The 54,113-nt window shown below is 69.7% G+C and carries 61 protein-coding genes (2 of these 61 cut by a window edge); 24 read left to right on the top strand and 37 right to left on the bottom strand.

Annotated elements, in window-relative coordinates:
• On the bottom strand, window positions 1-183 hold the 5' portion of the coding sequence (locus tag J2W45_RS00590; RefSeq protein ID WP_310128103.1) for an ArsR/SmtB family transcription factor. 171 nt of this gene lie to the left of the window's left edge; 183 of the gene's 354 nt are visible here — the first part of the coding sequence; it begins with the start codon at window positions 181-183; its stop codon lies off the left edge, out of view.
• 115 nt (window positions 184-298) lie between these two features.
• On the opposite strand from J2W45_RS00590, the gene J2W45_RS00585 reads away from it, so the two are divergent.
• Complete coding sequence (locus J2W45_RS00585; RefSeq protein ID WP_310128102.1) at window positions 299-724, top strand: hypothetical protein; 426 nt, start codon at window positions 299-301, stop codon at window positions 722-724.
• Window positions 725-779: 55 nt separating this feature from the next.
• Complete coding sequence (treS, locus tag J2W45_RS00580) at window positions 780-3,080, top strand: maltose alpha-D-glucosyltransferase (RefSeq protein WP_396427045.1); 2,301 nt, start codon at window positions 780-782, stop codon at window positions 3,078-3,080.
• 108 nt (window positions 3,081-3,188) lie between these two features.
• On the opposite strand, the gene J2W45_RS00575 is transcribed toward treS, so the two are convergent.
• The 3 genes from J2W45_RS00575 to J2W45_RS00565 form a co-directional block, all read right to left on the bottom strand.
• The gene (locus J2W45_RS00575) at window positions 3,189-4,235 is read right to left on the bottom strand and encodes an LLM class flavin-dependent oxidoreductase (RefSeq protein ID WP_310128100.1); all 1,047 of its coding nucleotides are present in this window, start codon (window positions 4,233-4,235) and stop codon (window positions 3,189-3,191) included.
• Between the two features lie 65 nt (window positions 4,236-4,300).
• Window positions 4,301-4,987 carry an NADPH-dependent F420 reductase gene (locus J2W45_RS00570; RefSeq protein ID WP_310128099.1) on the bottom strand — a complete coding sequence of 229 codons (687 nt, stop codon included), beginning with the start codon at window positions 4,985-4,987 and terminating at the stop codon, window positions 4,301-4,303.
• Window positions 4,984-5,484 carry a MarR family winged helix-turn-helix transcriptional regulator gene (locus tag J2W45_RS00565; RefSeq protein WP_310128097.1) on the bottom strand — a complete coding sequence of 167 codons (501 nt, stop codon included), beginning with the start codon at window positions 5,482-5,484 and terminating at the stop codon, window positions 4,984-4,986. Before J2W45_RS00565 ends, J2W45_RS00570 begins: the two co-directional genes overlap by 4 nt.
• Window positions 5,485-5,589: 105 nt before the next feature.
• On the opposite strand from J2W45_RS00565, the gene J2W45_RS00560 reads away from it, so the two are divergent.
• Window positions 5,590-5,883: a hypothetical protein gene (locus J2W45_RS00560; protein WP_310128096.1), complete on the top strand. Its 294-nt coding sequence runs from the start codon at window positions 5,590-5,592 to the stop codon at window positions 5,881-5,883.
• Between the two features lie 188 nt (window positions 5,884-6,071).
• Here the strand turns inward: J2W45_RS00560 and J2W45_RS00555 are convergent, their stop codons facing one another.
• The 8 genes from J2W45_RS00555 to J2W45_RS00520 all read right to left on the bottom strand — a co-directional run bounded on the left by J2W45_RS00555 (window position 6,072) and on the right by J2W45_RS00520 (window position 17,647).
• A complete protein-coding gene (locus tag J2W45_RS00555) occupies window positions 6,072-7,340 on the bottom strand; it encodes an alpha-hydroxy acid oxidase (protein WP_310128095.1) in 1,269 nt (422 codons plus the stop codon).
• Window positions 7,333-8,799 (bottom strand): rhamnulokinase, encoded by a 1,467-nt coding sequence (locus tag J2W45_RS00550; RefSeq protein ID WP_310128094.1) that lies wholly within the window; start codon window positions 8,797-8,799, stop codon window positions 7,333-7,335. Before J2W45_RS00550 ends, J2W45_RS00555 begins: the two co-directional genes overlap by 8 nt.
• Window positions 8,796-10,832 carry a bifunctional aldolase/short-chain dehydrogenase gene (locus J2W45_RS00545; RefSeq protein ID WP_310134841.1) on the bottom strand — a complete coding sequence of 679 codons (2,037 nt, stop codon included), beginning with the start codon at window positions 10,830-10,832 and terminating at the stop codon, window positions 8,796-8,798. The genes J2W45_RS00550 and J2W45_RS00545 overlap by 4 nt, the downstream gene beginning before the upstream one ends.
• Window positions 10,833-10,834: 2 nt before the next feature.
• Entirely contained in the window at window positions 10,835-11,998 is a 1,164-nt protein-coding gene (gene rhaI / locus J2W45_RS00540) for an L-rhamnose isomerase (protein WP_310128093.1), read from the bottom strand.
• A 67-nt stretch (window positions 11,999-12,065) separates the two neighbouring features.
• Window positions 12,066-14,339, bottom strand: a complete 2,274-nt coding sequence (locus J2W45_RS00535; RefSeq protein WP_310128092.1) for an alpha-L-rhamnosidase — start codon at window positions 14,337-14,339, stop codon at window positions 12,066-12,068.
• A 116-nt stretch (window positions 14,340-14,455) separates the two neighbouring features.
• On the bottom strand, window positions 14,456-15,289 hold the full coding sequence (locus J2W45_RS00530) for a carbohydrate ABC transporter permease (RefSeq protein ID WP_310128091.1): 834 nt from the start codon (window positions 15,287-15,289) through the stop codon (window positions 14,456-14,458).
• Entirely contained in the window at window positions 15,286-16,233 is a 948-nt protein-coding gene (locus tag J2W45_RS00525) for a carbohydrate ABC transporter permease (protein ID WP_310128090.1), read from the bottom strand. Before J2W45_RS00525 ends, J2W45_RS00530 begins: the two co-directional genes overlap by 4 nt.
• A 97-nt stretch (window positions 16,234-16,330) precedes the next feature.
• Window positions 16,331-17,647, bottom strand: coding sequence for an ABC transporter substrate-binding protein (locus J2W45_RS00520; RefSeq protein WP_310128088.1), 1,317 nt, complete (start codon window positions 17,645-17,647; stop codon window positions 16,331-16,333).
• A gap of 196 nt (window positions 17,648-17,843) precedes the next feature.
• On the opposite strand from J2W45_RS00520, the gene J2W45_RS00515 reads away from it, so the two are divergent.
• A complete protein-coding gene (locus J2W45_RS00515; protein ID WP_310128087.1) occupies window positions 17,844-18,863 on the top strand; it encodes a LacI family DNA-binding transcriptional regulator in 1,020 nt (339 codons plus the stop codon).
• Window positions 18,864-18,926: 63 nt separating this feature from the next.
• Window positions 18,927-19,268, top strand: coding sequence for a hypothetical protein (locus J2W45_RS00510; protein ID WP_310128084.1), 342 nt, complete (start codon window positions 18,927-18,929; stop codon window positions 19,266-19,268).
• Between the two features lie 33 nt (window positions 19,269-19,301).
• On the opposite strand, the gene trxA is transcribed toward J2W45_RS00510, so the two are convergent.
• From trxA to J2W45_RS00495, 3 genes are read right to left on the bottom strand one after another with little or no spacing between them, the layout of a single operon-like run.
• Window positions 19,302-19,688, bottom strand: coding sequence for a thioredoxin (gene trxA / locus J2W45_RS00505; protein WP_310128082.1), 387 nt, complete (start codon window positions 19,686-19,688; stop codon window positions 19,302-19,304).
• 38 nt (window positions 19,689-19,726) lie between these two features.
• Window positions 19,727-21,442 (bottom strand): ABC1 kinase family protein, encoded by a 1,716-nt coding sequence (locus tag J2W45_RS00500; RefSeq protein ID WP_310128081.1) that lies wholly within the window; start codon window positions 21,440-21,442, stop codon window positions 19,727-19,729.
• Between the two features lie 4 nt (window positions 21,443-21,446).
• A complete protein-coding gene (locus J2W45_RS00495; protein ID WP_310128079.1) occupies window positions 21,447-22,004 on the bottom strand; it encodes a PadR family transcriptional regulator in 558 nt (185 codons plus the stop codon).
• Window positions 22,005-22,176: 172 nt separating this feature from the next.
• Here J2W45_RS00495 and J2W45_RS00490 point away from each other — a divergent pair, with 172 nt between their 5' ends.
• The 4 genes from J2W45_RS00490 to J2W45_RS00475 all read left to right on the top strand — a co-directional run bounded on the left by J2W45_RS00490 (window position 22,177) and on the right by J2W45_RS00475 (window position 24,970).
• Window positions 22,177-22,974 (top strand): HNH endonuclease family protein, encoded by a 798-nt coding sequence (locus J2W45_RS00490; RefSeq protein WP_310128078.1) that lies wholly within the window; start codon window positions 22,177-22,179, stop codon window positions 22,972-22,974.
• A 69-nt stretch (window positions 22,975-23,043) separates the two neighbouring features.
• Complete coding sequence (locus J2W45_RS00485) at window positions 23,044-23,262, top strand: hypothetical protein (RefSeq protein WP_310128077.1); 219 nt, start codon at window positions 23,044-23,046, stop codon at window positions 23,260-23,262.
• A 212-nt stretch (window positions 23,263-23,474) separates the two neighbouring features.
• Complete coding sequence (locus tag J2W45_RS00480) at window positions 23,475-23,810, top strand: nuclear transport factor 2 family protein (protein WP_310128075.1); 336 nt, start codon at window positions 23,475-23,477, stop codon at window positions 23,808-23,810.
• Between the two features lie 392 nt (window positions 23,811-24,202).
• Window positions 24,203-24,970, top strand: coding sequence for a hypothetical protein (locus tag J2W45_RS00475; protein WP_310128074.1), 768 nt, complete (start codon window positions 24,203-24,205; stop codon window positions 24,968-24,970).
• Between the two features lie 103 nt (window positions 24,971-25,073).
• Here J2W45_RS00475 and J2W45_RS00470 read toward each other — a convergent pair whose 3' ends face one another.
• Window positions 25,074-25,748, bottom strand: a complete 675-nt coding sequence (locus J2W45_RS00470; RefSeq protein ID WP_310128073.1) for a helix-turn-helix domain-containing protein — start codon at window positions 25,746-25,748, stop codon at window positions 25,074-25,076.
• Complete coding sequence (locus J2W45_RS00465; protein WP_310128072.1) at window positions 25,745-27,244, bottom strand: APC family permease; 1,500 nt, start codon at window positions 27,242-27,244, stop codon at window positions 25,745-25,747. Before J2W45_RS00465 ends, J2W45_RS00470 begins: the two co-directional genes overlap by 4 nt.
• A 195-nt stretch (window positions 27,245-27,439) precedes the next feature.
• On the opposite strand from J2W45_RS00465, the gene J2W45_RS00460 reads away from it, so the two are divergent.
• Genes J2W45_RS00460 through J2W45_RS00450 form a run of 3 tightly spaced genes read left to right on the top strand, consistent with a single transcriptional unit; the run spans window position 27,440 to window position 31,492 of the window.
• Window positions 27,440-28,942 carry an APC family permease gene (locus J2W45_RS00460; protein WP_310128071.1) on the top strand — a complete coding sequence of 501 codons (1,503 nt, stop codon included), beginning with the start codon at window positions 27,440-27,442 and terminating at the stop codon, window positions 28,940-28,942.
• Between the two features lie 13 nt (window positions 28,943-28,955).
• Window positions 28,956-30,968, top strand: a complete 2,013-nt coding sequence (locus tag J2W45_RS00455) for a primary-amine oxidase (protein WP_310128070.1) — start codon at window positions 28,956-28,958, stop codon at window positions 30,966-30,968.
• Window positions 30,965-31,492 (top strand): hypothetical protein, encoded by a 528-nt coding sequence (locus J2W45_RS00450; RefSeq protein WP_310128069.1) that lies wholly within the window; start codon window positions 30,965-30,967, stop codon window positions 31,490-31,492. Before J2W45_RS00455 ends, J2W45_RS00450 begins: the two co-directional genes overlap by 4 nt.
• Window positions 31,493-31,643: 151 nt before the next feature.
• On the opposite strand, the gene J2W45_RS00445 is transcribed toward J2W45_RS00450, so the two are convergent.
• The 4 genes from J2W45_RS00445 to J2W45_RS00430 all read right to left on the bottom strand — a co-directional run bounded on the left by J2W45_RS00445 (window position 31,644) and on the right by J2W45_RS00430 (window position 35,142).
• Window positions 31,644-32,675, bottom strand: coding sequence for an LCP family protein (locus J2W45_RS00445; RefSeq protein WP_310128068.1), 1,032 nt, complete (start codon window positions 32,673-32,675; stop codon window positions 31,644-31,646).
• 226 nt (window positions 32,676-32,901) lie between these two features.
• Window positions 32,902-33,804, bottom strand: a complete 903-nt coding sequence (locus J2W45_RS00440) for an NADP-dependent oxidoreductase (RefSeq protein WP_310128067.1) — start codon at window positions 33,802-33,804, stop codon at window positions 32,902-32,904.
• On the bottom strand, window positions 33,804-34,271 hold the full coding sequence (locus J2W45_RS00435; protein WP_310128066.1) for a heme-degrading domain-containing protein: 468 nt from the start codon (window positions 34,269-34,271) through the stop codon (window positions 33,804-33,806). The genes J2W45_RS00440 and J2W45_RS00435 overlap by 1 nt, the downstream gene beginning before the upstream one ends.
• Window positions 34,272-34,374: 103 nt before the next feature.
• Window positions 34,375-35,142 carry a DUF4386 domain-containing protein gene (locus J2W45_RS00430; protein WP_310128065.1) on the bottom strand — a complete coding sequence of 256 codons (768 nt, stop codon included), beginning with the start codon at window positions 35,140-35,142 and terminating at the stop codon, window positions 34,375-34,377.
• A gap of 176 nt (window positions 35,143-35,318) precedes the next feature.
• Between J2W45_RS00430 and J2W45_RS00425 the strand changes: the two genes are divergently transcribed.
• From J2W45_RS00425 to J2W45_RS00415, 3 genes are all read left to right on the top strand, one after another.
• On the top strand, window positions 35,319-35,657 hold the full coding sequence (locus J2W45_RS00425; RefSeq protein WP_310128064.1) for a histone-like nucleoid-structuring protein Lsr2: 339 nt from the start codon (window positions 35,319-35,321) through the stop codon (window positions 35,655-35,657).
• Between the two features lie 177 nt (window positions 35,658-35,834).
• Window positions 35,835-36,086 carry a hypothetical protein gene (locus J2W45_RS00420; protein ID WP_310128063.1) on the top strand — a complete coding sequence of 84 codons (252 nt, stop codon included), beginning with the start codon at window positions 35,835-35,837 and terminating at the stop codon, window positions 36,084-36,086.
• 113 nt (window positions 36,087-36,199) lie between these two features.
• The gene (locus J2W45_RS00415; protein WP_310128062.1) at window positions 36,200-36,493 is read left to right on the top strand and encodes a hypothetical protein; all 294 of its coding nucleotides are present in this window, start codon (window positions 36,200-36,202) and stop codon (window positions 36,491-36,493) included.
• Between the two features lie 80 nt (window positions 36,494-36,573).
• Here the strand turns inward: J2W45_RS00415 and J2W45_RS00410 are convergent, their stop codons facing one another.
• From J2W45_RS00410 to J2W45_RS00375, 8 genes are all read right to left on the bottom strand, one after another.
• A complete protein-coding gene (locus J2W45_RS00410) occupies window positions 36,574-37,344 on the bottom strand; it encodes an alpha/beta fold hydrolase (RefSeq protein ID WP_310128061.1) in 771 nt (256 codons plus the stop codon).
• Window positions 37,345-37,445: 101 nt separating this feature from the next.
• A complete protein-coding gene (locus tag J2W45_RS00405) occupies window positions 37,446-37,865 on the bottom strand; it encodes a sigma-70 family RNA polymerase sigma factor family protein (RefSeq protein WP_310128060.1) in 420 nt (139 codons plus the stop codon).
• On the bottom strand, window positions 37,795-39,456 hold the full coding sequence (gene qcrB, locus J2W45_RS00400; protein ID WP_310128059.1) for a cytochrome bc1 complex cytochrome b subunit: 1,662 nt from the start codon (window positions 39,454-39,456) through the stop codon (window positions 37,795-37,797). The genes J2W45_RS00405 and qcrB overlap by 71 nt, the downstream gene beginning before the upstream one ends.
• Window positions 39,456-40,820, bottom strand: coding sequence for an NAD(P)/FAD-dependent oxidoreductase (locus J2W45_RS00395; protein ID WP_310128058.1), 1,365 nt, complete (start codon window positions 40,818-40,820; stop codon window positions 39,456-39,458). Before J2W45_RS00395 ends, qcrB begins: the two co-directional genes overlap by 1 nt.
• Before the next feature lie 81 nt (window positions 40,821-40,901).
• Entirely contained in the window at window positions 40,902-41,795 is an 894-nt protein-coding gene (locus tag J2W45_RS00390) for an RNA polymerase sigma-70 factor (protein ID WP_310128057.1), read from the bottom strand.
• A gap of 10 nt (window positions 41,796-41,805) precedes the next feature.
• Window positions 41,806-42,567: an SDR family oxidoreductase gene (locus J2W45_RS00385; RefSeq protein ID WP_310128056.1), complete on the bottom strand. Its 762-nt coding sequence runs from the start codon at window positions 42,565-42,567 to the stop codon at window positions 41,806-41,808.
• A 43-nt stretch (window positions 42,568-42,610) separates the two neighbouring features.
• On the bottom strand, window positions 42,611-44,041 hold the full coding sequence (locus J2W45_RS00380) for an MFS transporter (RefSeq protein WP_310128055.1): 1,431 nt from the start codon (window positions 44,039-44,041) through the stop codon (window positions 42,611-42,613).
• 104 nt (window positions 44,042-44,145) lie between these two features.
• On the bottom strand, window positions 44,146-44,562 hold the full coding sequence (locus J2W45_RS00375) for a sigma-70 family RNA polymerase sigma factor family protein (protein WP_310128054.1): 417 nt from the start codon (window positions 44,560-44,562) through the stop codon (window positions 44,146-44,148).
• Window positions 44,563-44,710: 148 nt separating this feature from the next.
• On the opposite strand from J2W45_RS00375, the gene J2W45_RS00370 reads away from it, so the two are divergent.
• Window positions 44,711-45,478 (top strand): SDR family oxidoreductase, encoded by a 768-nt coding sequence (locus J2W45_RS00370; protein ID WP_310128052.1) that lies wholly within the window; start codon window positions 44,711-44,713, stop codon window positions 45,476-45,478.
• Window positions 45,479-45,487: 9 nt separating this feature from the next.
• On the opposite strand, the gene J2W45_RS00365 is transcribed toward J2W45_RS00370, so the two are convergent.
• Both J2W45_RS00365 and J2W45_RS00360 read right to left on the bottom strand, forming a co-directional pair.
• On the bottom strand, window positions 45,488-45,913 hold the full coding sequence (locus J2W45_RS00365; protein WP_310128050.1) for a hypothetical protein: 426 nt from the start codon (window positions 45,911-45,913) through the stop codon (window positions 45,488-45,490).
• A gap of 123 nt (window positions 45,914-46,036) precedes the next feature.
• A complete protein-coding gene (locus J2W45_RS00360; protein ID WP_310128049.1) occupies window positions 46,037-47,011 on the bottom strand; it encodes an NADP-dependent oxidoreductase in 975 nt (324 codons plus the stop codon).
• Window positions 47,012-47,217: 206 nt separating this feature from the next.
• On the opposite strand from J2W45_RS00360, the gene J2W45_RS00355 reads away from it, so the two are divergent.
• Together J2W45_RS00355 and J2W45_RS00350 are read left to right on the top strand one after the other, a co-directional pair.
• Window positions 47,218-47,823: a hypothetical protein gene (locus J2W45_RS00355; RefSeq protein WP_310128048.1), complete on the top strand. Its 606-nt coding sequence runs from the start codon at window positions 47,218-47,220 to the stop codon at window positions 47,821-47,823.
• Window positions 47,824-47,853: 30 nt separating this feature from the next.
• Entirely contained in the window at window positions 47,854-48,042 is a 189-nt protein-coding gene (locus J2W45_RS00350) for a hypothetical protein (protein ID WP_310128047.1), read from the top strand.
• 22 nt (window positions 48,043-48,064) lie between these two features.
• On the opposite strand, the gene J2W45_RS00345 is transcribed toward J2W45_RS00350, so the two are convergent.
• A complete protein-coding gene (locus J2W45_RS00345; RefSeq protein ID WP_310128046.1) occupies window positions 48,065-48,331 on the bottom strand; it encodes a hypothetical protein in 267 nt (88 codons plus the stop codon).
• 53 nt (window positions 48,332-48,384) lie between these two features.
• On the opposite strand from J2W45_RS00345, the gene J2W45_RS00340 reads away from it, so the two are divergent.
• From J2W45_RS00340 to J2W45_RS00325, 4 genes are read left to right on the top strand one after another with little or no spacing between them, the layout of a single operon-like run.
• Window positions 48,385-48,648, top strand: a complete 264-nt coding sequence (locus J2W45_RS00340; RefSeq protein WP_310128045.1) for a hypothetical protein — start codon at window positions 48,385-48,387, stop codon at window positions 48,646-48,648.
• Complete coding sequence (locus J2W45_RS00335) at window positions 48,641-48,859, top strand: hypothetical protein (RefSeq protein ID WP_310128044.1); 219 nt, start codon at window positions 48,641-48,643, stop codon at window positions 48,857-48,859. Before J2W45_RS00340 ends, J2W45_RS00335 begins: the two co-directional genes overlap by 8 nt.
• The gene (locus J2W45_RS00330) at window positions 48,856-49,113 is read left to right on the top strand and encodes a hypothetical protein (RefSeq protein WP_310128043.1); all 258 of its coding nucleotides are present in this window, start codon (window positions 48,856-48,858) and stop codon (window positions 49,111-49,113) included. The genes J2W45_RS00335 and J2W45_RS00330 overlap by 4 nt, the downstream gene beginning before the upstream one ends.
• A 34-nt stretch (window positions 49,114-49,147) precedes the next feature.
• Window positions 49,148-49,528, top strand: coding sequence for a hypothetical protein (locus J2W45_RS00325; protein ID WP_310128041.1), 381 nt, complete (start codon window positions 49,148-49,150; stop codon window positions 49,526-49,528).
• 263 nt (window positions 49,529-49,791) lie between these two features.
• Here J2W45_RS00325 and J2W45_RS00320 read toward each other — a convergent pair whose 3' ends face one another.
• The 5 genes from J2W45_RS00320 to J2W45_RS18405 form a co-directional block, all read right to left on the bottom strand.
• On the bottom strand, window positions 49,792-50,019 hold the full coding sequence (locus J2W45_RS00320) for a hypothetical protein (RefSeq protein WP_310128039.1): 228 nt from the start codon (window positions 50,017-50,019) through the stop codon (window positions 49,792-49,794).
• The gene (locus J2W45_RS00315) at window positions 50,009-50,269 is read right to left on the bottom strand and encodes a hypothetical protein (RefSeq protein WP_310128038.1); all 261 of its coding nucleotides are present in this window, start codon (window positions 50,267-50,269) and stop codon (window positions 50,009-50,011) included. The genes J2W45_RS00320 and J2W45_RS00315 overlap by 11 nt, the downstream gene beginning before the upstream one ends.
• A gap of 37 nt (window positions 50,270-50,306) precedes the next feature.
• Entirely contained in the window at window positions 50,307-50,573 is a 267-nt protein-coding gene (locus J2W45_RS00310; protein WP_310128037.1) for a hypothetical protein, read from the bottom strand.
• Window positions 50,574-51,105: 532 nt separating this feature from the next.
• On the bottom strand, window positions 51,106-51,267 hold the full coding sequence (locus tag J2W45_RS00305) for a hypothetical protein (protein WP_310128036.1): 162 nt from the start codon (window positions 51,265-51,267) through the stop codon (window positions 51,106-51,108).
• A 37-nt stretch (window positions 51,268-51,304) separates the two neighbouring features.
• Window positions 51,305-51,520, bottom strand: a complete 216-nt coding sequence (locus J2W45_RS18405; protein WP_396427044.1) for a helix-turn-helix domain-containing protein — start codon at window positions 51,518-51,520, stop codon at window positions 51,305-51,307.
• 245 nt (window positions 51,521-51,765) lie between these two features.
• Here J2W45_RS18405 and J2W45_RS00300 point away from each other — a divergent pair, with 245 nt between their 5' ends.
• Both J2W45_RS00300 and J2W45_RS00295 read left to right on the top strand, forming a co-directional pair.
• The gene (locus J2W45_RS00300; protein ID WP_310128035.1) at window positions 51,766-52,308 is read left to right on the top strand and encodes a hypothetical protein; all 543 of its coding nucleotides are present in this window, start codon (window positions 51,766-51,768) and stop codon (window positions 52,306-52,308) included.
• 970 nt (window positions 52,309-53,278) lie between these two features.
• Window positions 53,279-54,113, top strand: partial view of a tropomyosin gene (locus tag J2W45_RS00295; RefSeq protein ID WP_310128034.1) — the 5' portion only. 77 nt of this gene lie beyond the right edge of the window; only the first 835 of its 912 coding nucleotides appear in the window; its start codon is at window positions 53,279-53,281; its stop codon lies off the right edge, out of view.

Raw genomic sequence — 54,113 nt, 5'->3', positions numbered from 1 at the left:
CCGTTCGGCCGTGACGACGTCGGCGTCGCGCAGCACGCGCAGCTGATTCGACACCGCGGGCTGCCCGATGCCGAACTCCCGCATGATCACCGCGCCGACGCGCCCGGCCGGAGCCTCCTCTTCGGCCAGCAGTTCCACCATCCGCCGCCGGACCGGGTCGGCGAGCACCGAGAACGAGTTCATGTGTGGATGATATCAGCGTTTGCTGATACTCGAAAGAGTCACGCGCCTTGCCCTGCCGCCAACCCCGTGGCACCGTTCATGGCGGGGCCGACGACAGCCGGGGAACGGAGAGAGCATGGCGAAGCAGAAGAAGCTCGAGAAGGCCGCGCAGAAGGCGTTCGAACGTGCCGAGGAGGCCGTCGCCGAGGCGCGCGAGGCGGCCGTGAAATTGGACGCCAAGAAGGCGAAGAAGGCCAAGAAGCACGCCAAAGAACTCGAGAAGGAGCTCGCGGAAGTCGTGGGCCGCAGCGAACGCTCGGCGAGCGCCGCGGAGGACGGCGGCGCCCCTCCGATCGACCTCACGCCGCCGCTCCCCACCGTCCGCGACGAGAGCGTCGAAAAGACCGTCGAGTACGCCGGATCGGTGACCACGAGCGCGCCCCACGACCCGGAGCTGGACCAGCTGACCGTTCAGGCGCTGCGCGATGTCGCGCGCACCCGAGGGCTGCTGAACGTCTCCAAGCTGACCAAGGGCCAGCTCATCGAACGTCTCAGCGAGTGACCCGCGCGGGTCGTCGCAGCACAGGGCTAGGTTGGCAGTCACGGAAGGAGAGCGCGTGAACGACGAGGCACCCGAGGTGACCGAGCAGGACCCGACGATCGTGGACACGGAGGCCGCGCCCGCCGCCGGAACCGAGGAGGTGGAGGCGCCGCCGGAGGAGATCACCTACGACGAGCAGCTGTACCCGGCCCGTCCCCGGCGCCTGCGCCCGCGCGCCAACCTGCGCGGCGGGAGCATCCGCCGCACGTTCTCCGACCCGCGGGCCGCCAACGGGCAGAACCCGGCCTACGTCGAGTGGCTGGTGCGCCAATCCATGCTCAAGGATGCGGACGTGCTCAGCCGGCAGCTCTCCGGCTCGCCCAGCATGTGGCGCAACCCCTACGCCCGGCCGGATGCGCGGCGCGCGGTGTCGACGTCGGACGTCTGGTTCACGGCGTACCCGATCTCGCTGATCACGCGGCCCGGCGAGTCCTTCCTCACCGCGCTCGCCGACCCGGAGCTCTGGACGGCGTTCGAGCGGATCGGCATCAACGGCGTCCACACCGGCCCGGTCAAGCGGGCCGGCGGCATCCGCGGCTGGCAGGAGACCCCCAGCGTCGACGGCCACTTCGACCGGATCGGCACCCAGATCGACCCGGCGTTCGGCGACGAGGAGACGTTCCGCCGGCTGACCGACGTCGCGGAGGAGCACGGCGGCAGCGTCATCGACGACATCGTGCCGGGTCACACCGGCAAGGGCGCGGACTTCCGCCTCGCCGAGATGGCGTACAAGGACTACCCCGGCATCTACCACATGGTCGAGATCCCGCCGGACGAGTGGCACCTGCTGCCCGACGTCCCCGACGGCCGCGACTCGGTGAACCTCGACGAGTCGACCGAGGCGGCGCTGGCCGAGCGCGGCTACATCATCGGCGAGCTGCAGCGGGTCATCTTCTTCGCGCCCGGCGTGAAGGAGACCAACTGGAGCGCGACCGCCCCCGTCATCGGCGTCGACGGCATCACGCGGCGCTGGGTGTACCTCCACTACTTCAAGGAGGGGCAGCCGTCGGTCAACTGGCTCGACCCGACGTTCTCGGGCATGCGGCTCGTCATCGGCGACGCCCTGCACTCGCTGGGCGACCTGGGGACGAGCGCCCTGCGACTGGACGCGAACGGCTTCCTGGGCGTCGAGAAGAGCGCCGAGGGGATGCCCGCCTGGTCGGAGGGCCACCCCCTCTCGCACGCGGCGAACCACATCATCGCCGGCATGGTGCGCAAGGTCGGCGGCTTCACCTTCCAGGAGCTCAACCTGACCGTCGAGGACATCCGCGACACCGGCGCCGTCGGCGCGGACCTGTCCTACGACTTCATCAACCGCCCCGCCTACCACCATGCGCTCGCGACCGGGGACACCGAGTTCCTGCGGCTGACGCTGCGCACCTCCCTCGAGCTGGGCGTCGAGCCGGTGAGCCTGGTGCACGGGATGCAGAACCACGACGAGCTCACCTACGAGCTGGTCCACTGGGCGACCCTGCACCAGAACGACGTCTACACGTTCCGCGGCGAGGAGATCACCGGCGGCGAGCTGGCCCAGCGCATCCGCGCCGACCTCACCGAGGCGATCACGGCGCCGACCGCGGACTACAACCTCGTGTTCACGACGAACGGAATCGCCTGCACGTCCGCATCCCTCATCGCCGCGACGCAGGGGCACGCGACGCTGGACTCGATCACGGAGGCCGACATCCCGGCCATCCGCGACGCGCACCTGCTGCTGGCCGCGTTCAACGCCTGGCAGCCCGGGGTGTTCGCGCTGTCCGGATGGGACCTGCTGGGGGCGCTGACCCTCCCCCGCGAGCAGGTCGCGGACCTGATCGCCGAGGGAGACACCCGCTGGGTGGAACGCGGGGCGCACGACCTCCTCGGCGTCGCGCCAGAGGCGGAGCGCTCGGCGTCCGGGATGCCGCGCGCCCGCGCCCTCTACGGCCCGCTGCCGGAGCAGCTGAAGCGGCGCACCTCGTTCGCGAGCGGCCTCCGGCAGCTGCTGCGCATCCGGAACCGCTGGGGCATCGCGTCGGCCCGCCAGGTGGACGTGCCCGACGTCGCCCACCCCGGGATGCTCGTCATGGTGCACGAGCTCGAGACGCTCGACGAGCAGGGCCTGCCGATCGTGCAGCTGACCGTGCTCAACATGACGGACACTGCGGTCGACGGCACGGTGCGCTCGGAGGCGCTGCCGCACCGCGCGACCGTGACGGACGCGGCGGACGGCAGCGAGGTGGGCACGGTGGACGACCTGGCCAGCTTCCCCGTGAGCGTGCCCGCCTACGGCGCCCGCTTCCTGGTGCTGCAGCGCCCGCCCGCCGCCGAGTCCTGACCCGCGCTCCCGCCCCACCGTCGAGTACACGAATAGTGCACGCTCCGGCGGCGTGTCGCGTGCACTATTCGTGTACTCGACGGCGGGGGCTGAGCGGGGCGGGGCGGGTTAGGCGAGGAGGTCGCGGACGCGGGGGACGACCTGCTCGCCGTAGAGGCGGATGGTCGTGAGGAGCGACTCGTCGGTCATCCCGGGGATGCCGTACTTGAGGTCGAAACGGTTGGCGCCGACGACCCGCAGGTTGGCGGCGATCTTCGCGGCGACGGTCTCCGGCGAGCCCACGTAGAGGCTGCCGTCGGGGCCGAGCTCGCGGCGGAACGACGCCTCGGTCGGGATGGCGAAGCCGCGGGTCGCGCTCACCTTGGCGATCATGTCGCGGTAGTGCGGCCAGAACTCCTCGCGCGCCTGCTCGTCGGTGGCGGCCACGTGCCCGGGCGAGTGCAGGCCGATCTGCTGCGGCTCCCGCCCGAACTGCTCCAGCGCCTTCTGGAACAGCTCGCTGTACGGCGCGAACCGCGCTGCGGGACCGCCGATGACGGCGAGCATGAGCGAGAAGCCGTAGTGCGCGGTGCGGATGACGGACTCCGGGCTCCCTCCGACGCCGATCCAGGTCGGGAGCGGCGACTCGAGGTGCGGCACCACATCCTGGTCGCGCAGACCGCTGCGGGTGGTGCCCTCCCAGGTGACCGGTCCGCCCTCGCGGAGGTGGGCGAACAGGTTCGTCTTCTCCTCGAACAGCTGCTCGTAGTCGGAGAGGTCGAAGCCGAACAGCGGGAACGAGTCGATGCTCGAGCCGCGGCCGAGGATGACCTCGGCCCGGCCGTCCGACACGGCGTTCAGGGTGGAGTAGCGCTGGAAGACGCGCACGGGGTCGTCGGAGCTCAGCACGGTGACGGCGGATCCCACGTGGATGCGCTCGGTGCGCGCGGCGACGGCGCTGAGCACGATGTCGGCCGCGGAGAGCGGCATGTCGTCGACGTGGTGCTCGCCGATGCCGAAGAAGTCGAGCCCCGCCTGCTCGGCGGTGACCCCGTGACCGACCAGGTCGCGAATGGTCTGGGCGTGCGAGACGGGCCGGCCGTCGGCGTCGCTGGTGACGTCGCCGAAGGTGTTCAGGCCGAAGGTGAGCGGGAAGCTCGGGGATGCGATGTTCATTTGTGTGCTTTCGGGTGTGGACGTGCTGGGTGCGTTGGGGGCGGGTGGGGTGCGATCGCCGCCGGTCAGGCGGCGATCTCGGCGGAGGCCGCGGCTGCCGCGGCGCTCTCGCCCGCGACGGCCGCGCGGAAGGCGTCCGCGTCGAGGCGTGCGCCGAAGACGGGACCGCCCGGCTCGAAGGCGACGCCGTCGCGCAGGCCCTCGACGAGGACGGTGTCGTAGCCCGCGTCCTCGATCACGGTCGCCACGAGCGCGGCCGCCTCCGGATCGTCGGAAGCCACGCCGAGGGCGCGGCGGTCCGGATCGCCCGGTAGCCGCCTGTCCTCCTCCATCTCGTGGTAGCCGATGTGGTTGAACGTCTTGACGACGGTGGAGTGCGGAAGCTCGCGCTGCACGATCTCGCTGCTGGTGAGGTCGGTGTCCTCGAACAGCGGCTGCACACCGTCGGTCGGCGCCCAGTAGTTCATCGAGTCGATGACGACCTTGCCCGCCAGCATCCCGCGGTCGAGACCGGCGAAGCGGTGCAGCGGGATGGCGAGGATCACGATGTCGGCGCCGGCCACGGCATCCACCGCCCACTCCGGGCGTGCGCCCGGCATGACGACCGAGGCGATGAGCCGGATGCGCTGAGGGTCGCCGGAGGCCGCGACGGCGACCTCGTAGCCGGCGTCGAGCAGGATGCGTGCGAGCGTCGAGCCGACGTGTCCGACGCCGAGGATCGCGACGCGGGGTCGCCCGGGGGCGGTGGTCATGGGCGGTTTCCTTCTGAAGTCTGCTGGTCGGCCGCGGTGCGGTCGAGGTGGGTGCGGATGCTGTCGAGCGCGCCGGCGAGGGCGTCGAGCTGATCGGGGCTGAGCGCGTCGGCGAAGAGCCGCTTCACGGTCCGCAGGTGCGGACCGCTGGCACGGCGGATCGCGTCGAGGCCGCCCTCGGTGAGGACGACCAACGCGCCGCGGTTGTCGCCGGGACACTCGGTCCGCCGGATGAGGCCGCGCTTCTCCATGCGCCCGAGGTGGTGCGAGACCCGGCTGCGCTCCCAGTCGATGGCGTCGGCCAGCTCGGACGACCGCAGGGTGCGGCCCTCCGCCTCGGTCAGGGCCAGCAGCACCGCGTAGTCGCCGGGTGAGAGGTCCACCTTCTGGAGCTCGGACGAGAGCAGGCGGCGCAGATCGCCGGTCGTGTCGAGCAGCGACCGCCACACGACCAGTTCGTGGTCGGTCAGTCGCTCGGCGTTCTCGGTGGGAGTCATGTGGTCCTCGTCCTGATTGGTGTCACTCGTTTAGCTGACACGTCAATCAACCGCTCCGCCCGCCGATTTGTTCCTGCGGGCGCGCGCGCCTTGTACCGTTGCTGCATGACCGAGCTGCCGGACGCCCTCCCCGCCGACTACGACCCCGCCACCGTCTTCCGGGTGGTCGCGATGCCGGTCTCGCAGGGCTGGGGGATCTGGCTGCGGGCGGCCGACGACAGCATCATCCACAGCTTCGGGCTCGGCTTCCCGCCCGGGACGCCGTTCCTCCCCGACGTGCTCGACATCCTCGGCCCGATCCTCAACCTCCAGTACGCGCTCGCCTTCCACGGCCCCGAGTCATGGGACGAGCTCGAGGGCCACTGGTCGGCCGTCGTCTACGAGTACACCCCGCGCTGACCGCCGCCCCCGCGCGCCGGTACGCCCCACGATTTGTGCCAATTCGCGGTTTTCGCCGCCGCATAACCACGATTTGGCACAAATCGTGAAGCCGCGCGCGCCGCGAAGGGGTCGGGCGGGGCGACATTCGGCACGAATGTGGGCCTTCGTGTGCTGAGAGGCCGCATTCGGCACGAATGTCGGCCCGGTCAGGCGTCGGTGTCCTGCCGGACGGGCTCGGGGTCGCGGCGGAGGGGCTGCAGCCGGGTGAGCTGCGTCACATGCTGGGGTCCGAGTTCGGCAAGCGAGGTGACCTGGAGCAGTTTCATGGTGCGGATGAGCTGGTCGGTGAGGATCTGGATGGTGCGGTCGACGCCCGCGCGGCCGCCGGCCATCAGGCCGTAGAGGTACGCGCGTCCGATCAACGTGAACTTCGCCCCCAACGCGTACGCGGCGATGATGTCGGCGCCGTTCATAATGCCCGTGTCGATCGCGACCTCGGTGTGATGCCCCACCTCACGCACCACCGAGGGGAGGAGATGGAAGGGGATGGGGGCACGGTCCAGCTGCCGGCCGCCGTGGTTGGAGAGCACGATCCCGTCCACCCCGTGATCCACCAGGGTGCGAGCGTCGTCGACGTTCTGCACGCCCTTGATGACCAGCTTCCCCGGCCACATCTCCCGGATGATCGCCAAGTCGTCGTAGTTGATCGACGGGTCCATGGCGGCGTTCAGCAGGTCGCCGACGGTGCCGCCGGTGGAGGACAGGGACGCGAACTCGAGTTTCGGAGTGGTCAGGAAGTCGTACCACCACCACGGCCTGGGGATCGCGTTCACGATGGTGCCGAGCGTCAGCTGCGGCGGAATGGAGAACCCGTTGCGCTTATCCCGCAACCGCGCCCCCGCGATCGGCGTATCGACCGTGAAGAACAGCGTGTCGAACCCCGCCTGCGCCGCCCGCTCCACCAGCCCGTAGGAGATCTCGCGTTGCCGCATCACATACAGCTGGAACCAGTTACGCCCGTTCGGGTTCGCCGCCTTCACCCCCTCGATCGACGTCGTGCCCAACGTGGACAAAGTGAAGGGGATGCCCGCCGCCCCGGCAGCACCGGCTCCGGCGGTCTCCCCCTCGGTCTGCATCAACCTCGTGAACCCGGTCGGCGCGATCCCGAACGGCAGCGCCGAGGGGCCACCCCAGATCTCGCAGGACGTGTCCACCGTCGACACGTCCCGCAGGATCGAGGGGTGGAACTCCACATCCTGGAACGCCTGCCGCGCCCTGGCCAACGACAGCTCCCCCTCGGCGGCACCCTCGGTGTAGTCGAACGCCGCACGAGGTGTGCGCCGGCGAGCGATCCGCGCCAGATCCTCGATCGTCAACGCCGACTCCAGCCGCCGCTTCTTCAGGTTCAGCTCCGGCTTCTTGAACTGCATCAACTCCAGCAACTCCACCGGACGAGGGAACTGGCGATCAACCATGGGCAAGGATCCTAACGGGGTCGTAGCGCGTGATCTGAGCGGTGCGGGCGACGAGCGCGCGGAGCGTCTCCAGGTCCCCGCCGAGCAGGCCGGCGGCACGCGCCTGGACGAGCACGTTTCCGATGGCGGTCGCCTCGACAGGTCCCGCGAGCACCGGCAGCCCACTGCGGTCGGCCGTCGCCTGGCACAGCAGCGCATTGCGGGCTCCCCCGCCCACGAGATGCACCACCTCGACCGCGACGCCCGTGAGCGCCGCCGCGCGGTGCACCGAGTCGGCGAAGGCGGCGGCGAGGCTCTCGACGATGACGCGGACCATCCCGGCCGGCGACGCCGGTGCGGCCAGCCCGCGCTCCGCGAACCACTCGGCGATGCGCGACGGGAGGTCTCCCGGAGCGAGGAAGCGCGGGTCGTCCGGGTCGAAGAGGTCCGACGGCCGGGGCAGCTCCGCCGCCTCGGCGAGCAGCGACTCGAGCGTCACTCGCAGCCCGCGGCGCTGCCACTCGCGCACCGACTCGCTGAGCAGCCACAGCCCCATGACGTTGTGGAGGTAGCGGATGCGCCCATCCACTCCGCCCTCGTTGGTGAAGTTCGCCGCGCGTCCCTCCTCCGACACGACGCGCCGCGGAAGCTCGACGCCGACCAGCCCCCACGTTCCGCAGGAGATGTAGGCGGCGCGGGAGGCGTCCATCGGCACGGCGACGACCGCCGACGCGGTGTCGTGCGAGCCGACCGCGGTGACCACCGGACCGTTGCCGCCGAACGGCAGGTCGCCGCGCAGGGACGGCAGGAGGCGCCCCACCGGCGTCCCGGCGTCCACGAGGGGCGGGAACACGGAGCGCGGAAGCGCGAGGCGCGCGATGAGGGCGTCGTTCCAGGCGCCGTCGGCCGTGAGCAGGCCGGTGGTGGATGCGTTGGTGCGCTCGGCCTGCACGGCCCCGGTCAACCAGAAGGTGAGGAGGTCGGGGACGAGCAGGAAGCGGTCCGCGCACTGCAACGAGCCGCCCGCGGCATCTACCGCCAGCTGGTAGAGCGAGTTGAACGGCAGGAACTGGAGTCCGCCCTCGCGATACAGCTCCCCCGGCTCGACGGAGGCATGCACCGTCGCGACGCCGTCGGCGGTCCGCTCGTCGCGGTAGTGGTACGGCTCGCCGAGCAGGCGCCCGTCGCGCAGCAGTCCGTAGTCGACCGCCCACGCGTCCACGCCGATGCTCGCGAGCGCCGGATCGGCCCGCGCGACCGAGGCCAGGCCGTCGAGCACGTTCGTATACAGCCCGGTGAGGTTCCAATGCAGCGCGGCCCGGTCGCCCTCCCACACCCGCACGGGCGTGTTCTGGAAGCGGGCCGCCTCCGTCAGCTCCAGGGTGTCGGGGGCCACACGCGCGTGGATGACCCGGCCGCTGGTGGCGCCGAGGTCGACGGCGGCGACCGAGCCCACCCCGGATGGCGCTGCCGTGCTCATCGGAGGAAGGCGGCCGCGACTCCCGCATCCACCGGGATGTGCAGGCCGGTCGTGTGGTCGAGGTCGCTGGTGCAGAGCACGAAGACCGCGTTGGCGACGTGCTCGGGCAGCACTTCGCGCTTGAGCAGGGTGCGCTGGGCGTAGTACTGGCCCAGCTCCTCCTCGGGCACGCCGTAGACCGCGGCGCGCTTGGCGCCCCAGCCGCCGGCGAAGATCCCGGAGCCGCGGACGACGCCGTCGGGGTTGATGCCGTTGACCCGGATGCCGTGCTCGCCGAGCTCGGCGGCGAGCAGCCGCACCTGGTGCGCCTGGTCGGCCTTGGTCGCCGAGTAGGCGATGTTGTTGGGTCCGGCGAAGATCGAGTTCTTGGACGAGATGTAGACGATGTCGCCGCCGAGCTTCTGGTCGATGAGCACGCGCGCGGCGGCGCGGGAGACTAGGAACGACCCCTTGGCCATGACGTTGTGCTGGAGGTCCCAGTCGGCGTTCGTGGTCTCCAGCAGCGGCTTGGAGATCGAGAGCCCGGCGTTGTTGACCACCAGGTCGAGACCGCCGAACGCGAGCAGCGCATCCCGGATGGACGCGTCGACCGCCTTCTCGTCGGTCACGTCCGCGACGACACCGATCGCGACATCCGCGTTGCCGATCTCGGCCGCCGCGGCCTGCGCCTTGGCCAGGTCGAGGTCGGCGATGACCACGCACGCGCCCTCGGCGGCGAGCCGGGTCGCGATGGCCTTCCCGATCCCGGATGCCGCCCCGGTGACCAGGGCGATGCGTCCGGCGAGCGGCTTGGGCTTCGGCATCCGCTGCAGCTTCGCCTCCTCCAGCGCCCAGTACTCGATGCGGAACTTCTCTGACTCGGGGATGGGCGCGTAGGTCGAGAGGGCCTCCGCCCCGCGCATGACGTTGATCGCGTTGACGTAGAACTCGCCCGCCACCCGGGCCGTCTGCTTGTCCTTGCCGTAGGAGAACATGCCCACACCGGGGATGAGGATGATCGCCGGGTCCGCGCCGCGGATCGCCGGCGACTCCGCGGTCGCGTGCCGGTCGTAGTAGGCCTGGTAGTCGGCCCGGTACTGCTCGTGCAGCTCCTCCAGCCGCGCCACCGACTCCTCGATGGATGCGTCGGCCGGCAGGTCGAGCACCAGCGGCTTCACCTTCGTGCGCAAGAAATGATCCGGGCACGAGGTGCCGAGCGCGGCGAGCCGCGGATGCTCGGCCGACGCCAGGAAGTCCAGCACCACGTCCGAGTCGGTGAAGTGGCCCACCTGCACCCGGTCGGTCGAGGCGATCGCGCGCAGGTGCGGAGCCAGCGCCGCCGCCTTCGCCCGCCGCTCGGCCTCCGGCAACGCTTCATACCCGGGCCGCACCGGACCGAACGGCTCGGGACGCCCGTGGGCGGCGATGTAGTCCGCGGCGGTCTGGATGATCCACAGCGAGTTCGCCTCCGCCTCCTCCGACGTGTCGCCCCACGCGGTGATGCCGTGCCCGCCGAGAATGGTGCCGATCGCCTCCGGGTTCGCCGCCTTGATCGCCGCGATGTCGAGCCCGAGCTGGAAACCGGGACGCCGCCACGGCACCCACACCACCCGGCCGCCGAAGACCTTCGCGGTCAGTTCTTCACCGTCGGCCGCGGTCGCGATCGCGATCCCGGCATCCGGGTGCAGGTGATCGACGTGCGCCGCATCCACCAGACCGTGCATCGCCGTGTCGATCGACGGCGCCGCACCGCCCTTCCCGTGCAGCGTGTAGTCGAACGCGGCGACCATCTCGTCCTCGCGCTCGACGCCCGGGTAGACGTTCTGCAGCGCGCGCAGCCGGTCCAGCCGCAGCACGGCCAGCCCGGCCTCCGTGAGCGTGCCGAGGTCTCCCCCGGAGCCCTTCACCCACAGCAGCTCGACCGGCTCACCCGTCACCGGGTCGGTCTCGGTGCCCTTGGCGGAGGTGTTGCCGCCGGCGTAGTTCGTATTCGCCGGGTCCGAACCGAGGCGATTCGAGCGGGCCAGCAGGGATGCGACGGTCTGGTTCTGCATGCTCACGCTCCCCATCCCGCCTGGGTGCCGCCGACGCGGTCGGCTTCGATCTGCTCCTGGTACCCGGACGCCTTGTACGCGGCCATCGGGTCCGCGGGCAGCCCGCGCGCCTCCCGCCACGCGGCCAGGTCGGCGCGCACGTCCGTGTTGAACGCGTCCATGAACACGGTGTTCGCGGCCAGGACATCGTTCGCGGCCTGCGCGGCCGCCAGCGCCTCGGTGTCGACCAGCAGCGCCTTGGCGGTGGCTTCCTGCACGTTCAGCACCGAGCGGATCTGCCCGGGGATCTTGGCCTCAAGGTTGTGGCACTGGTCGAGCATGAACGCGACCTCCGGGTTCGCGTACCCGCCGCCCTGGATCACCTCGAAGATGATCCGGAAGAGCTGGAACGGGTCCGCCGCGCCCACGATCAGGTCATCGTCGGCGTAGAACCGGCTGTTGAAGTCGAACGAGCCCAGCTTCCCCAGCCGCAGCAGCTGCATCACGATGAACTCGATGTTCGTCCCCGGCGCATGGTGCCCGGTGTCCAGGCACACCACCGCACGGTCGCCCAGCGCCTGCGTCTGCACGAAGCTGGTCCCCCAGTCCGGAACATCCGTGTGATAGAACGCCGGCTCGAAGAACTTGTACTCCAGCACCAGCCGCTGACCTTCGCCGATCCGCTCGTAGATCTTCTGCAGGCTGTCGGCCAGCCGATCCTGCCGGGCGCGCATCGAATCCTGACCCGGATAGTTCGTGCCATCCGCCAGCCAGATCTTCAGATCCCGCGACCCGGTCTCGTTCATCACATCGATGCACTCGAAGTGGTGATCGATCGCCTTCTGCCGAATCCGGTCGTCCGCGTGGGTGACCGACCCGAACTTGTAGTCGTCGTCCTGGAACGTGTTCGAGTTGACCGTCCCCAGCTCGACCCCGTTGTCCTCCGCATGCTTCTTCAGATCGGCGTACGAGTCCACCCGGTCCCACGGGATGTGCAACGCGACCGTCGGCGCCAGCCCGGTGTGCTTGTGCACCTGCGCCGCATCCGACACCTTCTCGAACGGGTCGCGCGCCGTGCCCGGCGTGCCGAACACCCGAAACCGCGTTCCCGAGTTGCCGAACGCCCAGCTCGGCAGCTCGATCGCCTGCAACGCCAGCTGATCCCGGATCTCGACGGGGAGGGTCATGGTACTTCGCTTTCTCTCTGCGGCTGCGGGATGCGCGGCCACGTGTCGGTTGCGGTCGTGCGCGGGGTCAGCGGATGATGTCGGCGGATGCCGTGCGGACGGTCGCCTGCGCGCTGGTGTGCCCGGCGCCGATGCTCCGGTCGTCCTCGCCGGGGAGGCGCAGCACGCCGTCCACGCCCTCCGGCAGGTCGGCCTCGACGGTCAGGGTGTCGCCGTCGAGCGTCCAGCGCACGCTCACCGGACCGCGCGGCGTGACGAGCGAGGTCTCCGCCTCGGTCAGGCCGCCGCCGGGCTGCGGCGCCACGAGCACGCGGGCGTAGCCGGGCTCCAGCGCCGAGAGTCCGCCGACGACGCGGTGCATCCAGTCGGCGACCGCTCCGAGGGCGTAGTGGTTGAAGCTGGTCATCTCGCCCGGGTTGATCGTGCCGTCCGGGAGCATGGAGTCCCAGCGCTCCCAGACCGTGGTGGCGCCCATCGTCACCGGGTAGAGCCACGACGGACACTCCTTCTCGAGGAGAAGCCGGTACGCGTCGTCCAGGTGGCCGGTCTGCGTGAGAGCGTCGGTGATGAACGGCGTGCCCGCGAAGCCGGTCGAGATGCGGTAGCCCGCCTCGGCGACGAGCTCGGAGAGCCGGTCGCCGGCGAACGCCTCGTCCGCCGCGCTCAGCAGGCCGAACACGATGGCGAGCGCGTACACGGTCGTGCAGTCGCTCTTCACGACGCCGTCGCGCACGTACTCGGCGTTGAACGCCTCGCGCAGCCGCGCCGCCAGGGCCTCGAACTCCGCCTGCTCCTCCGTGCGGCCGAGCAGCTTCGCGGTCTCGGCGACGATGGTCGCCGAGCGGAACGCGCAGGCCGTCGCGACGACGCCCGTGTCGGCCTTCGCGAGGGCCGGGTCCTCCGGCGGCGCGTCCGGGTCGAGCCAGTCGCCGAACTGGAAGCTGGTGTCCCAGACGCCCGCGGGCGAGAGCAGCGACTCCACCCGGCGGACGTGCGCGGTCATCGAGTCGAACTGGCGGCCGAGCACGGCGTCGTCGCCGTACGCCTGGTAGAGCGTCCACGGCACCCACACCGCGGCGTCGCTCCAGATCGCCGTCGAGTCGACCGGGCCGAAGTCGGTGGCCTGCTCGATCTTCTTCAGGATGTCCGGGATGACGAAGCCGACGATGCCGTCGTGGTGCTTCTGCTCCAGGTCGAGGTCAACGAGCCAGTCGGAGAGGAAGCCGTCGACGTCGTACAGGAACGCGGCCGTCGGCGCGAAGGCCGCGATGTCGCCGGTCCAGCCGAGTCGCTCGTCGCGCTGCGGGCAGTCGGTGGGCACGTCGACGAAGTTGCCGCGCATCCCCCACACCACGTTCTCGTGGAACTGGTTCAGCAGCGGGTCGGACGTGTGGAACTCGCCGATCCGGGTGAGCTCGGAGCCGATCGCGACCGCCGTGAGGTCGGCGGGGTCGAGCTCGCCCGGCCAGCCCTCGATCTCGGCGTAGCGGAAGCCGTGGAAGGTGAAGGTCGGCTCGAACTCGTCGACGCCGCCGCTCAGGATGTAGCGGTCGGTCGCCTGCGCGCTGCGCAGCGGCCGCGTGCCGAGCTCGCCGTGCTCCAGCACCTCCGCGTGGCGGATGGTCACCTCGGCGCCGGCCTCGCCCTGAACGCGGACCTTGATCCAGCCGACGAGGTTCTGCCCGAAGTCGACCAAGGTCCTACCCGACGGGGATGTGGTGACCTCCTGCACGGGGAGCGCCGCCCAGCGGGTCACGCGCGGACCGATGTACGGGGTGAGCGTCGCGGTGTCGAACTCGACCTCGCGCACGCCGGTCCAGCCGTCGCCGGCGAAGCCGGGGCGCTTCCACGCCTCGTCGCGCCGGCGGGCGTCGATCGTCTCGCCGTCGTAGAGGTCGTTGGCCAGCACCGCGCTGGGGCCGCTGGCCCAGCTGTCGTCCGTGACGACCAGCTGCGTCGCGCCGTCCTCGAACTCGACCTCGAGCTGGGCGAACGCGCCCAGGCTGTCGCCGTAGTACGAGCCGCCGCCCGCCCAGCCGAGGCGTCCGCCGAACCAGCCCTTGCCGAGGGCGAGCCCCAGCACCGTGGTGTCCTCGAGCAGTTCCGTCACGTCGTAGTCGGCGTACCGCAGCCGCCACTCGTAGGCGCTCCATCCCGGCGTGAGCAGGTCCTCCGACACCGGGCGGCCGTTGAGCCACGCCTCGACGATGCCGTGCGCGGTCAGGTGGAGGGTCGCGCGGGTCACCGCTCCGTGACCGGACTCGAGCGAGAACTCGCGTCGCAGCAGCGGCGCTCCGTCGAAGTCGGCTGCGGCGGCGATCATGCGGGCGTGCCAGTTCATTGCGTTGTCTCTCCGCTTTCGTGTCGGGGTGTTCTGTGTCGGGGGGTTCTGTGTCGGGGTGTTCTGTGTCGGTGGGTTCTGCGTCGTGCGTTCGTCGTCGTCCGCGGGCACTGCCGTCATCCCTTGACGGCCCCGCTGGTCATGCCGGCGATGATCTGCCGGTTGAAGAAGATGTAGGCCACGAGCGGCGGGATGGTGATGAGCAGGAAGTCCATGAAGAGCAGGTTGTAGAAGCTCAGGTTCTGCCCGGCGAAGCTGTACAGGGTGGTCTGCACCGTCGCGTTGTCGGCGCCCGGCAGGAAGTACAGCGGGTTCTGGAAGTCGTTGAAGACGAACACCGACTGCACCACGATCACCGTGACGATCACCGGCCGGAGCAGCGGCAGGATCACCTGGAAGAACATCCGCACCCGCCCCGCGCCGTCGAGCACCGCGGCCTCGTCGAGCTCCCGCGGCACCGTCCCGAAGAACGCCCGGAACATCAGGATCGAGAAGGACAGCCCGAAGGTCGTCTCGATGAGGATCATGCCCGGCAGGGTCTTGAACAGCCCCAGGCCCTGCAGCACCCAGATCGTCGGGACGACGGCCGGAGGGACGATGAGCCCGGCCAGCACGAAGAAGTTGACGACCGGGCCCCACTTGCTGCGCTTGCGGGCGAGCACGTAGCCGGCCATGGCCGCGATGATCACCATGAGGGCGACCGAGAAGACCGTCAGGAGGGCGGAATTGAAGAAGGCCCGCCAGATCAGGCCGTCGCCGCTCTCCAGCACCGCGATGAGGTTGGGGAAGAAGCTCCACTCCTTCGGCCAGGTGAAGGCGAGGCTGGACGCGTCGTCCGGCGTCTTCGACGCCTGGAGGAGCACGAAGGCGAGCGGGACGAGGAAGACGATGACGGAGACCGCGATCGCGATGACCCCGATCGTCCAGGACCGGATGCGCTGCCGCTTCACAGCTCCACCTGCTTTCTGTTCAGGAAGTACGACAGCGGCACCATGATGACCGTCACCACGAGGAACAGCACGACGTTGCCCGCGGTGGAGAGGCCGTAGAAGCCCGCCTGGTACTGCTTGTAGATCACCGAGGCGAGCACGTCGCTGGTGAAGCCGGGACCGCCGCCGGTGGTGGCCCAGATGATGTCGAAGGAACGCAGGCCGCCGATCAGCGACAGGATGATGACCGTCGCGGTGGCGCCGCGGCTGAGCGGGATCGTGATGTCGCGCAGGATGCGCCACCCGGTCGCGCCGTCCATCCTGGCCGCCTCGTAGTACTCGTTGGGGATCGCGACGATGCCCGCCATGAAGATGAGGGTGGCGATGCCGACGCCCTTCCAGATGTCGACGCCGGCGATCGTGTAGAGCGCGAGGTTCGGGTCGGTGAACCAGCCCGGCTGCGGCAGGCCGAAGAATCCGAGGACGCCGTTGACCATCCCGTGGAAGGGGTCGAGCAGGGCCTTCCAGAGGATGCCGACGCCGATCGTGGAGAGCAGCACCGGGAAGAAGACGATGGCCCGGAGGTACCCGCGGCCGACGACCGGCGAAGTCAGCAGCAGCGCGAGGAAGAAGCCGATGATGACCTTGGCTCCGGAGGTGAGGACCGCGTACACCAGCGTGTGGATGAAGCTCGTGTAGAGCTGCGGGTCCTGGAAGAACTGGACGTAGTTCGCGAAGCCGATGAACTGCGCGTCGAACAGCGACCAGCGGGTGAGCGAGAAGTAGAACGACGACAGGGACGGGATCGCGAAGAACACCGCGTAGAGCACGAGCGCCGGGATGAAGAACCAGGTCGGGTAGTGCGACCTGATGCCTTTGCGCTTGGTCGTGCGATCGCCGGGGTCCTTCACCTCGGTCAGGATTCCGGCCGCCTGTGTTGCGGTCGAAGGGGTAGCCGTCGACATGTCCGCTCCTCGTCGAGTGTTCTGTGGTGGCCGGGACGCTGCGTTTCGGGGCCGGGGGCGGCCGGGCCGACGCGATCGCGCCGGCCCGGCCGGGCCGTCACCAGCCCTTGATGCCCAGCTGCTGGGCCTGTGCCTTCACATCCTGGTCGTAGAGGGCCGCGCCCTCCTTGGCCGAGGAGATGCCGGAGCCGACCTGGATGAGGATCTTCTCCAGGTTCGGGCCCTTGATCGGCGAGAGGAACTCGAGCGCGAGGCCGGTCTTCTTCGCATCCTGGTACGCCAGCTCGTCCTTCACCAGCGCGGGGGCGTCGTCCGGGATCTTGCAGGTGCTGATCGCGAACGGGCCCGCCGGGGTGCCGGCGCTGTTCTGGATGTCGCAGCCCTCCGAGGTGTTGATGAACGCGACCAGCTTCTTCGCGGCGGTCAGCTTGTCTCCGGTGGTCGACTTCGGGATGTAGGCCGAGGTCGGCTCCCAGACGGTGGCGTGCGGTTCGCCCGGGTCGGTCGGCATCGCGAAGTAGCCGATGTCGTTGATCTGGTCGGGGTTCGACTGCAGCACGTTGCTGATGACCGTGGTGATCATCGGGTACTGCGCGCCTTCGCCGGTGGCCAGCATCTTCAGGGCGTTGACGTTGGTGAGCGACGCGTAGTCCTTGTTCGTGAGGCCCTTGTCGAACACCTCCTGGGTGTGCTCGAAGCCCGCGAACGCCGGATCCTTCGAGTACTTCGCGTCGGCCTTGTTCGCCGTGTAGTCCTTCGCCCAGTTCGCGTCCTCCGCGCTCACGTTCGCGAAGTCGCCGAGCACGAAGAGCTGGCTCGTCCAGGTGTCGCCGTAGGACTGGATGATCGGCGCGATGCCCGCGGCCTTGATCTTCTCGCTGTTCGAGATGAACTCGTCCCAGGTCTTCGGCACGGTCAGGCCGAGCTTCTCGTAGACCTTCTTGTTGTACATGATGCCGCCGTCGAAGGTGGTGCCGGTCGGCGCCCCGTAGAGGCCCTTGTCGGTGCTCACGGACTTCTTGAAGTCGTCGGTGAGGTCCTTGGCCCACGCCTCGTCGGTCAGCGGCTGGAGCTGCGTGTCCGGGCGGAGCGCCTGGAGCAGCGATCCCGAGTTGTACAGGAAGACGTCGTTCATGTCGCCCGTGGACAGGCGCGTCTTGACGAGGTTGTCGCCGTCGGTGCCGCCCGGGCGGGTCTCGACCTTGACGGTGATCGAGGGGTTGGCCTTGTGGAAGGCCTTGGCCAGGTCGTTGGCGAAGCTGGTGCTGGCCGGGTCGTTGCCCGCCGCGAGGAGCGAGATCGTCGTGGAGCCGCCGGATCCGCCGGATGCGCTGCAACCGGCAAGGGCTGCGCCGATGAGCGCGACGCCGCCGAGCGTGGCGGCGACCCGTGTCGCCGTCCTGCGAGAGAACATCAAATACCTCCTTGTATTTTCGAGCGCGTCGGCTGCCCGTGGTTTTCGGGTAATTTGAAACGCTTCACTGACCATAGAGGCGACCTGCGTCCGCCGTCAAGCACGAAATATAACGATTCAAATTAGGCGGGACGCGCAACTTAATTGGTTCGATTCAACGACGCCCATCCGCTACCATCGGCCGAGGAGGGATCGCATGGCTTCCGCAAGCGTGAAAGACGTCGCCGCACTGGCGCAGGTCTCGGTGGGCACGGTGTCGAACGTGCTCAACCGGCCGGAGATCGTCGCGCCCGAAACGGTCGAGCGGGTCATGTCGGCCATGCAGAAGCTCTCCTACGTGCGCAACGAGGCGGCCCGCCAGCTGCGCCTCGGGCACAGCCAGGCGCTCGGGCTCATCACGCTCAGCGGCGGCAACCCGTTCTTCACCGACCTGGCGACCGCCGCGGAGGACGCGGCCGCCGACGCCGGCTACAGCGTCATCGTCGGCAACAGCAACAACCTGCGCGAGCGGGAGGCCGGCTACCTGGGGCTCTTCGAGGAGCTCCGCGTGCGCGGCGTTCTGCTCTCCCCCGTCGCCGACCCGGCGCGCCGGCTCCGCCAGCTGCGCGATCGCGGCATCGCGTCCGTGCTCGTCGACCGGGTCAGCACCGACGAGTCGTTCAGCTCGGTGTCGGTCGACGACGTGGCGGGCGGCGCCCTCGCGGCATCCCACCTCATCGACTCCGGCCGCACGCGTCTGGCGTTCGTGGGCGGACCGCTCGAGATCCGCCAGGTCAGCGACCGCCTCGAGGGCGCGCGCCGCGAGGTCGAGAAGCACCCCGGCGTCAGCATCGAGGTCGTGCCCGTCGCCGAGCTGACGGTGATGGAGGGACGGAGGGCCGGCGAGCAGCTGGTCCAGCGGCCTCCGGCCCAGCGGCCGGACGGCGTCTTCGCCGCGAACGACCTGGTGGCGGTCGGCCTGCTGCAGGGACTGTTCATCAACGGTCGCGTGGCCATCCCGGAGGACATCGCGCTGGTCGGCTACGACGACATCATGTTCGCGAGTGCATCCGTCGTGCCGCTCACCTCGGTGCGCCAGCCCAGCCACCTCATCGGACAGACCGGCGTCAGCATCCTGCTCGAGGAGGCCGAGGACCCCGACCTCGAACCCCGGCACGTGCTCTACCAGCCCGAGCTCGTCGTGCGGCGCAGCAGCTCGCTGACCGCCACGGACTGACTCCTGCCGTCGTCGCGCGCGGCCCGCTAGCATCGGACGGAACCGCGACGAAGGGGGACGTGCGTGAACGGATCGAGGCTGCGACCGCGACCGGTGCTCTGGTGGGGCATTGGCCTGACGCTGGGCGGGGTGCTGCTCACGCTGCTGCTGCCCCAGCTGGGCTACACGCTGACACTGCAGCACGACGCGTCGACCGGCGTCGATCAGGGGATGCTCGTGGGGATCGACCTCGTCGTGCGCGTCGTCGCGCAGGTCGTCCCTCCGCTCGGTGTCGCGCTCATCGGCGCGTCGCTGGTGATGACGTACGTCGGCCGGCTGCTCACCGCGGACCCGTCGCGGCGTGCGGCGGTCGCCGGACTGCGGAGCACCCCCGGAGACGACGAAGGCGCGGAACCCGTCGTGTGACGGGCCCGCGCCTCTCGGACGTCGGCCGGAGCGTCAGCTCTGCTGCTGCTGCTGCTCGGCCGCAGCCTTCAGCTCGTCGTACTGCTTGCGCACCTCGGTCATGTCGAGGCCGCGGATCTGCTGGATGAGGTCCTCGACGGCCTCGCCCGGGAGGGCGCCGGCCTGCGAGAACAGGGGGATGCCGTCGCGGTAGGCGACGAGGGTCGGGATGGACTGGATGCCGTACGACGCCGCCAGCGCCTGCTGCGCCTCGGTGTCGATCTTGCCGAACGTGATGTCGGAGTGCTTCTCGGACGCCTTCTCGAAGACGGGCGCGAACATGTGACACGGTCCGCACCAGTCGGCCCAGAAGTCGAGCAGCACGATGCCGTCGGAGACGGTCTGGTCGTGGTTGGTCGAGGTGATCTCGGTGGTTGCCATGTGAGGTGAAACGCCGGTGCACCAGGCGGTATTCCGGCTCAGGCCCCCCGGCGGCCTGTGAAGACGGTGAACCCGAGCGGCACCACGGATGCGATGAGCAGCACCGTGCCGAGCACCTCGTCGGTGGCGTGGACGATCGCCCCCGCGATCAGCACCCCGCCGAAGACCACCGCCGCCACGAGCCTCCGCACCGCGCGGTCGAGCCGCGCCACGCGCTGCTCGAGGCGGGGCGTGCTGACGGCGACGTCGCCCTCCTCGACCCGGGTGACCAGCGCATCCAGCCGCTTGGGCAGTCGCAGAGCGATGCCGGCCACCTCGAGCGCCTGCTTCGCGACGTCCTGCACGACGTTGCCGCGCTCGTCGCGCAGCAGCTGCCCGGCGTACGGCTCCACCGAGTCCCACAGGTTGAAGGCCGGGTCGAGCGCGCTGCACACCCCGGAGGTCAGCGACATGGCACGGATGATGAGCAGGAAGTTCTCGGGCAGCTGGAACGGCAGCGACCGGACCACGTCGCCGAACTCGACCGCGAACTCGCGGAACTCGCGCGGATCCACCTCGCGCAGCTCGGCGAACCCCATCCCGCCGAACCGCCCGAACAGGTGGGTCATCGCGCGCTCCAGCTCCCGGGTGTCGGCGGTCGGGAGCAGCACGCCCACGTCGCGGATCGCATCCACCAGGCCCTTCCCGTCGCGGGAGGCGGCGGCGATCAGCAGCTTGCGGAGGCCGCTGCGCGTGCCCGGCGGCACCTCGCCCATCATGCCGAAGTCGACGAACGTGAGCGTCCACGGCCGGTCGCCCGTGCCGGGGCGCGGCGTGACGAAGATGTTGCCGGGGTGAGGGTCGGCGTGGAAGAAGCCGCTGCTGAACAGCTGGTCGAACATCACCTCGGCGAAGACCGGGGCGACATCGGCCGGGTCGATGCCGGCCGCCCGCAGCGCGTCCGCGTCGGTGATCTTGATGGCGGTGACGTCTTCAAGGGTCAGAACCCGGCGGGTGGTCCGCTCCCACACGACCTCCGGCACGGCGACCCGGTCGTCGCCGTCGAACTCGGCCGCGAACTTCTCCGAGTTGCCGGCCTCGTGCAGGTAGTCGATCTCCTCGAGGCTGGTCGTGGCGAACTCCTCGACGAGTGCCGGCGCATCCACCCGATCGGAGACGAGCCGGACGTGGCTCAGCCACCGCCCGACCCGGCGCAGGGCGGCGAGGTCGACATCAACGATCGCGTCGATGCCGGGACGCTGCACCTTGATGACGACCGCCTCCAGCCCGGTCTCCGCTGCCGTCTCCGGCCTCAGCCGCGCGCGATGCGCCTGCCCGAGCGAGGCCGCCGCGACCGGGGTCTCGTCGACCGACGCGAACGCCCGCTCCAGTGCGACGCCGAGCTCCGCCTCCGCCAGCGCCCGGATCGCCGGGAACGGCACGGCGGGGACCTCATCCTGCAGCCCCTCCAGCTCGCTGGTGATCTCGGGCGGCAGCACGTCGAGCCGGGACGACATGAACTGGCCGACCTTGATCATCAGACCGCCCAGCTCCACCGCCAGCCCGTGGAACCGCTGCGCGAAGCGGCGCATCCGCTTCGACCGCGTGCGCGCGGCGACGCGGGCGAGGCCGATGCGCGGCAGGAACAGCTCGTACCACCAGGTGACGGCGAGGTTCCAGCCCGCGAAGCGCAGGATGCGGCGGTAGCGCGCGCGAGTGGCCGGCGTCGCCGCGGGCCGGTGGGGCACCGCGGCAGGCGCCTGGTCCGACGTCACCCCGTCAGCCCTGGGCGAGGATCGAGTACAGCCGCCGCCGTGCCTCGTCGAGCACGGCCGCCGCCTCCTGAACCTGCTCCGGGGTGCCGGTGCGGTGCACCTGCGCGGCCGCCTGGGCGAGCTCGACGCCCGCCTTCGGCAGGGTGCCGCCGTTCATCGGGCGACGCCCGCCCGCGGTCGCGGTCCCCTCGCCCTGCCACGGCGTCCCCGCCTCGGCGGCGGCGACCTCGCGGCCTGCCTCGGTGAGCGCGTAGGTCTTGCGACCGTTGGACTCCTCGGCGGTGATCAGGCCCTCGTCAGCGAGCAGCTGCAGGGTCGGGTAGACCGAGCCGGCGCTCGGCTTCCAGCTGCCGCCGCTGCGCTCCTCGATCTCGCGGATGATCTGGTAGCCGTGCATGGGCTTCTCGCTCAGCAGGCTCAGGACGGCCGCGCGGACGTCGCCGCGGCCCATGCGCGAGCCGACCTTCTTCTCGAAGGTGGAGCGCAACTGCTCGAACGCCTGCCACATGGCGTCCGGATCCATGCGGGCGCCGAACCCGCCGGTGGGGAATGAAGTGGACATGGGATGCCTCCAGTCGTCAGCGATACTCGACGATATATCGCTGAGAGGCGTTGGGGAAGGGGTCCGGGTCCTCCCTCAGCGAACGCACGGAGACGGCGGAGGCGGGCGTCGCTGCAGCGACTTCGCTTCGCCCCGGGCTAGCCTGCACACGACCGTCCCGAGAAAGACCCCTGTGCACCGCATCCCCTCTCAGCCCCTCCGCTCCTCCTCGGCCGTACTCATCGCCCTCACCCTGGGGCTGGCCGTCGCCGGCTGTACGGTGACCGCCGAGGGCGCCCGGCCGCAGACCGTTCCCGTCGAGGGCGCCGCTCCGGTGACGCCGTCGCCGGGCACCACCGCGCCCCCGACGACGGCCGGCGCCGACGACGGCGGGCGTTCGACGGCGCTCGATGTGCTCGCCGCCCTCCCGGTCAAGGGCAAGGCCCCGGCGACCGGGTACCAGCGAACCACCGACTTCGGCTCCGCCTGGCTGGATGTCGACCGCAACGGATGCGACACCCGCAACGACATCCTCTCCCGCGACCTGACCGATACCGTGCGGAAAGGTTCGTGCACGGTGCTGTCGGGGACGCTCGCCGACGCCTATACCGGCGAGACAATCCACTTCGTGCGCGGACAGAAGACGTCCTCCCTGGTGCAGATCGACCACATCGTGCCCCTGCAGAACGCCTGGATCACGGGAGGTCAGCAGCTCACGCAGGCGCAGCGCGTCAGCCTCGCCAACGATCCGCTGAACCTGATCGCGGTCGACGCCCACTCGAACCAGCAGAAGTCGTCGGGCGACGCGGCCACCTGGCTGCCTGCGGCCAAGGGCTTCCGCTGCGAATACGTAGCCCGGCAGATCTCCGTCAAGGCGACCTACGGGCTGTGGGTGACGAGCGCCGAGAAGGCGGCGATGACCCGCGTCCTCTCCGGATGCCCGGGGCAGCCCGCCGAATCGTCGCAGCTCGCCGCCGCGGGCACGCGGTGATCGAGCAGCGTCATCGAGACTTCTCGCGGTCGCAATCCGGAAGAAACACGCGGCTCCTAGCGTGGTGACATGGGGTCGTTCTCTTTCTCGGAATGCGGACACTGCGGTGAGCAGCAGCCGGTGCTCGGGGACGGGCGGATCGCCATCCACTTCACCCGCGACGGCGACCGCTGCGGCGGCTCCGAGCGCCGACAGGGCGTCGAGGGCGTGAGCAGCGAGCAGGCGCGCCGCATCGAGGCGCAGCTGCGCCAGGCGCTCTGGCAGGCGATGCGGGCGCAGACGTCGTAGGCGGCCGCGCCGCCGGCGCATCTCGGCCGGCGCTGCCCGCCCGCAAGCGTTCTGTCGGAGATTCGCGGCCTTGCGTCGGAGATTCGCGCGTTTGGCTGTCAGATCTCCATCCGCAGAGCCCTGTGTCGGAGATTCCAGACCCGTTCTCCGACGATTGCTCGGGACGCGCGACAATGGTCGCGCCACCGGACGATCGCGAAAAGGAGCCGACCATGGCCGAGACCAGCGTGCCCGAACCGATCCAGCAGTTCGTCGACGCGACGAACCGCGGAGACACCGAGGCCTTCGTCGACGCGTTCACCGACGACGCATTCCTGAACGACTGGGGCCGCGAGTTCCACGGCCGCGAAGGCGTCCGCAGGTGGAACGAGACGGACAACATCGGCGTGAACGCCCACTTCGACATCGTGAGCGTCGTCCCAGCCGACGAACCGGACACCTACATCGCGACCCTCACGGTCACCGGCGACGGCTACAACGGCACCGGCCCGATGACGTTCCGCCTCGACGGCACGCGCATCGCCAGCCTCCGGATCAGCGAGGGATAGCGCGGCAGCTAGCTAGTATCCGTGGTGGGGTGGGACGCGCCTCGTCAGCCGGGCGTTCTGCCGAAACACGAAAGGGGAGCAGCCGACGATGCGTCACCGTTTGCAGCTTCGCCTCGCGCAGGTCGCGGAACTCGTGAACGCGCTGGCAGAGGGCTTCTTGGATTTCTTCCGCCGCTGACGGCCCACGCGGTGGCATTCAGCCCATGATCGGCGGGCATGTCCTCGCCGCGCGTCCCCCGATAACCGGCTCGCGCAGCCGCGTCAACCACCCTGTCGGACCTCGCAGAGTGTCCGCACGAACGACCCAGACGGGTTCCGTAACGTCGCCGACGCCCGCGATCCGAAGCGGCCGGCACTCCGGCCGGCCGCAGCGCGGGCACGGAAAGGATCCCATGGATTACACGAAGAACACCTCCGTTCGGAAGAGCAGCGCCTTCACGGCCAAGCGGGCCGTCGTCGGCGCGGCATCGCTCCTCACCGCCACCGCCCTCGTCGGCGTCGGCGCCCAGGGAGCGTTCGCGACCACGGTCGACGGCGGCGCCTCGGGCTCGGGCTCGGCCTCGAGCTCGTCGGCGCAGGCCACGGCGCAGGCGCACGTGTCGGCCGATGCCGGGCACGACCTGTTCACCGGCCACCTGAGCGGCGCGAAGGCGCAGGCCCTCGCGAAGCGGATCGTGGCCGACAAGCCGCTGTTCGCACTGCTCCCGGATGCGCTGCAGCGCGACGTGACGGCGCTCGCCACCGCGTCGGCCCAGGACCGCACCGCCGACGCGAAGGCGATCGTCCATACGGCGCTGACGGGCGGCTACGGCTCCGCCGTCAAGGACCTCGCCACCCGGCTGAAGGACGCCCGCGGCGACCGTACGGCCGCATCCGGTCTCACCGATCTGGTGCAGGAGCTGCGGTCGGGCGACCTGTCGTCCCCGCAGCTCGGCGACACCGGCGCCACGGTCGCGGCCGATGTGACCGCCGACGCCCAGCTCGCCGCGAAGCTGCCGGCCGCGCTGCGCAGCGACCTGACGCAGCTGGCTTCGGCCCCGGCCGCCGAGCGCACGCCGGACGTGCAGAAGATCGCCGCCACCGCCGTCGCCGGCGGGTACGGCGCCGACCTGCAGCAGCTGGCCCAGCAAGTCGAGCAGGAGATCGCTTCCGGCCGCTGAGCCGGCGATCCCGGCCGCCGCACCCGGCGGTCGAGCGGCCCCGGTGCGTCGTCACGGCGACGCGCCGGGGCCGCTCCCCTGCGCGCGGCCAGCGCCGCCTCGGTCAGGCGTGCTGCAGCAGCGGACCGAGCCGCACCGCGGTGTCGGCCACCAGCGAGACCAGCCCGTCCCGATCGGCGAGCCGCGCCGCGGGCAGTGCCAGGGCGAGACCCGCGATGAGGCGCTGATCACCGCCGCGCACCGGGACGGCGAGGCACCCGAAGCCGGGCGTCAGTTCGCCCTCCTGCGTCGTGAACCGCGTCGGCGACGGCACCGTCCGGGCGGCCTCCTCGGCCAGCAGCAGCCGGCCGAGGGCGGAGACGCTGAGGTCGGAGGCGATCCGCCGCGGGTCGGACAGCGGGAAGTCGGGGTCGACATCCACCGGAACGACGCGCCCGCCCCGGTACACCGCGAGGTGCACGCCGCCGCGGATGCGCGCGCGCAGGTCTGCGACCGCCTCGCGCGCCGTCGCGGCGGCATCCTGGGCCTGGGCGACGTCCGCGAGCTCGGCGACCTTGCGGCCGAGGGCGAACCCGCGCAGGTCGGGCATCCGCACCAGGTACTCGTCCTGCACCAGCAGATTCAGCAGCCGGTAGGCGGTCGCACGCGGGAGGCCCAGTCGCGCCGACAGCTGCTGGGCGGTCACCCCGGGGCCGGCCCGCGCGACCTCCTCCAGCACGGCGAGCGCGCTGTGCACCGCGCCGGGCTGGCGGCCGCTCAGTTCGGGGATCGCGCTCATGGCGTCCCGCCGAGCACGTCCCCCGTCGTCGGCTCGTCGTAGAGCCCGATGCGGCGCAACGCCTCCGGGCGGTGGCGACGGCACACTCCCCAGAGCAGCCACGCGGTGGCGGCGACGAGCGCCAGCAGCAGCACCGCGACCGCCCGGTCGCCGGACCCTTCGAGCCAGAGGTCGAGTCCGAGCGCGGTGAGGAGCCCCGCGGCCGCGATGGCCGCGGCCACGGCGGGGCCGGCCGTTAGCTCCCCGATCCGGCGGAGGAAGAACGGTGTCGCGATGCAGACGAGCGCGTAGGCGGTCATGTAGCCCGCCGCCGCGCACACCACGATCACCCCCATCGCCTGCCAGGCGCCCATCCCCGCCGACACCAGCGCTGCCGGAAGCGCCACCTCGGCGGCGACGCCCACGGCGAGCGCCACGTACGGCGTGCGGAACCGCGGGTGGGTGCGCCCGAGGGCGCGGGGCGCGATTCCCTCCCGGCCGAGCGAGAACAGCACCCGCGCCAGAGCGGTGGTGGATGCCAGGGCACAGGCCAGGAACGAGCTGGCGAGCGCCGCATCCAGCAGCAGCCCGATCCACTCGACGCCCGCGCGCGCCGCGAGGTCGTTGACCGGGCTGTCACTGCGCGCGAGGTCGCCGCCGAGCGCGTCGAACCCGGCGAGCTGCGTGTACGCGGAGAGCAGGTAGAGCACCCCGGCGGCGATCACGGTCCACCGGATGGTGCGCGGGATGGTCGCGAACGGCCGCCGGGACTCGACGCCGAGCGTCGCGGCGCTCTCGAACCCGACGAACGCGGTCACGGCCACCGTCGTCCCGGCCGCGAGCTGCGGGATGCCCACACCGCGCGGGAGGGCGACGTCCCAGAACGACGGCGCCGGCACCCGCACCAGCAGCACGACGATCAGCACCAGGATGCCCGCGATCGACAGCAGCTCGATGACCAGCGTGACACGGGTCGAGAGCCGGATGCCGCGCCACAGCACCAGCAGGCACAGCGCCCCGAACCCGGCGAGGAGGGCGAGTACGACCCCCCGGGAACCGGCCACCGCCGGCATGACGTGCGCCAGCAGCGTCCGCCCGTAGTAGGCAGCACCCAGGAGGGCGAACATCGCCACGAATCCGTAGCCCACGATCATCGCGGCGCTCGTCGCGAAGCCCGCTCGGACGCCGAGACCGCGCGCCGCGAACGTATAGAGGGAGCCGGTCGCGGCCATCCGCCGCGTGAACTGGTTGACCGCATAGGCCACGAGCGCCATCAGGACGCCCGCCAGCAGGAAGGCCAGCAGCGTCCCCGACCCCGCGCGTGCGGCCACGAGCACCGGGCAGGTCGCCGCCGCCGCGGAGGGGGCGACCGCGCCGACCGACTGCGCCAGCACATCCACGAACGACAGACTGCGGCGGTCGAGCCCCGCCATCGGCGAGCGCGCGGGGAGTCCGTCCACCGGCGTGGGATCGGCGATGGCGCGGCTCAGAGCCGTCACGGGGGGCTGTGCTGTCACGGTGTGCTCCTCGCTCGCGAGGTTACGTCGCACGTGTTGCGGCCGGGTTTCGTCGGCGTCACGACCGGATGACCGCCGAATGCGACAGCGCGTGTCCCATTCGGGCGGCGGGGACTCTTCACGGGGGCGGAACGGACGCGCAACACCGCGTCGTGAGACTGGCGGCACCCACTCCCTCTCCCCCTTGGAGGAACCATGACGGCTGCACAGGAGCCTCAGACCCTGCTCGGCGATCCGGTCGCGCTGCGCGGGCCGGGCGCCGCCCGCCAGCTCTCCGGCCGGCTCGGCGTCGGATCGATCGTGTTCATGGTGGTCGCCGCGGCGGCCCCGCTCACGGTCATCGGCGGCGGCTTCCCCGTCGCCGTGCTGCTCGGCAACGGCGCCGGCGTGCCGAGCATGTTCGCGATCGGTGCGATCATCCTGCTGTTCTTCGCGGTCGGGCTCAGCGCGATGAGCCGCTTCATCCCGCGACCCGGCGCGTTCTTCACGTACGTCGGCTACGGGATGGGCCGCCCGCTCGGTCTGGCGGCCGCCTATCTCGCGCTCCTGACGTACACGACCGTGCAGGTCGCGGTGTACGGCTACCTCGGCGCCACGCTCGAGTCGTCCGTGGTGGCGCTGCACGGCCCGGACATCCCCTGGTACGTCTACTCGCTGGCGATGATCGCCCTCGTCGGCGTGCTCGGCTACCGGCACATCGAGCTGAGCTCGCGCGTGCTGGGCGTGCTGCTGATCGCGGAGGTCGGAATCGTCATCGTGCTGAGCGTCGTGATCATCGGCACCGGCGGAGCGGAGGGACTGTCCCTCGCGCCGTTCGAGCCGAGCACGGTGCTCTCGGGCTCCCCCGGCATCGGGCTCATGTTCGCGCTGGCCGGGTTCATCGGCTTCGAGTCCACCGCGATCTTCCGCGACGAGGCCAAGGAGCCCGAGAAGACCATCCCCCGCGCCACCTACATCGCCGTGATCGCGATCGGCCTGTTCTACACGTTCGCCTCCTGGGCTCTGGTGATGGGATGGGGCCCCGCGAAGATCGTGGACGTGGTCGCCTCCGACACCGGCGGCTTCATCGTCAACACCGCGGTGCACTACCTCGGCACCGTCGGCGGAGTGATCGTCAACGTGCTGCTGATCACGAGCCTGTTCGCCTGCGTCCTCTCGTTCCACAACGTGGTGACCCGCTACCAGCACTCCATGTCGAACGCGTCGGTGTTCCCGGCCATGATCGGCCGCGTGCACGGGAAGCACTCGTCGCCCTACGTGTCGTCGCTGGTGCAGACCGTCACGGCCGCCGTGCTGATCGCCGCCTTCGCGCTGTTCCGGCTCGACCCGGTGCTGCAGGTGTTCACCTGGTTCAGCGGCATCGCGACCCTGGCGATCGTGGTGCTGATGGCGCTCACGTGCCTCGCCGTCATCATCTACTTCGCCCGGAAGAAGACCGGAGCAGGGCTCTGGCGCACCGTCATCGCCCCCGTGATCGGGCTGCTCGGCCTGGTGGGCGTGACGCTCATCATCGTCGACAACTTCCCGCTGCTGATCGGCGACGTGGATGCGAAGGGCACCCCCGTGCTCGGCCCCCTCTCGATCGCCTTCTTCGCGGCGATGCTCGCCTTCCCCGTGATCGGCGTCGTGCAGGCCCTCATCCTGCGCCGGACCCGGCGCGACGCCTACCAGAACATCATCGACACCATCAGCGCCTAGGAGATCTCGCACCATGACCACCGAACTGCCCATCACCCTCCCCCACGACGACACGGCCGCCCCGGGCCCGCTCTCCAGCCTCACCGCCGCGGAGATCGAGGCGGCGGCCCGCATCCTCCGCGACGCCGGCGCGGCCACCGACACGTCCCGCTTCGTGTACGTCGGCCTGCTCGAGCCGGACAAGGCCGATGTGCTGGCTGCGCTCGCCGGCGAGGCGGACGCCCCCGACCGCGAGGCGCGCATCCTGCTGCTGGATGTCGCGACCGGCGCCAGCACCGACGCCGCCGTCTCCCTCACCCGCGGAGAGGTCATCGCGCTCGTCCCGATCGACGGGTCGCGCGGCCAGGTGCCCATCCTCGAGGAGGAGTTCGAGGCGATCGGCGGGATCCTCGCCGCCGACGCCGACTGGCTGGCCGCGCTGGCGAAGCGCGGGCTGACCAGCGAGCAGGTCGTCTACGCGCCGCTCTCCCCCGGCTCGTACGACATCCCCGGCGAGGAGGGCCGCCGCATCATCCGCGTCTTCGCGTTCCGGATGGACCACGCCGACGACCACCCGTGGGCGCACCCCGTCGACGGACTGTGCGCCTACGTCGACATGATCGCCCGTCAGGCGACCCAGGTCGTGGATGCGTTCGAGCTGCCGGTCCCCGAGGAGCCGGGCAACTTCCACCTCGAGACGGAGCGTCCCGCGCCGCTCGACACGCTCAAGCCGATCTCGATCACCCAGCCGGAGGGTCCCAGCTTCCAGGTGGACGGCGACCGCATCACCTGGGCGAACTGGTCCCTCTCGCTCGGCTTCGACGCCCGCGAGGGCCTCATCCTGCGCACCCTCGGCTTCGCCGACCCCGACCAGGGCGGCGCGGTGCGCCCGGTGGTCTACCGCGCATCCATCGCCGAGATGGTGGTGCCGTACGCGGACCCGTCGCCGACGCGCTACTGGCAGAACTACTTCGACACCGGCGAGTACCTGTTCGGCCGGTTCGCCAACTCGCTGACGCTCGGCTGCGACTGCCTGGGCGAGATCCGCTACCTCGACGCCGTGGTGTCCGACGAGTTCGGCCGGCCCAAGACCATCGAGAACGCGATCTGCATCCACGAGGAGGACTACGGGACGCTGTGGAAGCACACCGACCTGTTCACCTCGGCCAACGAGGTGCGTCGCTCTCGGCGGCTGGTGATCTCGTTCTTCACCACCGTCGGCAACTACGACTACGGCTTCTACTGGTACCTGTACCTCGACGGCACGATCGAGTGCGAGGCGAAGCTGACCGGCATCCTGTTCACCTCCTCCTACGTGGAGGGGTCGGCGACGGCCAGCGAGGTCGCGCCGGGGCTCGGCGCCCCGTACCACCAGCACCTGTTCTCAGCGCGCCTCGACATGATGGTGGACGGCCTGGCGAACGCGGTCGACGAGGTGGATGCGGTGCGCCTGCCCGTGAGCGACACGAACCCGTACGGCAACGCCTTCACGAAGCACGCGACCCGCATCCTGAGCGAAGCGGAGGGCGCACGCTCGGCCGACGCCTCGGTCGGGCGCACCTGGCACATCGTCAACACCGAGAAGACGAACCGGCTCGGGAGGCCGACCGGCTACGTGCTGCACGCCGAGCAGAATCCGACGCTGATGGCGGACCCGTCGGCGTCGGTGACCGCGCGTGCGGCGTTCACGACCAAACAGCTGTGGGTGACGCAGTACGCGAGCGACGAGCGCTACCCGGCGGGCGAGTTCGTCAACCAGAACCCGGGCGGCGACGGGCTCCCCGCGTACATGGCGGCCGACCGCTCGCTCGACGGCGAGGACATCGTGCTCTGGCACACCTTCGGCCCGACCCACTTCCCGCGGGTCGAGGACTGGCCGGTCATGCCCGTGGACTACGCGAAGTTCACGCTGAAGCCGTACGGCTTCTTCGGCCGGAACCCCGCCCTCAACGTGCCGGCGGAGGCGCCCGCGCACTGCGCGCCCGGCCACCACGCGCACAGCGACCACTCGCACGGCGACCACGGCGACCACTCCCACCACGGATGATCGAGGCCCTTCACCTCGGCAGCATGCTCCCGGCCACGCTGGGAGCATGCTGCGTCGCCGGGACCGCCGACCGCCGCTCGCCGCTCACCTGGTTCGGGATGCTCGCCATGCTGGCCGCGATGGCGGACACCATGCTGCTCCCCCGCCCGCTCGTCCCTGCGATCGTCTGGGCGGCCCTCCTGCTCGCGACCGGCGTCGCCACGGCGCTGGCCCAGCGACTGCGTCCCCGGGTCGAGTCCGCGGCGCATCCCGCCCGGACGATGGCCGTGCACCGCGCCCTGCAGGCGATCCTGATGGCCGGGCTGATCGTCGCGGCCGGCGGACACCACGCGGCGACCGCCCCGGGCGACGCACACGCCGGCCACGGTGTGCCGGTGACCGCGGCTCTGGCGGCGGCGGCGCTCGCATTCGCGGTGGTCTCCGTCGCGGTCGCCGCCCGACGCCGGCTGCCGCTCCTCCCGCGCGCGGAGGCGGCGCTCGGCGGCGCGGCGGTCGCGCTGATGGCGGTACCCCTGCTCGGCTGACGCCCGCTCGCCTCGCTTGCGTCGGAGATCCGGCGCCGTACATCGGAGATCCGGCGCGATCCGCCACGGATCTCCCGCCACAGAGCGTTCCGTCGGAGATTCCGGAGGTGCTTTCCGACGGTAGTGCGCACCACCACCGCGATTGGCCCGCTCAGCCCGTGAAGCCGCCCAGCGCATCCTTCGCCAGCGCCTCCCGCAGACGCTCGAGCGCCGCCGGGTCGACGTTCACGATCGACTGCCCGTCGGCCGACGTCCCTGTTCCGCCGGTCGGGAGGGTGAACGTGTGGATGCTCGACATGCCCGACAGCCGCATACTCGCTGCGAGGCCCAGCATCGTCTGGAGGCCGAAGCCCTGGTCGACCTTCACGTACGAACCGGCGGTGGCGGCGAACGACGTGAGCTTTCCGGGGTCGGTGAGCACGGAGAGGCTGAGCAGCTTCGACCCGAACGCGCGCATCAGCGCCTGCTGGTCCGCCACCCGCTGGTAGTCCGCGGTCGGGAACGCGTACCGCTCCCGGGCGTAGGCGAGCGCCTCTGCGCCGTCGAGGTGGTTCATCCCCTTCACGAACGTGTAGTGCGGCGACTTGACGGTGGTGAAGCCGACCGGGCTGTCCACATCCACACCGCCGAGGGCGTCCGTCATGTCCTTGAGGCCGGAGAAGTCGATGATGGCGACGTGGTCGATCCGCGTGCCGAGCAGCTGCTCGACCGTCTGCACGGCGAGCGGGGTTCCGCCCCAGGCGAGGGCCGCGTTGATCTTCGCGGTGCCGTTGCCCGGGATGGGGACCCACAGGTCGCGCATGATCGACATCACGTAGACGTTCCGGCGGTCGGCGTCGATGTGCACCAGCATCATCGTGTCGGCGCGCTGGTTCGTCACCCCCGCCGCCCCGGTCCCGGTGGGCGCGCCCCGCGAGTCCGACCCGATGAGGAGGACGTTCATCGCCCCCGTCTGCGTCGCGGCCGGCCGGGACGCATCCGCCGGGAACGCCCGCTGGATGTGCGAGACGTGCGAGTCGAACGAGCTCGCGACCGACCCGGCGTAGATCGCGCCACCACCGATCACGACGGCCACCGCGGTGGCGACGATCGCGACGACGGCGGCCAGGGCGACGAACCACCAGTGGTGGTGACGGCCGGACTTCTGTGGGCGGTGGTGATGATGAACGGCGAAGGAGACCACGGTCCTCGCCCCCCTCCGCGTCTGATCGGGGACGCATAGGCTGCAGAGTTAGATGAGATTTACTCACCTATCCGCAGAGTAGGACGGAACGGTCTACGTGTCCTCATTTCTGAGGACATTCTCTGTACCCCAGTTCGAGGGTCGATCGATCGGTCGTCCCCGGGTCAGGGGATGCCCGGCAGCGCCCACCCGACGGTGGACGCCGATTTCAGGATGCCGCCGCGCCTTACTCGACCGTGAGGACGAGCTTCCCGCGCACGGCCCCCGACTCGCCCACCCGGTCGGCCTCCGCGACCTGGTCGAGCAGGAACGTCGCACCGACCGGGATGCGGAACCCGCGCTCCTCCGCAAGCCGCAGGGCCAGCGGGATCGCGTACTCCGCGCGGCCGGAATCGCCTCGGCTGAACCGGACGCCGTAACGCTGCGCGCCCGGGTAATCGGCGATCGTGACGACCCGATCCGCACCGCCCGCCAGCTCGATCAGCTCACCCAGGACGCCGCTGCCCGCGACGTCGAGAGCCCGGTCGACGCCGGCCGGAACGAGCGTCCGGACCCGGTCCACCATCCCCGCGCCATACGCGACGGGCTCGGCCCCCAGGCCGCGGAGGTAGTCGTGCGTCGCCGGACTCCCGGTGCCGATCACCCGCGCGCCGCGGTACACGGCGAACTGCACCGCCGCGCTGCCGATGCTGCCCGACGCCCCGTTGATGAGCACGGTGCTCCCGTCGGCGACGCCGAGCTGGTCCAGAGCCCGCGCGGCCGTCTCCACGACAGACGGCAGGGCAGCCGCCGTGACGAAGTCCAGCGACGCGGGGATCGGCGCCCACGTCGACAGCACGGCGAACTCCGCCTGGGCGGCGCCCCCTCCCCCGATGCCGGCGACCGCGTCGCCCGACCGGACGCCCGCGACGCCGGCGCCGATCTCATCCACGATGCCCGCCGCCTCGTAGCCCAGCGTCTGCGGAAGTTCCGGGTCCAGTTCGCCCCGGCGCTTCTTCCAGTCGCTGCCGTTCACCCCGGCAGCCCGGACCCGGATGCGCACCTCCCCCGGACCCGGATGCGGCTCCGGCAGGTCCACGATCTCCAGGACCTCGGGGCCGCCGAACCGGCTGAACTGCGCCGCCTTCATCAGTGCGACAGGGAGGCCAGGTACTCGCGGATCCCGTCGGTCACCAGCAGGTGGTCCTCCTCCGAGGTGAGGCCGGATGCGGTGACCGCGCCGACGACACCGGTGCCGGCGACCCGGATCGGGAACGACCCACCGGTGAGCGCGTAGTCGCGCGCATCCAGCCAGCCGAGCCCCTTCATGTCCACGTCCGCCAGCCGCAGTGCGACGAGGGCGCTGCTCGCCTCGAACCGGTGCACGACGGCCGCCTTCTTGCGGATCCAGTCCTGCTGGTCGACGGTCGTCCCCGGCAGCATGGCGCGGAACAGGACGTGCTCACCACGCCGGATGTCCACGGCCACCCCGGAGCCCGCCGCGAGCGCCCGCTCGATGATGAGGCTCCCCAGACGCCAGGATGCGGCGAGATCGAACGACGGCAGCACCAGCTCCCGCTCCTGCTGCTCGAGAAACGGGATCGAGAGTTCGGTCATCGTCGTCCTTCGGTCGGGGGGGTCGAAGTCGGCGCGCGTCGCGTCACGCCGACACTAGCCGACCCGAGCCCTCGCGGGTGGACTTCACCCGCCGGCCTCCGACTCAGGCCGCTGCGGTCCGGGCGTCCTCGTCGAACGCGGCCGTCAGGGGCGTCGTCCTGAAGCCCCTGATGATCAGCCAGAGGCCGAGTGACAGTTCGAATACAGCCACGGGAAGCGCCGCGACGGCCGAGAGCGCGGACACCTGGGGGTAGGCGCCGAAGAAGACCGCGATGTCGGAGGCGAGCAGCAGCGGGGCGCCGATGAAAGCGACGATCGGGAAGATGCGCGGGACGATGGCGGACCGATAGAGGAGGTAGCCCAGGAGCAGGTCGCAGGCGACCGGCATCAGGCTCTGGGACAGCAGGAAGGTCCAGTTGTAGTTGGCCAGGAGGCTGTGTCCCGTTGTGGTCAGCGCTGCGTTCGTGCCGGCGGCGCCGCCGAGGTCGTGCCGCAAGGTCGTCATCGTGAGCAGACTGACCACGCTCACGAAGGTGAGGCAGGTCTCCAGGAGCCGCGCGGCCACCAGGCCCAGGGCGGCGGTCTGACTGATTCGTCTTGTGAGCGGGTACAGCACGATCGCGGTGGCGATGCCGGCCAGGCCGACCACGACCTCGGAGAGCACGCCCCACTGGAGTGCGGTGATGGTTCCCGCCCCCAGGATGAACGCGCCGACGTCGTTCTTGATCGGGGCATAGAGCGCGAGTGTCGGGATGGAGACGAACGTGATCACGTACAGGATGCCGACGGCAAGTGAGATCCGTCGGGAGGGACGCATCCGTGGTCGCTGAAGGGCTGCGCTCGCCGGAGGGATGGTGGTGTCTGTGGTCATGGTGTGCTCCCCGTATCGGCGGGGCCACGTCGACATGCACGACACTCGCTGTGCCCTCAGTATGCGCCGGGACCCCACGCGACTGTGTGCATGAACGGGAACCTCGATTCCGCGGGTGACGGGGTGCAACACGGTTCGCTACCCTCGGAGAGATCACCACAACATCGGAGGTCTCCGTGGCGCAGCAGGTCATTGTTCAGCTCGTCGACGACCTCGACGGCACCCCGATCGACGACAACAGCGGTGAGACCATCGTGTTCACCATCGACGGTGTGGAGCGTGAGATCGACCTGTCCGCCGAGCACGCCGCGCAATTCCGCGAGGCCCTCGCCCCGTACATCACGGCCGGCCGCCGTCGGACGAAAGCTGCCGCACCCGCGAGAGGCGCCAGGTCAGCGAAGCCGGACCTGCAGGCGGTCCGCACCTGGGCGAATGCGAACGGGCACGAGGTCGCGTCGCGGGGCCGGGTTCCGGCCGCGGTGGTCGACGCGTACAACGCGGCGACAAAGAAGTAGGCCGTGGCGCCCGAGCCGGCGCTGCCGAGCACGGCCCCGCGAGCAGAGTCCGACCGCCGGCCCAGGCAGAGAAGGTAAGGCCCGATCCTTCGCCGGTCTGCCGTCGAACCACCAGCGCGGGTGTAGTTTCTCGCTGTGTCGGAACCTGACCCCCAGCCCCCGAAGCGTTCCCTCAGCATGCAACGAATCGCGCTCAACCGGGCCCGGGTGTTCGCCTTGACCGCCATCGTGGTCGGCGCGGTGATGACGCTGCTCGCCGCGCCGCTCGTCTTCTCGAACGGGAACGTCGTCATCCACGTCGGGCAGCTTGTTCTCGCCATCGCCGTTCTCGTGCTCGGGATACTGCGGCTGCGGAACGCGCGGAAGGAGCTGCGCGCGTTCGAGGAGGAGAACGGTCCCGGCGCCGGCGACCAGAAGCCGGTGCGCTGACGGCTGCCAGTTCGCACGCGCTCGACGGCTGCTCAGGTATCCCCATCCGCCGAGCTGAAAGTCCCTTGTCGCGGCGAAGGCGAAGTCAAGAAGTTCGATGGTAGACAGGCCTGGTGATCTACGCCCTGATTCCGCTCGGCGGCTTCGCGGTCATCGCGGGATGCGCCTGGCTCTTCATCAGAAGGAATCTCAAGCGCACGACGCACGCGAACGGCATCATCGTCGGCAAGCGCTTTGCGCCTTCGCACGGGAGCCTGGCGGCGAACGGGGCCCCGGGAGACGGGCGTGTCGTCGTCGTCCCGGATTCCTACATCTTCGAAGTCAACGACGACGGGAGGACCGGCACCGCTGTCGTCTCCAAGGAAGTATTCGACGTCTACGAGGTGGGCGACTACTTCGCCGGGTGACCGTGGGGAGGCGAGCCGACCGCTGACCAGAGTCGCGACCAGCGGCGGCGTTGCTCACACCACTCGGGCACAGCGAGGCATCAGGCTGCGACGCTCGAAGCTCGGCCCGCGGACACCGCATCGATGATGACCTCCGCCACCGCCTCCGGCCGGGAGACGCTCAGAGCGTGCGAGCCTCCCGGTACCTCACGGACCACCCGAGCCTTCGCCCGCGCGGCCCCCGCGCGGTGCTCTGCGACAGGGATGTTCCGGTCCTGGTCGCTGAACACGCACCATGAGGGGATGCTCTTCCACGCCGGCGTCTCGGCAGACAGCGGTTCCGTGAGCGCCGCCTGAGTGACCGGGCGCTGCGTCGCCGCCATGAGTGCGGCCGTCTCCTCCGGCACGTCTGCGCAGAACTGATCGCGGAAGACGGAGGGCCGGATCACCAGCTCCACACTGCCGTCGCTGAGCGTGCGCGGCGAGAGGGCGTCGGCGAGGGTGCTCCCGGGGAACTCCGTCGAGAGGTCGAACGCCGTCTGACCGTGCTCGGGCACGAATGCGTTGACGTACACGAGCGCGCTCACGTTGTGGTTGCCTGCAGCGCCCTCGGAGATGACGAGCCCTCCGTAGGAGTGCCCCACCAGGACGACGGGTCGGCCGACCGCAGCGATGACGTCGCGAACGTACGCCGCATCGCCCGCAAGGCTGCGCAGTGGGTTGGCAACGGCGATGCACTCGATACCGTTGCGGTTCAGGATTCCGATGACGCTGTTCCAGCTGGCGGACTCGGCGAATGCGCCGTGCACTAGCACGACGACGGGCTTCTGGTCCGTCGTGCTCTCGGTGTACTCGAGGGTGGGTTCGTTCATGGTCGTGCTCCTTGATGGATGGTGTCCGAGGACGCGGTCGCGTCCTTCCCGCCAGCTATGACCGGAACCCCGCTCACGGTGTGACCAGCCGGCGCCGTCGCTCACCAGTGCCGAAGCTTGCCCGCGTCGGTGACGAGCCACACACCCTCCACCAGGCCACGTCGCCCCTCCACGACGACCACCGCGGTGGGCCGTCCATCGCGGGACGCCAGCAGGCCCGGCCGCCCGTTGACGGAACGGAGGTCGAGCCTCAGACCGGCCGGAGCGCCGAGTGCGACACGCAGCAGGGTGACGGCGGCGGTGATGCCCGCGGCCGGACCCGGAGCGCCCTCGGCGCCCCCGGAATCGACGACGACTCGAACCTCAGGCCCGAGCAGCCGCGCGAGCTCCGCGATGTCGGATGCCAGGCACGCGTCGCGGAACCCCTCGATGAGGGCCGCGTGCTCGGCCTCACGCCGCGTCGATCCGCGGCGCCGCGACCTGATCCGCGCGCTCCGTCCCGCTCTGCCCGATCGCCTCATCCGTTCGTCCTCCACCGGGGTCGCCATCGTCCACGGGCTGCAGCCTGTCCTCGAAGAAGATGCGCGCGAGAGCGCCGCGCACCCTTTCCGCGAGTCGCAGCCGACCGGCCTCGTCCGGACGCACATCGTCCGCTCGCACCGCCGTCGGGCCGGCCAGACGGTAGCGCTCGGCCGCATCGACATCCGAGTGGACCTCGACGTACTCGCCACCGGGCAGCCGGACGATGCGCCCGGTCTCGTAACCGTGCACGAGGATCTCCCGGTCGCGCTTCTGCAGCGCGAGGCAGACCCGCCGCGTCACCAGGAAGGCGACGACCGGGCCGAGGACGACGATCGCCTGGTACAGCGCGACGACCGACTCGACGGTGACGTGGAAGTGCGTCGCGACCAGGTCCGCGCTGCCCGCTCCCCACAGGGCGCCGTAGAAGACGAGGGCGGCGACGCCGAGCCCGGTGCGGGTCGGCTCATTCCTGGGGCGGTCGAGGATGCGATGGTCCAGCCGGTCACCGGTCACCCACTGCTCGACGAACGGGTAGACGGCGACGGCGAGGAGGTACAGGCCGACGACGGCCAACGGGACGAGGATTGCGAGCGTCCAGGTGCGACCGAGCCACACCACCTCCCACCCGGGCGGGACGAGGCGCAGCGCGCCGTCGAGGAACCCGGTGTACCAGTCGGGCTGGCTTCCCGCCGACGCGGCGCCGGGTGAGGACGGCCCGTACAGCCAGATGGGGCTGATGGTGACCGTCGCGGCGACCAGGAGCAGGCCGCCGGTGACGAGCGCGAACAGTCCGCCCGCTCGCACGGCGAGGTTCGGCCAGACCGGGACCCCGACGACGCGCTCTTCGGTGCGGCCGGGCCCGGCGAACTGCACCGGCCCGTTCACGTACGCACTCCGGGCACGGGCGGCGATCAGCACGACGAGCAGCACCGGAACGACGGCTACGTGGATGGGATACAGGTTCTCGATGATCCGCCCCGGGAACTCCCCGCCGAACAGCAACGCGGAGAGCCAGGTGCCGACGACCGGGATGCCGAGCACGATCCCTTCGACGATCCGCAGGCCCGTGCCCGAGAGCATGTCGTCGGGGAGGGCGTAGCCGCTCCACCCGCCGATGAGCGCGGTGATCAACAGCCCGAAGAGAAGCACCCACGAGAGGCGGCGCGGGCGCCGGAACGCTCCGGTGAAGAAGCTGACGGCGAGCTGCAGGATGAGCGCCGCCGGCAGCAGCAGGGCCGCCCAGTGGTGCGCCTGCCGCACCAGCAGGCCGCCGGGGAGCTCGAACGTCACGGCCAGGGTCGACCGGAGCGCCTTCGACATCTCCGCGCCGGCGAGCGGGAGGTACGGCCCGTCGTAGGTCACGCGATCGCTGGAGGGCGCGTACGCGAACATTAGGATGAACCCGGTCACGAACAGCACGACCACGCAGGCGAAGGCGACCACTCCGAAGAGGTTCGTCCAGTGCAGCGGCGCCCGGCGCATCCTGAGCTCCTCGCGCAGCCCCACGGCGCGGCGGCCGGCGGAGGTGTTCGACACGACCCGGGACAGGCGGGCGGTGACGGAGGGGTGGATCCTACGGTCGACAGGCATCAGAAGCTCCCGACTCTCTCGCGGTCGGCCACCTCGCGGTCGGCCACCTCGAGGTCGCCCGTCTCGCCGGCGAAGGCGCGGCGCGGATGCTGCACCGAGAGCAGCGAGACGATGTCCTGGCCGAAGAACACGGCGCTCGCCCAGATGAGGAGCACCCGCACCTTGCGCTCCCAGGTCGGGATCGCGAGCACGTGGTAGCCGCGGTGCATCACCCAGGCGAGGAAGCCGGTGATCACGATTCCGCGCCACTGGAAGATCCCCGTGCCGAGTCCGAGAGTCGCGACGACGCCCAGGCTGTGGTGCACGTAATCCTTCGGCTGCTCGCCGTGGAGCGTCGCGACGATGTTCTTCGCCAGCCGTTTCGCCTGCCGTACGGCGTGCTGGGCGTTCGGGACGGTGATGGCGCCCTCGATGGGCGATGCGAGGTCGGGCACTGCGGCGTCGTCGCCCGCCGCCCAAGCGTCGGGCACGACCGCCTCCGGCGTTCCCACCCGCAGGTCGGCGCGGACCATGACCGATCCGCGCGCGGTGACCGGCAGGTCGGTGTGGTTGGCGACGACCGGGTTCGCGCCGTTGCCGGCGGTCCACACGATGGTGTGCGCGTCGAACTCCTGACCGGTCGAGAGCACCAGGTGGCCGCCCTCGGCCGAGACGAGCTGCGCATCCAGGTGGATGTGCGCCCCGCGGCGCTCCAGTGCTCGCACCACCCAGCGTCCCGGCTCGTCGGTGACCTCCGGGAGGATGCGGTTGCGCGCCTCGATGAGGTGGAACGACAGGTCCGCGAACGTGAGCTCGGGGTACGACTTCAGCAGCGCGGTCGCGAGCGAGAGCGTCTCGCCGAAGCCCTCGACGCCCGAGAACCCGCCGCCGACGAACGCGACCGTCAGCAGGCGGCTCCGATCCGGTCCGGGTGGCAGCACGGCGGCGCGGTCGAAGGCGTCGAGCAGGCGGTCGCGGATGGCGACGGCCTCCTCGACGTGCTTCATCCCGATCGCGTTCTCGATGACGCCCGGGATGGGGAACGTGCGCGTCACGGCGCCCGCGGTGACGACGACGATGTCGTAGCCGAGCTCGAACGGCTCGCCGTCCTTCGGCAGCACCGTCACCGTCTTCGACGCGTGGTGGATGCGGGTGACGCTCGCGTGGATGAGCCGGGTCCGCTTGAGGTGGCTGCGCAGCGGGATGGCGGCGTGCCGGGCCTCGATCGACCCGGCCGCGACTTCGGGCAGGAACGGCTGGTACGTCATGTACGGCCGCGGATCGATCACCACGATCTCCGCCTCGTCGCGCCGGAGCTTCTTCTCCAGCTTCCATGCGGTGTAGAAACCGGCGTACCCGCCGCCGACCACGAGGATCCGGCGCATCACAGCCTCCCTGTCCCGGGACCGGCGCCACGCCGATCCTCTCAACAGCTATGACAAGACAGCAGGCTGTTCTGTGACAGGTCAGGCCGGTACGGGCAGGTGCTCCAGCTTCTCGGGGTTCAGCACCCACTGCAGGCGGCGGATGCCGTCCGCAGTCACATCGAGCGCGATGAACGCGACGACGGCACCGTCGCGAACCAGCACCGCCGCCGGCCCGCCATTCGCCTCGACGACGTGAACGGTCCCATCCCAGAACCGCGTGTGGAACGCGTGCACGTACTTCGCGACCGTCTCCCGGGTGAACACGGGGATGCGCGACGCGCGGGCAAGGCCGCCGCCGTCGGAGTAGCTGACGATGTCCGCGGTGAAGATCCGCTCGAGCTCGGCGATGTCGCCCGACTTCGCCGCGTCGAGGAACGCCTCCAGCATCCGCCGCTGCTCCTGCCTGCCGGCCTCACGCACATGCCGCTGCTCGGCGAGATGCTTGCGCGCCCGGCTCACCAGCTGCCGCGCCGACGCCTCGGTGCCCTGGATGATCTCCGCGATCTGCCGGTACGGGTAGTCGAACGCCTCGCGGAGCACGTACGCGGCGCGCTCCGTCGGCGAGAGCGACTCCAGGAGCACGAGCACGGCGAACTCCAGCGCCTCGCCCCGCTCCGCGCCGAGCAGCGGGTCGGCGCTCGTGTCGACCGGTTCGGGCAGCCACGGACCGATGTAGGTCTCGCGCCGCACGCGCGCCGACTGCGCCTGGTTGATGGCGAGCCGGGTCGTCGTGGTCGCCAGGAACGCGGCCGGTTCCCGCACGACGCTGCGGTCGGTGCTCTGCCAGCGCTCCCAGGTGTCCTGGACGATGTCCTCGGCGTCGGCCACGGTGCCGAGCATCCGGTAGGCGATGCCGAACAGGCGCGGCCGGACCGCCGCGAACGTCTCCGCTGCGGCGGTCAGGTCGTCGGCGTGCGCTGTCTCCCCGGACATGGTCGAAATGCTAGCGAGCACCCTCCAGCCAGCGGGAGTACGTCGTGCTCCCGAAGCGCTGGTCGGTGATCGCAGGGTCGTTCCCGGGAACCAGGGAACGGTCGTCGACGGTTCCGCCGAAGTAGCCGGCGGCCGGGTCGGTCACGACCTCGCGGTCGTCGCCGCGAGCGGCGAGGAGCCGGCGCGCGAGCTCGTCGAGGCGGAGCGGCTCGGGACCCGCCAGCTCGATCACGGCGTCGGCGGGTCGCGCGGTCGCCGCATCGGCGAGCGCCGCCGACACGTCGGCCGCCGCGATCGGCTGCATGAGCACATCCGACAGCACGGCCGTGCCACCCTGCGTCGCGCCATCCGTCAGCGCGCCGATGAACTCGAAGAACTGCGTGGCGCGCACGATCGTGAACGGGATGCCGCTCTCGCGCACGATCCGCTCCTGGGCGGTCTTCGCCCGCATGTAGCCGATGTCGGGCAGCCGGTCGGCGCCGACGATCGAGAGCACGACGTGATGCCGCACCCCCGCATCCTTCTCGGCTGCGACGAGGTTCCCGGTCGAGCGCTCGAAGAAGTCGAGCACCGGCCCGTCCTCGAACGACGGCGCGTTCGGGGTGTCGACCACCACGTCCGCGCCGCGCAGCACCTCCGCGAGCCCGGCGCCGGTGACCGTGTCCACACCAGTGGACGGCGAAGCCGCCACGGCGTCGTGCCCCTGCTCGCGCAGCGACTCCACCAGCGGCCGGCCGATCAGCCCCGTCCCTCCGACGACGACGATCCTCATGGTTTCTCCGTTCCGGCCCGTGGTCCGTCCACGGGCTCACCGGCTATGACCGGACAGCGTGCGCCGTTGTGACAACAGTCGCGGCAGGAGCGGCCGTCGCCTTCGGGTTCCGGATGCCGATGGCCGACACCACCGCGCCGATGAAGAGCGCGACCGCCGCCGCGCCGGCCAGCTCGTGGAAGCTCCCCACGGCCGACATCGCGCCTCCGGCCGATCCGGCCAGGGCGACCGCCACCAGGCCCGCGACACGGGAGACCGCGTTGTTCACCGCGGAGGCGATCCCCGAGCGGGCGGTGTCGACCGCCCCGAGGATGGTCGCCGTCAGCGGTGCCACCGTGATGGACATCCCGAGCCCGAACGCGGCGACCGCCGGAAGAACCTCGGTGACGTAGTCGGCGTTCCCGCCGATGCGCAGCATGAGCAGGAAACCGGCGCCCGCGATCAGAGGTCCGATGGTCATGAGCAGCCGGGGGCCCACGCGTCCGCTCAGCCGGCCGAAGAAGGCCGACAACGCGATCAGCAGGATGCTCGACGGGACCATCGCGAACCCGGCCAGCGTCGCCGAGTACCCGGCGCCCTGCTGCAGGAACAGCGCGAGCGCGAAGGTGCCGACCGCCACCCCTCCGTAGATGAACGCGGTCGAGACGTTCCCCACCGAGAAGTCCCGAGCGCGGAAGATGCCCAGGGGCAGCATGGGCTGCCGCGTCCGCCGCTCCCACCACACGAACGCCACCAGCGCGACCAGTCCGAGCCCCGCGGCGCCCGCGATCAGCGGCGAGCCCCACCCGTACCGTGGATGCTCGATCAGGGCGAACACCGGAAGCCCCAGACCGACGACGCCCAGGCCCGCTCCGACCCAGTCGACACGCGCATCCGCCCGACGCGGGGGATCCGCCGGAAGCCCGCGCAGCAGGAGCAACGTGACCGCGATCGGAAGGAGGTTGATGCCGAACACCCACCGCCACGAGAGCGTGTCGACCAGGACGCCTCCGAGAACGGGTCCTGCGATGCTCGCCAGTGAGGTGATGGCGGTCCAGATGCCGATGGCGCGGCTCTGGGCGGCGCCGCTGAAGCTGCTGAAGATCAGGGCGAGCGAACTGGGGACGAGAAGCGCACCCGCGACTCCCTGCATCCCGCGGGCCACGATCAGGACGCCCGCGGTGGGTGCGAGAGCGCACAGGACCGATGCGACAGCGAAGCCGAGCAAGCCCCAGAACAGCACACGACGGCGGCCGAACAGGTCGGAGAGCGAGCCGGCGAGGAGGATCACCGACCCCAGCGTCAGCAGGTAGGCATCCACCACCCACTGCTGCGCGGCGAGGCCACCGCCGAGTTCGCGGCCGATCGCGGGCAGGGCGACGTTCACGACGCTCCCATCCAGGAAGGCGATGAAGGTCGCCAGCACCGAGATGGCGAGCACCGTCCGCTGCAGCGTCGTACTCGGCCGCTGCCGGGCGGATGTGGGGTTGGGCATGACTTCTCCGTTGTGTCGAGGCTCGTCGGGGTCACGGGCTATGACCGCGCAGCAGGATCACTTGTGACTGAGGACGTGACCCACCTCCCCCGCAGCCCGGGCGCTCACGCGTAGACGCTGTTCCAATGCCGCTGCTCGACCGGATCCAGGCGGACCCAGACCACCGAGACGAGACGTCCGGTGAAGTCCACGGCCACGGAGGCGATCGGGGCGCCGGCTCTGCTGATGATCAGTCCGGCCTGGTTGTTCACCGACCGCTCGGTGACCTGGATGCCGTGCTTGCGAGCGAATCCGAGCTCCAGCATCACGGCAGCGTCGGAGATCCCGTGGACCACGCGGACGCCCGAGGGGTCGCCCCTTCCGGAGTCGACGACGACCGACACGTTCGGCGTCAGGAGGCTCCTCAACCGGTCCCGGTCCTTGGTCTCGGCAGCCACGTGCAACGCGCGCACCGCCCGGTAGCGAACCGGCCGGGCCAGCCATTCCCACGTCGACCACCAGCAGTGCACGATCGCTGACATCCGAGTGCCTCCATTCAGACCTGTCCGTCTGCCTTCGCCAACTAGGACCACGCAGACGAGGAATCTGTGACTCGCTGTCACGAAATGGGCGGCGCCGCGGTCAGAGCTGGAGTACGGCAGTTCACACACCGCAGAAGGAGAGGACAGCATGTCCCACATCGTCGTCATCGGAGGCACGGGCCTGATCGGCTCCAAGGTCATTCGGAAACTGACCGAGCACGGTCACGAGGCGATCGCCGCCTCCCCGAACTCGGGAGTCGACACCATCACCGGCGAAGGTCTCGACGGGGTGCTCGCCGGCGCATCCACCGTGCTGGACGTGTCGAACTCGCCGTCGTTCGCGGACGACGACGTCATGGCGTTCTTCACCACGGCGACGACGAACATCATCGCCGCCGCGAAGAAGGCGAACGTCGAGCACTACGTCGCCCTCTCCGTCGTCGGCTCGGATCGCATGACGGACAGCGGCTACATGCGCGCGAAGATCGCGCAGGAGAAGCTCATCCGAGAGAGCGGCATCCCGTTCTCCCTGGTGCACGCGACCCAGTTCTTCGAGTTCGTGACCAGCATCGCCGCTTCGGCGACGGTCGGGGACGAGGTCCACCTCTCCCCCGCCCTGATCCGCCCGATGGCTGCGGAAGACGTGGCGACGGCTGTCGCCCGCGTCACCGCCGGTGAGCCGTTGAACGGGACGCGGGAGGTCGCCGGCCCCGAGGAGTTCGGCCTCGACGACCTCATCCGCACCGGACTGGCCTTCCGCGGCGACTCGCGCACCGTGGTCGCCGACCCCGACGCGCTCTACTTCGGGCAGCGACTGACGGAGGACATGCTCCTCCCCGGACCGGACGCCACGATCTTCGAGACCCGCTTCGAGGATTGGCTGCCCGACAACCCGCCGCCGGCGCCCCGGAGCTGAGGGCCGGCATCAGCTCACGCCGCAGGCTCCGTCGCGCGCCGGGGCGAGCTCGTCGATGATGCGGGACAGGGCATCCGGCAGTTGCGCCACCGCCGCCTCCTTGTCGGCTCCGCTCAGCAGCTGGAGCTGTTCGTCGAGCTCTCCTGTCACGCGATCGACCCTCGCGGCGGAGCTGGAACCGGCGCGGACCTCAGCCTTCAGCGAGTCCTCGATGCCGCTCATCCAGGCGGCCGCTCCGGCCGGGTCGCCATGGTCCAGGCACCAGGAGCGCAGAGCCTCCAGGTTGGTGACGGTCGAGCGGAGGTTCACGCAGCCGGTGGTGGCGGCGGTTGTCGTTCCTCCGTTCGGCTCCCCGGTGCAGCCGGCGAGGCCGGCGGCGAGCAGAGTGGCCGCGACGATCGATACGACGCGTGCGGCGCGGGCGCGCTGATTCATGGTTCCCCCTGTCGACGGTGACATCCCCTCGCGTTCCCTCACGCTATCGGCAGGTCGATCGGCTGGTACAGACCCCCTTCCGCCACCACGGAGGCGACTTCGTCGGCCATCTCGAGGACGGGTTCACTCCGATGGGCGGCTGCCCGGGACCAGAAGCACTTTGCCGTGCCGGCGCCCCGGAGTCCCGGCCGCCTCGAAGGCCTCCCGGCCGCGATCGAGCGGGAACTGCATGGCGACGTCCACCGCCAGCCTGTGCTGAGACAGGAGATCGTCCAGCTCCGCAAGGCGCTCCGTGTTGGCCGACACGACGAAGAACACGGTGTCGACCCCGTACTCGGAGGCCAGCTGCTCGTCCGGCGGGAGCTGCAACGAGACGAGCGTTCCTTCCGGAGCCGCCGCCGCGTACATCCATCGCGGAATCCGGTCGCCGACCGCATCCACGACCACATCGAACCCGCTCAGGCCCTCGGGCTCCTCGCCTCGGGGCACGACGACGACCTCGTCGGCGCCCAGCGATCGCACGCGCTCCACGTCGTCGGCCGACGACACGGTGGCAGTCACCTGAGCGCGAGCCACGTGACCGATCTGGACGAGCATCGAGCCGACCGCCCCGGCCCCACCACGGACGAGAAGCCGCTTCCCGGCCTCCAGGTTCACCTGGTCGTGGAGCGCCTCCCATGCGGTGAGCGCCGGGAGGACCGCGGCGGCGGCGATGGCGGGGTCGACGGAGGACGACCTGTGCCCGATCGACGAGGTGGGGAGGGCCACGAACTCCGCCGCGGCCCCGTTCCGGTTGAAGGGAACCAATCCGAACACGAGATCGCCCGCGGCGAAGTCCTCGACTCCCTCCCCCACCTCGGCGACGGTGCCGGCGAACTCGTGCGAGGGGATGATGGGCGTCCGGTCCACACCGTCCGACTCCCACGTCTCGGGCCAGGTCAGCTCGGGAGCCGTGATGGCTGCCGCTTCGACGCGGACCAGCACTTCTCCCCGCCCCGGCCGGGGGCGGGGAGCCTTCTCCACCACCAGCTTCTCGGGGCCACCCCGCTCGTGCGCCCGGAGTGCGGTCATCCGGCTCGTGTCGCCCTCGATGTCCATCTCGATCACCTTTCCTCAGTCACCTGCGCCGTCGCTCGCGCAACAGGACGTATTACGAGGATGACTCGATCGCCCTCGCGCCACCACACTGAAACCGGACGCGGGCGCCCTCGGCCTTGTGCTCTTCTTCGGCCCGCCAGGACGGCGACAACAGTGAGCTCGCCCTGGTCGCTGAGGTAGACAGTATTGTCCGCTAGGGTTGCGGCGTGAAGCTCGCAACGCCGGCGGTCATCGGCCTCATCGCGCTCTCTCTTGCGGGCTGTACCGCGGCGGCGACGAGCGGGCCCACCCGATCAGCCGTCGCTCCCAGTCCGAGCATGCCCGCCGTCCCCTCGGCACCGGCAATCGTGGAAAAGCTGCCGTCCAGCTGCGACGCGCTCTACGCAGGTCTGACCGATTTCATGTCCGACAACGGTTCGCTGGTCCTCAACCCGGCGTGGAAATCCGGGCCAGGCGTGCCGAGGGCAGGGTTCGGCACCTATGACGCAGCTCTCGGGGGCATGCTGTCGAAGAGCCCTGGACTCATCTGCGACTGGGCACCGGCGACGGGTCCCAGCGACACGTTCCTGACCACGCAACTCCGCCACGTCGACGTTGCGACGGGGCAGGCAGCAACGGCCAGGATGCGAGCCATGGGCTGGTTCTGCGGCCAGGCGTATAGCGGTCAATGGTGCGTGACCAACGACGACAGCACCGGCCGGTCGATCGGCGAATCGCACTGGGTCGGCCAGGGGTACTGGATCGCCTCCAACTGGAACAACGCCGGACCGCGGACCTACACGCCCGAACTCCTGAAGAGACTGTTCGGATAAACCGAGCAGCGCGCGACTAGAGCCCGACCCGTGACCGACCCGAAGACGCGCCGCCCCGAGTTCAAGCTCTGGTTCGTGTTGGGGGTACTGCTGTGGCTTGGTGGTGCGCTGCTGCTGGTGTTCGGTCCCGAAGTGGCTTGGCGGCTTGCCGGTGCGTTCCCGTTCGGCGCAGGCATCGGGCTCTGTCTTTGGGCAGGCTTCCGAAACAAACGACGTTGATGACAGCCGCGGGATGTGCCCTTCAGCTGGCCGCGTCGTCTGGCTTGTCCACGCCTGACTGCTGCCTCCGGCGGCGGCGCTCGAGCAAAACCCCAACGGCCGTCAAACCGCAGACCACGATGGCAAGGACGAGCATGAAAATGTGCCCGCGGTCCGAAGGGTTCGCGATGACAAGGAACGCGTACCAGACAGCGAACAAGCCCCAAAAGCAGGCGACACCGATCTGCCAGCCGAGGTAGTGATCACGAAGCCACCCAAGGAACCCGCGCGCTGACTGAGGCTCTGCCATGCCCGCATGGTACGCCGACCCGGTCAAGCGGTGCCGCGAGTAGAGTTCAGCCCGTGACCGGTGCGTCGTCGAAGAAGCCGTGGTGGATACTCACCTCATCCCGCGCCGGCTCGTGGTGGTTGGCGATTTTCTACACGGCCCTCGCCTACATCGAACCGCTTCTCGCGTTGGGCCGCGGGGACTGGTGGTGGTGGCTGATCGGCGTGTTCTTCGTGGTGACGGCAGCGGTTGCTTGGGTGTCGCTCGTGTGGGTGCTCCGACACCCGACGGCTGGGGTGTCCACACCGTCGCGGGCGAGTGACCCTGACGATGGCTGACCGGCGGCGGCCGTGGTGGCTGGCGTGGACGAACCCGCAGATCGCGTGGTTCCACGCGACGCTGTCCAGCATCCTCTTCGTGTTCTTCACGGCGGTCTGGCTGCCCGGCAAGAACTGGTTCGTCGCCGCTGTCTACGCGGTCCTCATCGTGCTGTGCGGCTACAGCTGGTGGGCGGCCTGGTACCTTGCGAACCGGTGGGGCCGGCGATGATCGACCGCCGAGACCCGCGGTGGAGCGTCCGAATCCTGCTCGGGCTGATCTGGGCGTGCGGGGTCCTCATCGTAGTGACCGGCATCCTCGGGTGGGTCAGAGTGTCCGGGTCACACCAGTGGGCTCCCGCCCTCATCACGACGATCTTCGCCCTCATCGTTCTGGGAAGCGCCGTGCAGCTGACGGTCCTCTGGCGCCGCCGCCGGCGTCAGTCGAAGACCGAATCGGATGTGAGGTCCACCGATGACGAATAGCAGTGAACCGCAACCGGCATGGATCCGCCCGACCATGTGGGCGTCCGCCGGTGTCATCGTCGTTGGGTTGATCGGGCTCGCTGTGATTGCGGCGTTGCACGCGGGGTTGTGGCCCGCCCTGGTCTCGGTGGCGCTCATGCTTACGGCTTTCGTCCTGCTCGGCGTCAGCGGCCGCGCGAACCTCCGCACGGGCGGTCGGCGAGCCGGGGCACCAGCCGACGGCAAACCGTCCGCTGTGAACAAATGGGTCCCCTACGTCGTCTCCGCCGGGTTCCTGATCAGCGGCCTCGTTTACCTCGTCATCGAGATCGTCGGTGGCTCGGGACGGGGCGTGCTCACTGCGCTGCTCATCATCGTTCTCGGCGTCGGCGGGTACTTCGTCCTTCGCAAAGTGTCCGACGACCGCGGGCGATAGTGACGACGTCTCCTGGGGCCACGTGGCCGTCAGCGCAGGCCCAGCGCCGTAATCGTCACGACCAAGACGATTGCGCAGAAGGCTCCGGCGACCAGGGCGGTGTCCCGCACAGCCGAACGGCGCCCGGCTACGAAGTCCTCATTCCGTGCTCACCAGACGCCGAGGAGCGTCAACCCGACCCCGATCGCGATGACCGCCAAGACGATGTAGATCACCCGTTCGTACGGCCGCCACCTGGACACGCCTCGGATAGTACTCGTCGGCTACTGGCCGCGTCTGCGCCGCCGCTCCGACAACGACTCGACCACGAACCCGGCCACGGCGCCCGCGACGAACGACGCCCACAACGCCCAGACCACCGCCGAACCAGACACGACAGCCCACCGCAGAAGCAGACCCTGCACGGCGAGGAACACGAGCACGAAGCCGAACAGCAGCAGGCCTCGCCGGGTTCGGCGTCGACCTTCCGGGGTGGACGGGTCAACGGTCATGGTTATGCTCCGCGGGCCCGGAGCGCCGCCGGAGGAGGCGGGCGCCGTATCCGCCGACCGCGACGCCGGCTGGTCCGGCGAGGAACGCTGGAAGGCGCGGCAGCCGCTCGATCAGGCTCGCACCGTGCGAGTCGGGGAAGAAGATCAGCGCCAGGAAGCCGGCGGCGACGATGAGGAGGCCGGCCGCTATGAGCAGCCACCCCAGGATGGTGTCGCGCCTTTGCCGGACAGCGCTGTGGCGGGAGACCACTACGTCACGCCGCCCTGGCCGGCGGCAGTCAACGTCGTCATCCTCGGGCGGCGTTGTCTTCGATGACGCGCCGGATGGCGGCGACGGCGAGGTGGAGCATCCCACCGAGGACACCGATCGCACCGAGGGAGTTGGCCCAGACGATGTTCTCGGCGGCGTCCCGTGGATCACCGGAGAAGGTGGCGCCGGCGACGTTCGCGGATCGTCGGCTCTTCGGGTTCGGGTGGCTCTCGAGGCCTCGACCGAACGGCTTGCGGTTGCCATAGGCCTCCGCCAGCGCAGGTGGCAGTTCCTCGTCAGGCATGAGAGCTCCTCACAGTTCGGGGGAATGGTAGCGCTGGGTGGCCCAGCGCGCTCAGTCCCCAAGCCTGGGGAGCCGTCCTCGGTAGCGCCGAGGACGGGGTATCGCCACACCAACACCCGCAAATGTGCCTGTAGGTTCCAGGGAGGTTGCGAAAACGGCCTGTTCGTCGGGCTGGGCCCCACGCGCAACCCCAGACGCCGCTCCTCGCAGAGCGAGGCGCAGCGCCCGGGGCCCCTCGCGCGCGGGGACCCCATTAGTCAGCAGCGAGTTCTGAAAAGCCGGAAGGGCACGTGGTCGCTGTGCGACCTCCGTGCCCTTCCGGCTTTTCAGAACGTCGGGCTGACAGGATTTGAACCTGCGACCCCTTGACCCCCAGACATAGAACATGAGTGGAGCGTCTGCGAACGTCTGGCCAAATAGGCGAAATTCTGCGGTTCAATCTGCGTAGTACAGCGCTCCGAGCGGAGCGTCTTGGAGCGTCTACCTCCGCAGTGTGCACACAGGTCCGTGCACAGGAGCGCACAGGACTCTTTTACTTGTCCGGAATCGGGAGGCCTGCAGTTCGAAGACGCGCGAGGACCTCGTCTGCAGCTTCTTCGGCGGACTGCCCTACGCTCATGTACTTCAGCGCGTCCACCACCGCGCCGTGCAGTGCCTCGTAAAACTCTGAAGATTCGTGTTGCGCTTCATCCATGCGCATCATTTTGCCCCTAGGGGGTGGCATGCGCGGCTCAACTTCTGTTGCGTGCCCGTGATCTCCTCGATTGCTGCCACGGGTCAAGCGGCCGACTCAGGTGGTCATCTACTTCACTGATGCGGAACATCCACCCGTTGCCCACCCTCCGGCCCGGCACTGTGCCCGTCTGTGCCCACCGTCGAACGGTGAAGACCGACTTGCCCAGGTGCGCTGCGAGCGCTTCGCTGTCCACCCACGGCTCACTCTCCATCAGCAAGCGCCCCAAGCAACACCCGCAGTAGGCGGGAAGGATGCATGCCCAGCACTCGCGCGGCAGAGTGCACTTGCGCGACAGTAATCCGGTTCGTCATTCCGGCAGTCTTACAGGCCGGGCCAGCCGTGTTGACCACCTTTGGTCCACATGGATTGAACGTCGTCCAGACGGGTAGAGAACTGCCCCCGAACTGGGTGCGAGCACGGATGGCCAAGAGTTGAGGATCGCTCTACTCTGCGTGCATGGATGAAGTACCGCAACAGCCACCATCAGCGACGGGCGAGAACACCCCTCCTCCGTCGCCGAGGCCCGCACCCCTCCCCCGATGGCTCTTGCCCCTGGCGACTGGCATTGCCGGCTTGCTTCTAGGCATAGGCGTCATGGGCGGGGCCTGGGCCGTTTCATCAGCGACGGCTGGCGCCGCTCACGCTGCTGCACAGCAAAAAGCGAAGGCTGCCGCAGCCAAGAAGGCGGAAGCGCAAAAGTCGGTCCTGAAAGACGCACTATCGGAGTGCGGGTTGATGGCGAACGACGACGCGGAGTTAGCGGACAGCGGCTACACCCTGACTGTGAACGGGGAGGGAGATGAGGACTACAGCGGCCTGAGCATCGAAGATGAGGCCTGCCTTTTGCGTACCCTCAACGCGCCTAGCGCAGTTGTGTCCCACATCGACCAAACGACCTCACTCGACGGGCGTCAGAGCGAGACGTGGAGCAACGTCTCCTTCTCGTGGACCTACCACCCTGACCGCGGGCTCGACGGCGTCTTCACGGTTTCGAAATAGCGCGCCGGAGCGAAAGTTGGACGATGCTTGGTTTGAGTACCTGCGATTAAGTCTTCCGGACGGTGAAACGCTCATCAGCGACCCGATAGAGGCCGAATTCCGCCTGGAAGGGGACGCGTTGATTCATGGAGCGATGGGACTAGGGAATCGAGCCATCTACTTTTCCAGGGAGGCGGGCTTCACGGAAATTCACTTGATTGAACGGATTACACAGCCTCGATTGCTTGCCCACGAAGGCGCTTTCGATTGGTTCACCGTCGGCCAGGAGGGCCGCGAATGCAGGGCGGTAACAACCGACGTAGCGCGGTTGCGAAAGGCAACGCGGGGTGGCTGGTAGGAATGGGCTGTGGACTTCTATGGCATCGTCGCAGCACTGATCACGTCGGCTGCCGGCTTGGTTACTGCCATCGCGTTGCTAATCCGAGACGGCGAAGCGTTGCGGCACATAGAGCGGCTTACTGATCTCGCACCCAAGCTCGAAGCGGGTGACGTGCGCACTCAGCTGGAATCACTGCGAGACGAGCTTGCGATGGAATACGCCGTAAGTCGATCCGCTCCGATGCGTGGGCCTTACGCGTTGTACCGGTGGGCCATCGGAGTGGGCGTCGCTTTGCTGTTATTCCTTCTTGCCCCGTCGGTCTTGCGTCTTCCACCAGACGTGGCATCTACCAGCTACTCCATTGCCTCCGTGGCAATGGGTGTGTTCATCGTGATCTTCTTCTGGATTTTCGTCTGGGCGACTATTAGGGGCCTGAAGCGGCGAGGCGCTGTCAGGCGTCGAACTCGGGGTGACGATGCTTCAAGATGTGACGCGTCCTAGGCCCATCCGCCTCGACAGGTACACCTGGCCTGTCTGGTCATCCGCGACTCGGAAGGGTCTGCAACAGGTGAGTCGCGGTGGTGACCATTCCGAAGGGCTTGCCGTGCCTGGTCGGCATTGTGAGGGTCTGCGCTCGCTAGGCTGCTGGCCGTGGCAGTGATTTCCGGGAGTCTGGCGCGAACCAGACAGTGGGACGCGTGGGCAGGGACGAGTGACGACCTCCGACAACTACTTCTCATCGTGGAGAAGCAATTCGACTCGGTTGCAGAGTCTTATGTGCTTCGGGAGACGCAACACCTGAGGGCGCGGATCAAAACACTCAAAAACTCTATCGCCGAGGCAGAGCGCGATATCGCCGAGTCCGAGGCTGAGGATCTCCGTCGCCGGATTGCCGAAGACAGGCTAGCTCGGAACGAAAGCGAGTTGACCGACACTCAGCAGGAACTTATTGACGCGGAAAATAAGGCGCGCAACTCGCTCCGTATACAGGCAGCGTTCAATGACAATGTGAGCACTACGCAAACCTACGTTGGCTCAGCGAGCGACCTGGCAGACGCAGCCGGCGATGTGTTCGCATCTTCGGTGATATTCACCGCGCCTGGCTCGGCCTACTTGGCCGGCGAACGCATTGCTATCGAACTTGCGGTCGACTCAGGCCTCAAACTCACAGTGTCTTCGAATGACGAAAAGTGGGCACGGGCTGCGTTCTCTGAGCTGGAAGATCAGGTCCTTAAGGGGATTCCGAGCTGGAGATATCTCAGAAGCCTTCCGGTGGTCGCTGGCAGCCTGGCTGGCAGCTTCGCGGTGGCCGGAGCTCTCATCGTCGTGGGGCTCTCCAACACGAAGGGTGTTCCTTCTAGCGCGGTCGCCAATATTGCACTGCTCTTTATTTTTGTCGCCCTCTGGGCCGTTGTGGGCATCACCGCACTGGTCAGGCGTATGGTGCCGGCTGTCGAGATTATCCGCGGTGGCCGAAACTCGCGCG

It is taken from the genome of Leifsonia shinshuensis (genome assembly GCF_031456835.1).
Taxonomy (GTDB): domain Bacteria; phylum Actinomycetota; class Actinomycetes; order Actinomycetales; family Microbacteriaceae; genus Leifsonia; species Leifsonia shinshuensis_C.
This window is presented reverse-complemented; position numbering and strand designations above follow the sequence as displayed.

Bases quoted from the DNA above. Each gene is read 5' to 3' on its own strand.
- J2W45_RS00585 (WP_310128102.1), top strand. From the start codon at position 299: ATGGCGAAGCAGAAGAAGCTCGAGAAGGCCGCGCAGAAGGCGTTCGAA.
- J2W45_RS00575 (WP_310128100.1), bottom strand. From the start codon at position 4,235: ATGAACATCGCATCCCCGAGCTTCCCGCTCACCTTCGGCCTGAACACC.
- J2W45_RS00570 (WP_310128099.1), bottom strand. From the start codon at position 4,987: ATGACCACCGCCCCCGGGCGACCCCGCGTCGCGATCCTCGGCGTCGGA.
- J2W45_RS00565 (WP_310128097.1), bottom strand. From the start codon at position 5,484: ATGACTCCCACCGAGAACGCCGAGCGACTGACCGACCACGAACTGGTC.
- J2W45_RS00560 (WP_310128096.1), top strand. From the start codon at position 5,590: ATGACCGAGCTGCCGGACGCCCTCCCCGCCGACTACGACCCCGCCACC.
- J2W45_RS00555 (WP_310128095.1), bottom strand. From the start codon at position 7,340: ATGGTTGATCGCCAGTTCCCTCGTCCGGTGGAGTTGCTGGAGTTGATG.
- J2W45_RS00550 (WP_310128094.1), bottom strand. From the start codon at position 8,799: ATGAGCACGGCAGCGCCATCCGGGGTGGGCTCGGTCGCCGCCGTCGAC.
- J2W45_RS00545 (WP_310134841.1), bottom strand. From the start codon at position 10,832: ATGCAGAACCAGACCGTCGCATCCCTGCTGGCCCGCTCGAATCGCCTC.
- rhaI (WP_310128093.1), bottom strand. From the start codon at position 11,998: ATGACCCTCCCCGTCGAGATCCGGGATCAGCTGGCGTTGCAGGCGATC.
- J2W45_RS00535 (WP_310128092.1), bottom strand. From the start codon at position 14,339: ATGAACTGGCACGCCCGCATGATCGCCGCCGCAGCCGACTTCGACGGA.
- J2W45_RS00525 (WP_310128090.1), bottom strand. From the start codon at position 16,233: ATGTCGACGGCTACCCCTTCGACCGCAACACAGGCGGCCGGAATCCTG.
- J2W45_RS00520 (WP_310128088.1), bottom strand. From the start codon at position 17,647: ATGTTCTCTCGCAGGACGGCGACACGGGTCGCCGCCACGCTCGGCGGC.
- J2W45_RS00515 (WP_310128087.1), top strand. From the start codon at position 17,844: ATGGCTTCCGCAAGCGTGAAAGACGTCGCCGCACTGGCGCAGGTCTCG.
- trxA (WP_310128082.1), bottom strand. From the start codon at position 19,688: ATGGCAACCACCGAGATCACCTCGACCAACCACGACCAGACCGTCTCC.
- J2W45_RS00495 (WP_310128079.1), bottom strand. From the start codon at position 22,004: ATGTCCACTTCATTCCCCACCGGCGGGTTCGGCGCCCGCATGGATCCG.
- J2W45_RS00485 (WP_310128077.1), top strand. From the start codon at position 23,044: ATGGGGTCGTTCTCTTTCTCGGAATGCGGACACTGCGGTGAGCAGCAG.
- J2W45_RS00480 (WP_310128075.1), top strand. From the start codon at position 23,475: ATGGCCGAGACCAGCGTGCCCGAACCGATCCAGCAGTTCGTCGACGCG.
- J2W45_RS00475 (WP_310128074.1), top strand. From the start codon at position 24,203: ATGGATTACACGAAGAACACCTCCGTTCGGAAGAGCAGCGCCTTCACG.
- J2W45_RS00470 (WP_310128073.1), bottom strand. From the start codon at position 25,748: ATGAGCGCGATCCCCGAACTGAGCGGCCGCCAGCCCGGCGCGGTGCAC.
- J2W45_RS00460 (WP_310128071.1), top strand. From the start codon at position 27,440: ATGACGGCTGCACAGGAGCCTCAGACCCTGCTCGGCGATCCGGTCGCG.
- J2W45_RS00455 (WP_310128070.1), top strand. From the start codon at position 28,956: ATGACCACCGAACTGCCCATCACCCTCCCCCACGACGACACGGCCGCC.
- J2W45_RS00450 (WP_310128069.1), top strand. From the start codon at position 30,965: ATGATCGAGGCCCTTCACCTCGGCAGCATGCTCCCGGCCACGCTGGGA.
- J2W45_RS00440 (WP_310128067.1), bottom strand. From the start codon at position 33,804: ATGAAGGCGGCGCAGTTCAGCCGGTTCGGCGGCCCCGAGGTCCTGGAG.
- J2W45_RS00435 (WP_310128066.1), bottom strand. From the start codon at position 34,271: ATGACCGAACTCTCGATCCCGTTTCTCGAGCAGCAGGAGCGGGAGCTG.
- J2W45_RS00430 (WP_310128065.1), bottom strand. From the start codon at position 35,142: ATGACCACAGACACCACCATCCCTCCGGCGAGCGCAGCCCTTCAGCGA.
- J2W45_RS00420 (WP_310128063.1), top strand. From the start codon at position 35,835: ATGCAACGAATCGCGCTCAACCGGGCCCGGGTGTTCGCCTTGACCGCC.
- J2W45_RS00410 (WP_310128061.1), bottom strand. From the start codon at position 37,344: ATGAACGAACCCACCCTCGAGTACACCGAGAGCACGACGGACCAGAAG.
- J2W45_RS00405 (WP_310128060.1), bottom strand. From the start codon at position 37,865: ATGAGGCGATCGGGCAGAGCGGGACGGAGCGCGCGGATCAGGTCGCGG.
- qcrB (WP_310128059.1), bottom strand. From the start codon at position 39,456: ATGCCTGTCGACCGTAGGATCCACCCCTCCGTCACCGCCCGCCTGTCC.
- J2W45_RS00395 (WP_310128058.1), bottom strand. From the start codon at position 40,820: ATGCGCCGGATCCTCGTGGTCGGCGGCGGGTACGCCGGTTTCTACACC.
- J2W45_RS00390 (WP_310128057.1), bottom strand. From the start codon at position 41,795: ATGTCCGGGGAGACAGCGCACGCCGACGACCTGACCGCCGCAGCGGAG.
- J2W45_RS00385 (WP_310128056.1), bottom strand. From the start codon at position 42,567: ATGAGGATCGTCGTCGTCGGAGGGACGGGGCTGATCGGCCGGCCGCTG.
- J2W45_RS00380 (WP_310128055.1), bottom strand. From the start codon at position 44,041: ATGCCCAACCCCACATCCGCCCGGCAGCGGCCGAGTACGACGCTGCAG.
- J2W45_RS00375 (WP_310128054.1), bottom strand. From the start codon at position 44,562: ATGTCAGCGATCGTGCACTGCTGGTGGTCGACGTGGGAATGGCTGGCC.
- J2W45_RS00370 (WP_310128052.1), top strand. From the start codon at position 44,711: ATGTCCCACATCGTCGTCATCGGAGGCACGGGCCTGATCGGCTCCAAG.
- J2W45_RS00365 (WP_310128050.1), bottom strand. From the start codon at position 45,913: ATGAATCAGCGCGCCCGCGCCGCACGCGTCGTATCGATCGTCGCGGCC.
- J2W45_RS00360 (WP_310128049.1), bottom strand. From the start codon at position 47,011: ATGGACATCGAGGGCGACACGAGCCGGATGACCGCACTCCGGGCGCAC.
- J2W45_RS00345 (WP_310128046.1), bottom strand. From the start codon at position 48,331: ATGGCAGAGCCTCAGTCAGCGCGCGGGTTCCTTGGGTGGCTTCGTGAT.
- J2W45_RS00335 (WP_310128044.1), top strand. From the start codon at position 48,641: ATGGCTGACCGGCGGCGGCCGTGGTGGCTGGCGTGGACGAACCCGCAG.
- J2W45_RS00330 (WP_310128043.1), top strand. From the start codon at position 48,856: ATGATCGACCGCCGAGACCCGCGGTGGAGCGTCCGAATCCTGCTCGGG.
- J2W45_RS00325 (WP_310128041.1), top strand. From the start codon at position 49,148: ATGTGGGCGTCCGCCGGTGTCATCGTCGTTGGGTTGATCGGGCTCGCT.
- J2W45_RS00320 (WP_310128039.1), bottom strand. From the start codon at position 50,019: ATGACCGTTGACCCGTCCACCCCGGAAGGTCGACGCCGAACCCGGCGA.
- J2W45_RS00310 (WP_310128037.1), bottom strand. From the start codon at position 50,573: ATGCCTGACGAGGAACTGCCACCTGCGCTGGCGGAGGCCTATGGCAAC.
- J2W45_RS00305 (WP_310128036.1), bottom strand. From the start codon at position 51,267: ATGGATGAAGCGCAACACGAATCTTCAGAGTTTTACGAGGCACTGCAC.
- J2W45_RS18405 (WP_396427044.1), bottom strand. From the start codon at position 51,520: ATGGAGAGTGAGCCGTGGGTGGACAGCGAAGCGCTCGCAGCGCACCTG.
- J2W45_RS00300 (WP_310128035.1), top strand. From the start codon at position 51,766: ATGGATGAAGTACCGCAACAGCCACCATCAGCGACGGGCGAGAACACC.